The organism is Arthrobacter sp. UYCu511 (genome assembly GCF_040547105.1).
GTDB classification, from domain to species: domain Bacteria; phylum Actinomycetota; class Actinomycetes; order Actinomycetales; family Micrococcaceae; genus Specibacter; species Specibacter psychrochitiniphilus.
In genome coordinates this window covers 54,877-112,547 of the sequence record NZ_JBEPPB010000011.1, presented here as the reverse complement: position 1 = coordinate 112,547, position 57,671 = coordinate 54,877, and the positions used below count along the sequence as shown (strand labels likewise).

Annotated in this window: 44 protein-coding genes (2 of these 44 only partly in view); 16 read left to right on the top strand and 28 right to left on the bottom strand. The window is 59.2% G+C overall.

Annotation, left to right across the window (positions count from 1 at the left end):
• The 3 genes from ABIB48_RS14545 to ABIB48_RS14535 all read right to left on the bottom strand — a co-directional run.
• A protein-coding gene (locus ABIB48_RS14545; protein WP_354213442.1) for a DUF2971 domain-containing protein crosses the window boundary here: on the bottom strand, positions 1 to 403 show its beginning. Its footprint begins 1,001 nt before the window's first position; the window shows 403 of its 1,404 coding nt (coding positions 1-403); its start codon is at positions 401 to 403; its stop codon lies off the left edge, out of view.
• 336 nt (positions 404 to 739) lie between these two features.
• A complete protein-coding gene (locus ABIB48_RS14540) occupies positions 740 to 1,606 on the bottom strand; it encodes a hypothetical protein (protein WP_354213441.1) in 867 nt (288 codons plus the stop codon).
• 364 nt (positions 1,607 to 1,970) lie between these two features.
• A complete protein-coding gene (locus ABIB48_RS14535) occupies positions 1,971 to 2,174 on the bottom strand; it encodes a hypothetical protein (RefSeq protein ID WP_354213440.1) in 204 nt (67 codons plus the stop codon).
• Positions 2,175 to 2,746: 572 nt separating this feature from the next.
• On the opposite strand from ABIB48_RS14535, the gene ABIB48_RS14530 reads away from it, so the two are divergent.
• A complete protein-coding gene (locus tag ABIB48_RS14530) occupies positions 2,747 to 3,088 on the top strand; it encodes a hypothetical protein (protein WP_354213439.1) in 342 nt (113 codons plus the stop codon).
• Positions 3,089 to 3,931: 843 nt separating this feature from the next.
• Here the strand turns inward: ABIB48_RS14530 and ABIB48_RS14525 are convergent.
• The 3 genes from ABIB48_RS14525 to ABIB48_RS14515 form a co-directional block, all read right to left on the bottom strand.
• On the bottom strand, positions 3,932 to 4,657 hold the full coding sequence (locus ABIB48_RS14525; protein ID WP_354213438.1) for a hypothetical protein: 726 nt from the start codon (positions 4,655 to 4,657) through the stop codon (positions 3,932 to 3,934).
• Complete coding sequence (locus ABIB48_RS14520) at positions 4,647 to 5,315, bottom strand: helix-turn-helix domain-containing protein (RefSeq protein ID WP_354213437.1); 669 nt, start codon at positions 5,313 to 5,315, stop codon at positions 4,647 to 4,649. Before ABIB48_RS14520 ends, ABIB48_RS14525 begins: the two co-directional genes overlap by 11 nt.
• Before the next feature lie 126 nt (positions 5,316 to 5,441).
• A complete protein-coding gene (locus ABIB48_RS14515; RefSeq protein ID WP_315914912.1) occupies positions 5,442 to 7,856 on the bottom strand; it encodes a TOTE conflict system archaeo-eukaryotic primase domain-containing protein in 2,415 nt (804 codons plus the stop codon).
• A gap of 864 nt (positions 7,857 to 8,720) precedes the next feature.
• Here ABIB48_RS14515 and ABIB48_RS14510 point away from each other — a divergent pair.
• Positions 8,721 to 9,416, top strand: a complete 696-nt coding sequence (locus ABIB48_RS14510; RefSeq protein WP_354213436.1) for a helix-turn-helix domain-containing protein — start codon at positions 8,721 to 8,723, stop codon at positions 9,414 to 9,416.
• A gap of 61 nt (positions 9,417 to 9,477) precedes the next feature.
• Positions 9,478 to 10,203 (top strand): hypothetical protein, encoded by a 726-nt coding sequence (locus ABIB48_RS14505; RefSeq protein ID WP_354213435.1) that lies wholly within the window; start codon positions 9,478 to 9,480, stop codon positions 10,201 to 10,203.
• A gap of 524 nt (positions 10,204 to 10,727) precedes the next feature.
• Here ABIB48_RS14505 and ABIB48_RS14500 read toward each other — a convergent pair.
• Positions 10,728 to 14,021 carry a beta-phosphoglucomutase family hydrolase gene (locus tag ABIB48_RS14500; RefSeq protein WP_354213434.1) on the bottom strand — a complete coding sequence of 1,098 codons (3,294 nt, stop codon included), beginning with the start codon at positions 14,019 to 14,021 and terminating at the stop codon, positions 10,728 to 10,730.
• Entirely contained in the window at positions 14,021 to 16,477 is a 2,457-nt protein-coding gene (locus ABIB48_RS14495; RefSeq protein ID WP_110107179.1) for a phosphoketolase family protein, read from the bottom strand. The genes ABIB48_RS14500 and ABIB48_RS14495 overlap by 1 nt, the downstream gene beginning before the upstream one ends.
• Before the next feature lie 1,262 nt (positions 16,478 to 17,739).
• Between ABIB48_RS14495 and ABIB48_RS14490 the strand changes: the two genes are divergently transcribed.
• The 5 genes from ABIB48_RS14490 (at position 17,740) to ABIB48_RS14470 (ending at position 23,522) form a co-directional block, all read left to right on the top strand.
• Complete coding sequence (locus ABIB48_RS14490; protein WP_110107178.1) at positions 17,740 to 20,562, top strand: cation-translocating P-type ATPase; 2,823 nt, start codon at positions 17,740 to 17,742, stop codon at positions 20,560 to 20,562.
• A 300-nt stretch (positions 20,563 to 20,862) separates the two neighbouring features.
• A complete protein-coding gene (locus ABIB48_RS14485) occupies positions 20,863 to 21,258 on the top strand; it encodes a hypothetical protein (RefSeq protein ID WP_110107177.1) in 396 nt (131 codons plus the stop codon).
• 142 nt (positions 21,259 to 21,400) lie between these two features.
• Complete coding sequence (locus tag ABIB48_RS14480; RefSeq protein ID WP_354213433.1) at positions 21,401 to 21,967, top strand: Dps family protein; 567 nt, start codon at positions 21,401 to 21,403, stop codon at positions 21,965 to 21,967.
• Between the two features lie 46 nt (positions 21,968 to 22,013).
• A complete protein-coding gene (locus ABIB48_RS14475) occupies positions 22,014 to 22,241 on the top strand; it encodes a hypothetical protein (protein ID WP_315914905.1) in 228 nt (75 codons plus the stop codon).
• A gap of 297 nt (positions 22,242 to 22,538) precedes the next feature.
• A complete protein-coding gene (locus ABIB48_RS14470; protein ID WP_110107174.1) occupies positions 22,539 to 23,522 on the top strand; it encodes a DNA topoisomerase IB in 984 nt (327 codons plus the stop codon).
• 112 nt (positions 23,523 to 23,634) lie between these two features.
• Here ABIB48_RS14470 and ABIB48_RS14465 read toward each other — a convergent pair whose 3' ends face one another.
• The 13 genes from ABIB48_RS14465 to ABIB48_RS14405 all read right to left on the bottom strand — a co-directional run bounded on the left by ABIB48_RS14465 (position 23,635) and on the right by ABIB48_RS14405 (position 39,144).
• The gene (locus ABIB48_RS14465) at positions 23,635 to 23,853 is read right to left on the bottom strand and encodes a hypothetical protein (protein ID WP_110107173.1); all 219 of its coding nucleotides are present in this window, start codon (positions 23,851 to 23,853) and stop codon (positions 23,635 to 23,637) included.
• Between the two features lie 218 nt (positions 23,854 to 24,071).
• Complete coding sequence (locus ABIB48_RS14460) at positions 24,072 to 24,773, bottom strand: type 1 glutamine amidotransferase domain-containing protein (protein ID WP_110107172.1); 702 nt, start codon at positions 24,771 to 24,773, stop codon at positions 24,072 to 24,074.
• A gap of 75 nt (positions 24,774 to 24,848) precedes the next feature.
• Complete coding sequence (locus ABIB48_RS14455; RefSeq protein ID WP_110107171.1) at positions 24,849 to 25,718, bottom strand: aldo/keto reductase; 870 nt, start codon at positions 25,716 to 25,718, stop codon at positions 24,849 to 24,851.
• A 372-nt stretch (positions 25,719 to 26,090) separates the two neighbouring features.
• Positions 26,091 to 26,621, bottom strand: coding sequence for an ATP-binding protein (locus ABIB48_RS14450; protein WP_245932268.1), 531 nt, complete (start codon positions 26,619 to 26,621; stop codon positions 26,091 to 26,093).
• A complete protein-coding gene (locus ABIB48_RS14445) occupies positions 26,590 to 27,174 on the bottom strand; it encodes a helicase HerA domain-containing protein (protein WP_245932267.1) in 585 nt (194 codons plus the stop codon). The genes ABIB48_RS14450 and ABIB48_RS14445 overlap by 32 nt, the downstream gene beginning before the upstream one ends.
• Before the next feature lie 241 nt (positions 27,175 to 27,415).
• The gene (locus tag ABIB48_RS14440) at positions 27,416 to 28,261 is read right to left on the bottom strand and encodes an ABC transporter permease (RefSeq protein ID WP_354213432.1); all 846 of its coding nucleotides are present in this window, start codon (positions 28,259 to 28,261) and stop codon (positions 27,416 to 27,418) included.
• Positions 28,261 to 29,241, bottom strand: coding sequence for an ATP-binding cassette domain-containing protein (locus ABIB48_RS14435; protein WP_315914896.1), 981 nt, complete (start codon positions 29,239 to 29,241; stop codon positions 28,261 to 28,263). The genes ABIB48_RS14440 and ABIB48_RS14435 overlap by 1 nt, the downstream gene beginning before the upstream one ends.
• 280 nt (positions 29,242 to 29,521) lie before the next feature.
• Positions 29,522 to 29,884 (bottom strand): VOC family protein, encoded by a 363-nt coding sequence (locus tag ABIB48_RS14430; protein WP_218868079.1) that lies wholly within the window; start codon positions 29,882 to 29,884, stop codon positions 29,522 to 29,524.
• 124 nt (positions 29,885 to 30,008) lie between these two features.
• Positions 30,009 to 31,796, bottom strand: a complete 1,788-nt coding sequence (treZ, locus tag ABIB48_RS14425) for a malto-oligosyltrehalose trehalohydrolase (RefSeq protein WP_354213431.1) — start codon at positions 31,794 to 31,796, stop codon at positions 30,009 to 30,011.
• A gap of 27 nt (positions 31,797 to 31,823) precedes the next feature.
• Positions 31,824 to 34,199: a malto-oligosyltrehalose synthase gene (gene treY / locus ABIB48_RS14420; protein ID WP_354213430.1), complete on the bottom strand. Its 2,376-nt coding sequence runs from the start codon at positions 34,197 to 34,199 to the stop codon at positions 31,824 to 31,826.
• Entirely contained in the window at positions 34,199 to 36,406 is a 2,208-nt protein-coding gene (gene glgX, locus ABIB48_RS14415) for a glycogen debranching protein GlgX (RefSeq protein ID WP_315914893.1), read from the bottom strand. Before glgX ends, treY begins: the two co-directional genes overlap by 1 nt.
• 197 nt (positions 36,407 to 36,603) lie before the next feature.
• On the bottom strand, positions 36,604 to 37,347 hold the full coding sequence (locus ABIB48_RS14410; protein ID WP_315914892.1) for an SDR family NAD(P)-dependent oxidoreductase: 744 nt from the start codon (positions 37,345 to 37,347) through the stop codon (positions 36,604 to 36,606).
• A gap of 165 nt (positions 37,348 to 37,512) precedes the next feature.
• Positions 37,513 to 39,144: an FAD-dependent oxidoreductase gene (locus ABIB48_RS14405; RefSeq protein ID WP_354213429.1), complete on the bottom strand. Its 1,632-nt coding sequence runs from the start codon at positions 39,142 to 39,144 to the stop codon at positions 37,513 to 37,515.
• 704 nt (positions 39,145 to 39,848) lie between these two features.
• Between ABIB48_RS14405 and ABIB48_RS14400 the strand changes: the two genes are divergently transcribed.
• Genes ABIB48_RS14400 through ABIB48_RS14390 form a run of 3 tightly spaced genes read left to right on the top strand, consistent with a single transcriptional unit; the run spans position 39,849 to position 43,990 of the window.
• Positions 39,849 to 40,856 (top strand): pyridoxal-phosphate dependent enzyme, encoded by a 1,008-nt coding sequence (locus ABIB48_RS14400; RefSeq protein WP_354213428.1) that lies wholly within the window; start codon positions 39,849 to 39,851, stop codon positions 40,854 to 40,856.
• The gene (locus ABIB48_RS14395) at positions 40,853 to 42,568 is read left to right on the top strand and encodes an FAD/NAD(P)-binding protein (RefSeq protein ID WP_354213427.1); all 1,716 of its coding nucleotides are present in this window, start codon (positions 40,853 to 40,855) and stop codon (positions 42,566 to 42,568) included. Before ABIB48_RS14400 ends, ABIB48_RS14395 begins: the two co-directional genes overlap by 4 nt.
• A 9-nt stretch (positions 42,569 to 42,577) precedes the next feature.
• A complete protein-coding gene (locus ABIB48_RS14390; protein WP_354213426.1) occupies positions 42,578 to 43,990 on the top strand; it encodes an alanine racemase in 1,413 nt (470 codons plus the stop codon).
• 633 nt (positions 43,991 to 44,623) lie between these two features.
• Here the strand turns inward: ABIB48_RS14390 and ABIB48_RS14385 are convergent.
• The 5 genes from ABIB48_RS14385 to ABIB48_RS14365 form a co-directional block, all read right to left on the bottom strand.
• Positions 44,624 to 44,800: a hypothetical protein gene (locus tag ABIB48_RS14385; protein ID WP_354213425.1), complete on the bottom strand. Its 177-nt coding sequence runs from the start codon at positions 44,798 to 44,800 to the stop codon at positions 44,624 to 44,626.
• 239 nt (positions 44,801 to 45,039) lie between these two features.
• A complete protein-coding gene (locus ABIB48_RS14380) occupies positions 45,040 to 45,966 on the bottom strand; it encodes a LysR substrate-binding domain-containing protein (RefSeq protein WP_110107159.1) in 927 nt (308 codons plus the stop codon).
• Positions 45,967 to 46,008: 42 nt separating this feature from the next.
• Positions 46,009 to 46,491, bottom strand: a complete 483-nt coding sequence (locus ABIB48_RS14375) for a RidA family protein (protein ID WP_110107158.1) — start codon at positions 46,489 to 46,491, stop codon at positions 46,009 to 46,011.
• Positions 46,492 to 46,529: 38 nt separating this feature from the next.
• Positions 46,530 to 47,711 carry an ArgE/DapE family deacylase gene (locus ABIB48_RS14370; protein ID WP_211315153.1) on the bottom strand — a complete coding sequence of 394 codons (1,182 nt, stop codon included), beginning with the start codon at positions 47,709 to 47,711 and terminating at the stop codon, positions 46,530 to 46,532.
• 14 nt (positions 47,712 to 47,725) lie between these two features.
• Positions 47,726 to 48,862, bottom strand: coding sequence for a diaminopropionate ammonia-lyase (locus tag ABIB48_RS14365; RefSeq protein ID WP_110107157.1), 1,137 nt, complete (start codon positions 48,860 to 48,862; stop codon positions 47,726 to 47,728).
• Between the two features lie 286 nt (positions 48,863 to 49,148).
• Between ABIB48_RS14365 and ABIB48_RS14360 the strand changes: the two genes are divergently transcribed.
• The 4 genes from ABIB48_RS14360 (at position 49,149) to ABIB48_RS14345 (ending at position 54,629) form a co-directional block, all read left to right on the top strand.
• Entirely contained in the window at positions 49,149 to 50,396 is a 1,248-nt protein-coding gene (locus tag ABIB48_RS14360) for a M24 family metallopeptidase (protein ID WP_354213424.1), read from the top strand.
• A gap of 1 nt (position 50,397) precedes the next feature.
• The gene (locus tag ABIB48_RS14355) at positions 50,398 to 51,228 is read left to right on the top strand and encodes a maleate cis-trans isomerase family protein (RefSeq protein ID WP_110107155.1); all 831 of its coding nucleotides are present in this window, start codon (positions 50,398 to 50,400) and stop codon (positions 51,226 to 51,228) included.
• Positions 51,228 to 52,703, top strand: coding sequence for an alanine/glycine:cation symporter family protein (locus ABIB48_RS14350; protein WP_110107154.1), 1,476 nt, complete (start codon positions 51,228 to 51,230; stop codon positions 52,701 to 52,703). The genes ABIB48_RS14355 and ABIB48_RS14350 overlap by 1 nt, the downstream gene beginning before the upstream one ends.
• 330 nt (positions 52,704 to 53,033) lie before the next feature.
• Positions 53,034 to 54,629, top strand: a complete 1,596-nt coding sequence (locus tag ABIB48_RS14345; RefSeq protein WP_354213423.1) for a fatty acyl-CoA synthetase — start codon at positions 53,034 to 53,036, stop codon at positions 54,627 to 54,629.
• A 100-nt stretch (positions 54,630 to 54,729) separates the two neighbouring features.
• Here ABIB48_RS14345 and ABIB48_RS14340 read toward each other — a convergent pair whose 3' ends face one another.
• Positions 54,730 to 56,604: an AfsR/SARP family transcriptional regulator gene (locus tag ABIB48_RS14340; protein ID WP_354213422.1), complete on the bottom strand. Its 1,875-nt coding sequence runs from the start codon at positions 56,602 to 56,604 to the stop codon at positions 54,730 to 54,732.
• A gap of 134 nt (positions 56,605 to 56,738) precedes the next feature.
• On the opposite strand from ABIB48_RS14340, the gene ABIB48_RS14335 reads away from it, so the two are divergent.
• Entirely contained in the window at positions 56,739 to 57,530 is a 792-nt protein-coding gene (locus ABIB48_RS14335) for an SDR family NAD(P)-dependent oxidoreductase (RefSeq protein ID WP_354213421.1), read from the top strand.
• A gap of 103 nt (positions 57,531 to 57,633) precedes the next feature.
• Here the strand turns inward: ABIB48_RS14335 and ABIB48_RS14330 are convergent, their stop codons facing one another.
• A protein-coding gene (locus ABIB48_RS14330; protein WP_354213419.1) for an isocitrate lyase/PEP mutase family protein crosses the window boundary here: on the bottom strand, positions 57,634 to 57,671 show its end. It continues 613 nt past the right edge of the window; only the last 38 of its 651 coding nucleotides appear in the window; the start codon falls outside the window, past its right edge; it ends in the stop codon at positions 57,634 to 57,636.

The following is a 57,671-nucleotide window of genomic DNA, read 5'->3' as shown; positions in this document are numbered from 1 at the left end:
CTGTTGCGGGGGCCAGTGAGCTGAGCGTCGTTCGGCTGAAGGTTTCACCCATGAGGCGGAGGGTCTCGCGGGTCCCGCTGGGGAGGCCAAAAGCCGCACTGGCGAGCGGGGACAGCATCCAAGAAGTGGGCATTGTCAGTTGAGGAAGGACAATGTCCTTGAACCTGCCCTGCAATTCGCTGAGACCAGACAGATTCTGAAGAGCCAATGCGTTTTGCATGATGCTGGCCGCCGAGCTGGCGTTCATCCATGGCTGAGACGCCATACCCTGAAACTGCGCGAGGAGCTCTGGTGCGAGCTCGTGGGCGAGTGGGGCTCGAGCTGGCAGCGTGGGCGCATCAACCGCCTCTTGGACTGCTTCTGGTTTGTCTAACTCTGGTTTGTCGTCTTTTTCGTCGCTCACGGCCCAAGTATCCCACTTCGCCTAACCGCGCACGGCTCAACCACGGTCGATTCCGAGAATGGGGTGCTCGTGGGGCTGGGGTGGGCGGGTTGTGCCTCGAAAGCCGTCACGAGATGTATGCTCCGCAAACCCGTGTGTTTCCGAGATAAGTGACATGTGTGCGGAGGAGGAAGGATCGGTCGACGATTTTAGGTCCTACGTCATCCCGCAGTGCGCTATCTTCGTGGGTGAGCCCTTCGGGAAGGTCGCCCGGGCAGACCTGATTGCGATGTTACTGGGTGGCAGGGGTGGGCGCCTAGACTGGCGATGAGGGGACCGGATTGTTGAACGTGGTGGCTAGGCCGGCCCCTCTAGGGATGGCTGGTCGGGGAGCAACTGGCCTCCGGGGAGAAAATACAGGCGCTTTTGTTTACGCGCTTCGAGTCTCGACGGATAGTTGATGTCAGGTCCGAAACCACGAACCTCCCATTCTGAGGGGCGCTGTCCCGGGCCCAAAAACGTACCCATCACCTTGATCTCCTGCGTTTCCATGTTGCCTGTCTCCCCGGCTAACTCCGTCGACCAACCCGCTTCCCCCGAGATGGTGTGCGTCTTCTCAGGGAGGTTTGCTGTTCGGAACCACTGTGACCCCCACCCTCCTGCGGCGAGGTATCCGGTAACCCCGTCGGGAGCACGTTCCAACGTTGGCACGTCAATTTTTGGGGTTCTTCCGGCGACTGTCGTGTCGAGGTTGAAGGCTGAGTAGAAAGTAGAGCAATCGACTGTAAGGGGCGATGCGCCCATGTTCTTGAAAGCGACGTGGAAGACAACCCAGAACCATTTCTCTGCGTCTTGGGGGTTTTGCAGCCGGTGGCCGGGGTCTATGGCCTGAAGCGTTTCCGCGTCATGGATGTCGCTGATGGCAAAGCATGCGTGTACGGGGCCGTCTGCATCCTGCTCCAAAAACGTGAGGGTGACCGATGCGGAGCGGGCGTCGAGCCTCATCCGGATAGCTTCGTCAGCGACCTGGCGGCTTAGTTGTGCCTGTTCCTGGCTGAGGCTCAGACTTGCATTAGCGACTTGCAAGGCGTTCTCGGCTGCGTCGGCGGCCCTGGCCGTGGCCGCAGCCGACTTCTTGGTTTCGATTGCTTGCCATGCGATGACTGCAGCGGAAGCAATCGTTGCGAAGGCGCCGATTAAGGCGACGACGATTAAAGGGTCCATGCCCGCAATCATAGGTGACTAGAGAACTTCGAGCGGCACCCACTGACACGGCCACCCACACAGCCACTCGAAGTCCAGCCAATGCCTGGTGGGCGTTGTGGTGGGCGGAACGAAGTTCACCGAACTGCTTTCCATAGACTTGGGGTCGGTCGTTTGGTGAAGGTCGATGCAACAAGGTTGAACACAGAGTTGACCTTAGTAAATCGCTCACCGACACACACCAACCGACTGCTTGGTCAGGCGCGCGAATCGGCGTTGGAGTGTGACGGGGTGGGTAAGCCGGACCAGACACCACCAGCCCTACTCACCGACACCGGTGGTGAACGCATTGGTGAGCGATGCGGGTTGCGGATTGGCGGCGAAGTCAGTATTTCGGGACCCACTCAGTGCCGCATAGGTCTGCCAGCCTTCCTGTGGCCTCCTGGCCGGTTTCGAACAAGTCCGCGACCTCATCCTCGCTTGAGGTCCGATTCGCACGCACCTTGTCCAGGATGTCCTGGGCGCCGAGAGCCGGTCCGGAGATGGCCGTATGCCAGCGGGGTGCTGCCGCACGGATGTCCTCCGACACCCGGCTCGAATCCGAGCCATACACGTCGAGCGCGACGTACTCGCGGCAAGATTGCTCGAGTGTCATCTTTTCGGCGGTGGCGCACCCAGTTGCGGTGGCAGCGACTAGAACCAACGCGACGGGCGCGGCTAGGCTCTACCATTTCCTCATGCAATGAGAATGTCGGACAGACAGGTTGCTCCCCACCCTACACAGCCACCAATGTCCCGTCGGCGCTGGGGGTGCTGGGCGTGAGTGTGGACCGGCCGTAGGGGCGCCGACGGTGACTCGGGTGGGTCTCCCCGGCAGGGGGTGGCCACATATGGACAATAAGGGCCAGGATGTGGTCCAAGCATGGACCAACAAACCAGAGCCCAACTGGTGTCTAATTCTCGGAGCCCGCATCGGTCCGATTCTTGCCAATTTGGCCCCGTCTTTGGTCGTTTCTGGCCAGCTGACAGCAAGCTATTGATTAGCAGGGTCTCTGGCTAGCAACAGAGCGGTGCGCACCCAAAAGTGCTCTTGTGTCTGGGAAAATAGACGGCACAAACCGTGAGACCATATGGTTTCATACGAGTGCAGGGGAGATCACTTTGAGTCAGTTAGACAACTTGGGCCGGTACGGGGAATTCGCCAAGAATGCGGATCTGTTTATCAAGCAAATCAGCGACGCTGCTGCTGCCAATGCAGTAGGCGACGCAGCTCCGAAATTGCGTGGTGAAGGCGCCGTCATTGGAATTGTGGTGACAGCTGCGGCAGCTGGCGGCATCGCGCTATACAATCACCAGAAGAGCAAGCGCAAGGCTGCATCTGAAGAGCGCCGTGCAAGTCAGGCCAACGCAACTGAAAAGCTGAAGGCGCTGTTCAAGAAGGGTAAGAATCCTGATGATCCTGGCGCTGAATCAGGGGCTGAAGCAGTCGACAGTCCGGAGTGAACCCACCCGCGAATCATGCCGCCTCTATGATGGCGTCGGCGCACCTATCCCGAACCGATCCGTTCAGGAGTCGCAACGTGTCAAAGTTCAGCGCCAGCTGAGACGGCTAGCAAATTCCGGCGGCGGCGCGCCGAAGATCGGTTCCGTAAAAATACCCACTTGCGGGGCGACCACGATGAACCAAGAGTAAAATGGAAGTCACGGTATTGGTGGCTGATTGGGCATGCTCGATGGGAACCAACAGCCAGGCGAGAGTTCCCACCACGTCACACAGAACTCATACTTTTGAAGGCGCATCGACCACTATTTAGTATCTTGCATTGTTGCAAGCGCACCATGCAGGAAAAGATCAAAGGCGTCTATTGGCAGGTTTGTATTGACCCTTGATCAGCAAGCGGGGATATAAACGTTGATAACACCTGATAAGTGTGCGGTGCTGAACATGCCTCTGACCTGCGGCGATAGTTTTCAGCTTGAACTGGATCGCATGATTTCACCCGTCTATCGCATGAAGCAATAACGGTTCGAATGCTCGGTGGTTCCCGGCGGTTGAATGTTGCTCTGACATGGGCTGATGCGTTGCGCCGTGGGCGCCGGACGGAGCCCGCGGTGGGGTAACTCATTCAAGTGGGAAATCCTGATGAGGAGCGGTCTTCGGCGCTGAGGCGCTCATTTGGGTGAGGTCGATAGGAATTGTGGCTACGTGCCTGCCACCTATCGTCGTCAAGTGGCGTGCTGTGAAGTTGAGAATAATTGGGCCTGAACGTACGTGTCAGTTGCCTGCTATTACACCGGATGTCACCGCGGAACGCGTGGTTGGAGAGTGCTTTGTTATGCCCGGATTCAGTCTTGCAGTGACATTTTCAGTCGTTCGACTCCGTCTTTTGCTTCGGGTAGCAGTGCCATCCACTCTGGCTTGGTCGCCAGGTTTCCTAGCATGTTGGCCATGTGGTTCCGGGAAGCTGGCTGGTAGTGGTAGCCGCGAAGGTCGCGCGCGGTTACTACCGTAGCCAGAGTAAGGAAGTCGGTGACGTGTCGTTCGCGGCCGGGGTCGTCCATGATTGCTAGGGCGGCGGCTTTTCCGATAAGGGTTCCCATGAGCGAGGGGCGGTTCACTTTGCCGACTGACTCGCCGGCTTCAACTTCTACGACTTCGCTCTGATCGATAGCCTGTTGGACGGCAGGGGCTGCGTTCGTGGTTCCTCCGGTAGCGCCCGGGCGGTTCTCGCTGCGTTCTCCCGTGAAGCGAGGGATGAGTACGTCGACGACTGCCTTCTCTCGTAGCCATCGGTGTTGGTGGCCCGTCAGTGATTCCCCTGCTGAGGTGAATCCCAGCTGAAGGAGCGTTGCTGTGAATGTGTTGAGGTGGTGGGGGTAGGTGCGGATGTCCAGTGCAAAATCTGCATCCTTGGTAGGTCGAGGTGTTGTCGCGCCGCGCTCGACTGCGTGAAGGTATACCGATTGGCCTCCTACAAGAACCCAGCCAAGGGGGAGTGCTTCGTAGATTTCGAAGATGGCGCGCCATGATTCTTCTTGTTCGGGAAGCATTGCTGGAAGTCTAATTGCCATTGAGGACGCTCCTGATGATGGAATTGGCGGCTGATTGTTCGCGGGGTCCTGGGTATTCGGCCAAGTCCATGGCGGCAAACAGTGCTGGAATCTCTGCGGGGAGTTTGTCGAGGACGTGCAGGATGACGTTGGCTTTCTGGCGGTTGTTTGCGGGCACAAGAAACCATTCTGATCGGAGCCGGCCGAGCTCGCTTTTTGAAATGTAGGCTTCGAGTTCGTTGCCTGGCAGCAGCCCGGCCCTCGGGTCGGAGATGCCTGAAAGCTTGATCCTGGGGTCTTCCCGCAGCTCGGAGATGTCAGAGTCACTGACCGAGAAGCTCAGCACTGGCGCCCGGGCTGCAAACCATGACTGAAGTTGGCTTTTTGGGTCACTGTGGACAAGGAGGTTCCTGATATGTTTCTGCAGGCGATGTTTCTCGACGGCGCTCAGATCAGAAGGCTCTTTGCCTTCTATGGCTTGGGCTAGGACCATGGCGTTCTTGGCTGACATGGGTCGCCCGGGAGATTTGACCCATACTTTGCTGGCGAGGGCACTCTCGTCGATAACCCAACGGCTGCCCACTTTTTGAGCTTCCAGGCGTCCGTCATGAATGAGTTTGAGTACCCGCTCCGGGCGGACGCCCATTCGCTTCGCTACGTCGTGCACTCCAAGGATCATTACACAATCGTACTCGGCTCAGTATCATTGTGAAATCATGAAACGAGATTCAGTCTTGGGTAATTTAATAAGCCGCCGAGTAGGAATGGAAGGTTGGGCCTTGATTTGACTCACCAACCTGCAATGTCACATTCGCCGGGGGTCCGGGAAGCCGAGTGAGACGTAGCCGGGAGCCCGCCGGGAAAGTGAAGCTGCCAGGACGGGGGTGAGCTCGTCGTGGTAGTCATGGACTGTGGCACGGTTCTTGCCGGGAAATGGCCGTGTGACGCGCCCCGCGTATTGGACAAGGCGTCCCTTGAAAGAGATCGGTGCAGCAAGAAATAGTGTGTCCAGTTTGGGCGCGTCAAAGCCTTCGCCAATGAACGCTCCCGTTCCCAACACCAGCAGTGGTTTATCCGGATCGGCTGCTTCTATCAGTTCCACAGCCGTGCGCGTCTCGGCCTTCTTCATCCCACCGGAAAGGATCACCGGCGACAAGCCGGCCTCGACAAACTTGACGCGGAATTGTTCCAAATGTGCCTTCCATGTGGTGAGCAGCAAGATACGTGAGTTGGCCGCGTAAGTGGCCATGACGTCGTCGTAAATCTGCTGCAGCCGCTCATCATCGGCCACGAGGTCCCGGTAGATTTTGGCGATGCCGCCGGGCACGCTGGGATCGGCGTCGCCAGCATAGGCGTACTTGGTGCGATGCAGCTCCAGTGCTAAAGCGGGGGAGGGGATCTCGAACTCGTGGCGAGGCAGCTGCTGGTCCGGCGTCGCAGTGATCGTGTGGACCACATCGCCGAGCTGGTGATACATCAACGCATCGAGCTTGTCGCGCCGGTAGGGCGTTGCCGTCAGGCCGAGCCAATGCTTGGCCGGCATCTGATTCATAACATGGCTAAAAGCCGCAGCCGGCACATGATGGCACTCATCAGCGATCACAAAGCCGTAGCCAGCCGTCAACTCGGCCACGTTGTCGCGGCGGGCCAGCGTGGGAAGAAGAGCGACGTCGATCCTTCCGGTGGTCTTAGCCCTACCGCCGCCGATCTGGCCGGGTATTTCTCCCATCAGTTCTTGGACTCGCTTCCGCCACTGGTCTGCCAACGCTTTCCGATCGACCAGGATCAGCGTGGAAACGCCACGGTGGGCTATCGCTGCGCAGGCAATGACCGTTTTGCCGGCGCCTGGTGGAGCGACGAGGATGCCGTGCTCGATGTTTTCGATGGCATGCATCGCCTGTTTCTGTTCGGGACGCAGTTCGCCAAGGAATTCAAGGTCCTCCGGGGTGCCCGCTGCTCGCTGATCGTCGACGCGTAGCGTGCTGCCGGCGGACTTCACCAACCCCTGCAACAAGGACAGCAAGCCTCGCGGAATGATGAGGTCCCCTTCGAGGGTCTCGTCGTAAAAGCGCAGGTAGCGGGGAATGTTCCAGGTGGATCGCCGCTGCCGTTGGCGGTCGTAGAAATCGGGGTTGGCCATGGACGCGGCATGTTTGATGGCGGAGATCATGGCCGGGCCGAGGTCAATGGCTCGGATGGTCAGGCGCGAGTCGAACGTTGCTTGCACGACCATGGCCGGACGGGGAACAATTTTGGACGACGGTGGCAATTCAAGCTGACGCACGTCCTTGCCCAATCGAACTGAGGGCAGGCGTCGGATGTGGCCGTTCATGGCCGACGGCGTGAGCCGGTCCAGGCTGGAGAGGTACGCCCACTGGTCCTCGAAGGGCTCCAACGTGGTGGTGTCCAAAAACAGGGTGGTGCCGTCGTTGTTACGCCGCTTTCCGTTCAGCGGGGCCGCGATCAGGTTCCCCATGCCCTTTCCTGTGTGCGCGTCTTGCGAAGGGAACAGCCTGTCGTAGCTGGACAGGCTCATGCTGCCCCGCAGTCCCATGGCCTCATGGATGAGGCCCGTGCCCAGTTGCCGGGCCGATGCTGCGGGAGCGGCCTCCGTGAAGAAGATCCACACGTGCGCGCCACGGCCCGACTGGGAAATTTCGAGTGCGGCGGGAATGCCTCGGAACCGGGCGGCCTTGACGTAGGCCAATGCGTCCATCATGGCTGCGCTGCCGTCAAAATCCGCTGCGATCCACCAGCAGGTGTCCTTTTCAGTGAGCGGGTATAGGCCGATGTGTTTTGCGCCAGTCAGATGGTCTGCGACGACGGCAGGTGTGAGCTTGAGGAAGGAGGCGCTGTCGCGTGGCTTTCCCTTGTGCCAGCCACCGACGACGGCGGGTACCCAGCCCGATCGCCCGTCCTGGGTGTTTTCCCAACGCGTTGCGTACACGTCGTTGCGGCAGCGAAACAGGCTCTCAAAGAACAGGACCTTGGTTTCCGGCGTGGAGTGCATGGTTACCGGGCCGGACGGCATGGTCGCGGCGAACACCGGCTGGTCGGCATGGGCCGCCGCGGCTTGCTCCTCACTCAGCTCCAGCAGTTTACGAAGCCGGGCGTTGTCCAGCCGCAGCTCTGCCAGCTCACGGGCCAGTGCAGGTTCTCGGCCAGTGTTGAGGCCTGGCAGCGGATCCTGTTCCGGCAACTTAGAAGTGTCGTCACTCACAACACCATTCTGTCGTGACAAAGTGCGAAAACCTGAATCCGATCCCGTCTTGCAGGCATTGCTTCCTCGGCTGGAGCTGCCCGCCACAGGATCGCTGACACCAACGACAGCGACCTTTTACAGTTGAGAACAGTCTTTGGATAGGTGCCGCTTCAAAGGATATTCATCCGAGACTGAGAGATCACCCGGGAACCGCAGGATGAATTAAGAGTAGAATGAGAAGCGCAGCCTTGGCGTCTGATTGACTCTGCTCGACGACGTTCAGCGGCCAGGCCGGGAGTTTCCACCACGTCATACAAAACTCATCCTTATCAGCGCAAAGTGGAGAGTATTTAGTATCACTCGTTGTTGCAATCGGGCCATGCAGGAAAACGCCAAAACACCCTATTGACAGACCCAAATGGCCCTTTGGTAGGACAGCGGGGTTCATAAGTTTTGATAACTGACGATCGTTTTTTAGTGCTCAACATGCTCTGACTTGCGGTTATAGATTTCGTTGGTGTTTGCGCACGGTTGGAATTCCGATCCTCCAACGCCAGCTGTTTCGGTTCGAATGAAGTGCCTGATCGCGGTGACAACGTATTTTGACTGGGTCTGATCGGGTGGATAGCCTGGCCTTGGTGCCACGGGGATGAAAGCTCCGATCTACGTCTCTTGTTCTGAGAGGCGACCACTCTGGGAACGTTTTCTTGATGTGTGGTGGCGTGGAGGAGGCATGCGTTCATACTTCCGTTCTATGGTGCCGCCCATGACTGCGCGACTGCCTCGCTTAGGTATGAGCGTATTGGTAGATCGTTATGCACCAATACATCTATTCATAATGGTTCATGCTGGTATACCATTATGCCTATGGTTCAATCGTGGATGACTACAGAGGAAGCTGCCCAAGAGCTGGTGGCCACACGGGCTATGGTCCATAAGCTCTTGAAGAGTGGAGGTCTGCTTGTCGCTGGCCGGGCTGGACGCTCGATTCTTATCGATAGCGCCTCAGTCCAGCGGTACAAAAACCGGCGCACCCTGAAGGGGCGCAGCTGGAATGCCGCGACGGCTTGGGCCGCGCTCAACATCATCGAAGGCGGAATTCCGCACTGGATTGACGCGACGGCCCGCTACCGACTCAAGCAACGCCTCAAAATAATGGACACTGACGAACTGGCCGCCGCTGTAGGCACCAAAGACCAGGTGAAGCGCTACCGCATTGCACCTTCTGGCATTTCCCGCGCTGCAGATTACTTCCTGCCTACCGGAACTACTGCCCTGAACGATTCAATGGTTGCGGAACGCTTCGGGCTGGCCGCCGGACGGACTGATGTTCTGGAAGGCTACCTCGACACAATCAGGGCGCCGATGATTGTCAACGGCCTCTCTTTGGTGGAGGACCCTGCCGGGAATATCATCATGCACGTCGTCGATGTTAGGTACGGCTTCGAGGGGTCCGGCACCCCAGATGCCGCCATTGCCGTGGACCTGATGGAATCACTGAACTCCCGGGAGAGGGCTGCCGGCGAGAAAATGCTCAAGGAAATCCTCACACAGTGGAAAGAAGTAAATCGTGGTTGACCGCGAAACCTGGACTGTTGAGACACCGGTCCGAGGGTGGACGTCACCTTGGCCACAATGCATGGAGTTGGCCGCCGCGATCCCCTCAGAACAGTGGACTCTTGTCGGCGGACTCATGGTTCAGCTACACGCAACAGCAGCTGGTCTGCCCGTTAGCCGAGCCACCACGGACGTGGACATGGTGCTGCACATCGAGACAGAGGCGACCACTGCTCCCAAGATGCAACAGGCACTCGGCGCCCTGGGCTACGAGATCGAACACTCCATAGACAAGGGCGCACCAGCCCACCGCTTCCTTCGCGGTAAGCAGCAGGTCGACGTCATGATCGCAGACCACACGGCACCGCGGAACATCACGAAGATGGCCGGCAGGGAGCCGTTCCAGATCGAGGGCGGTACCCAGGCTCTCCAGCGCACGGTAAACGTGATGATCACAGGCGATGACGGTGGCCAGACGCGGCTGAGCATCCCCAACCTGCACGGCGCCCTCGTTCTTAAAGGTGCTGCCTACATGACGGATTCACGGGACCGCGGCCGGCACTTGGACGACGCAGCCGTGCTGTGCGCATGTATCAAAGATCCCTACGCCATCGTCGAGGCGCGTCAGGGCTCTGATAGGCAGAGGTTCAACGCCCTGTTTTCTGCGCTTGAGTCTCCGACGCACCACGGATGGCTGCAGCTCGAAGAGTCAAACCGACAAGCGGCACACGACGTGCTGCGAATCCTGGCAACCGTCGACAAACTGCCTGGGCTGCCTCCGATCGGCCGATTGGGCGGCCCGACCTGAGTCAGGCTACGAAGCCATCTAGTCTTGTCGGCCACCTCGTAAAGCTGGCAGCAAATCGTGAACCGTCCCGCGAATCAAGCCACGTTTTAGTGGCGTCGCCGTCACACCTATCCGACCCGATGCGATCGAGGGCAGAAAGGTGCTCAAGACCAGCGTCAGGTGTGACGGTCAGCAAATTCCCGCGTCGGTGCGCTGACGATCCGTTCCGTGAAATTTGCGGTTTATCCCATAATTCCCGCGGGCCAGGTTTGTATTGACCCCTGATTAGCAAGCCGCGGGCGTCGGTACGAATCTGATAGGAGGCCCTGGAGTTTTGGAAGACCAAAAGTACGGATTTACGGGGCTTTTGGCAGTGACGGGGACGGTTTCAGCCCCGTCTATTCGCGTTCAAATGGCTTTGGTGTTCAAACGCAACGGGCTCGGCCTCAGGCGACTCGTCTGAGGCTAGTCCACGGAATGCGGTTGTGTTGGATGGCTTCGCAGTTCAGCGTCATGCGGAGGTGCCCTGCCAGCCAGCCACCGCGTCATCCTCCAATGCTCGACGTTCCGTGGCCGTTGGGAGAGCGGGGCCAGGTACGCGCAGCTACAGGCCTTAAAATCACGTCCCAAATCTGTCCGGGGCGAAGAGTTTTCCGGGTGTCCTGGACACAGACATCGATGGCATCGGCGGCACATGGAGCTAGCCGCAGGCTCAGCAGGTCGTGGGTTAGGCATATGCTGACAGGTTGACCTCGGTAGCTGAGCTGGAACGAGACCGCAGTCAGTTCGGTGGGAAGGACCGGGTGCAGCCAGAGAGCGTCCTGCCGAGTTTCCACACCGGCATAACAGCGCATCACCATGTCAGCGGTCCCGGCCATGGCCCCGAGGTGGATACCTTCTCGGGTGGCTCCACCCTGAGTGTCTGCCAGGTCCGCTTCCAAGGCCTGTTCAAACAGTGACCAAGACCGGGCACGGTTGGTACGGGCCAACACCCAGCCGTGGGCGAGCCTGCTCAGGGTCGAGCCGTGGCTGGTACGGGCCAGATAGTAGCGGACCGTCGCCGGGATGAGGTCCGGCGGCAGCGGATATCCCAGGCGGAGAAAAATTTCGCGTAGTTCCTCAGCGGAAAAAAGGTAGAACAGCATCAAGACATCTGCCTGTTTGGAGAGCTTGTACCGGTTAGTGGTGTCACCCTCGGCCTGCAAGATCAAATCCAGCCGGCCGATGTTCGTGTAACGGCTCCGGTAGGTGTCCCAGTCGAATTCCTGTAGATGCTCGTAGCCCTCGAATTGACTGATCACTCCTTCATGAAAGGGGATGCGCAACCGCCGGCTGATCCTTTCCCAGTGCGCAACTTCCTCTGGCTCCACGCCGAGCCGGTGCTGGAAAAGGTCACAATCATGGCCAGCCAGCAGCTGCACCGTCTCGGCGGCACGTGCCAATACCCACGCGGCCAGCACATTGGTGTAGGCGTTGTTGCGCAGTCCCTGTCCTGGGGCATCAGGATAGCCATCATGGTATTCGTCAGGTCCCATCACTGCGCTGATGTCAAAACGGTCATCACCTAGATCATGGACGGCAAGGGAGGCGAACAACCGGGCCACCTCCACGAGAATCTCTGCCCCGTAGTCGGTGAGGAAGCCCAGATCGGCGGTGGCCTGGTAGTACTGCCAGACACTGTAGGCCACCGCCAGGCCGACGTGACGTTGCCGGTGAGAGTTGTCCGGCATCCACGTTCTATTACGGGGGTTGAAGAGTTCTGCCGGTGTTTCCTCGCGGCCGTCGCTGCCGGACTGCCAGGGGAACATCGCTCCGGCAAGGCCTTCGGCACGGGCAGCGTCCCGGGCAGAGTCCAGGCGACGGAACCGGTAAAGCAGCAGTGCTCGGGTCAGCTCCGGCCGCCGGAGAGTCAGCATCGGGTAGACAAATAGCTCGTCCCAAAAAACGTGACCGCGGTAGCCCTCCCCATGCAGGCCCCGGGCAGGAAGACCAGCATCCAAGTCAGGACTGGCGGCAGCGACGGTCTGCAACACGTGAAAAACGTGCAGGTTCAGGGCCAACGACTGCCTGGGTCTGGTCTGCAGCTGGATTCCAAACCGGTTCCACAGCTCCTCCCACTTGCTGGCGTGGGCGACCAGCAGAACCCCAAACCCCGGAGCCCGGTCGATCCTGTGACCGGCGTCGAGCGCAGCAGTGGAGACAGCCCGGTCTCTGGAGGTCGCTACCGCGGCAATCTTCTCAATTGTTACTGGTATTCCACGTGCTAGGCGCAGCGTGATCTGGTGCCCGGCGCGCGCTGACTCTTGAATCAACCGGCGGTGGGTGGCGCCGCCGTCGGCTCCGATTCGCGTGCGCGTAGCAGTGGCGATCTTGATACCGGACTGGCTGGTTGCAGCCTCGTAGATCACCGTTTCAGCGTCCGGTACCACAGACCCGGACGGGACCAGATGCTCATGGGCAAGAACAAAGTCTGCCCTCACGTTGCGGTTGGCCACGGCGCCATTAACTACCGATTCAACGACCACTTCGCCGGACCAGTTCTCGGCCTCGAGGGTAACTTCCAAGGCCGCCAAGTGTGGGTCATCCAAAGAATGAAACTGCCGGGAGGTGATCCGGGTTTTCCGTCCAGCTGCATCACGGTAGCAGTTGATACGGGTCAGCACCCCACTGCGCAGATCCAGGTCTTGGTGGTGGCTGAGCATCTCCGCAATGCCTGGACGGAGGACGGGCCCGTCCTTCGGCCGGGCGGTCAGGAAGGACCAGTCAGGGGCGTTGACCAGGTGCTCGGTTTCGACCTTCCGACCGGCCACGTCACTGATGAGCCGGTTGTAGATACCGGCCAAGTAAGTCCCCGGGTAGTGCACGCCATCCGCCGTGCTACCCGGCACTGAACCGCGGGTGGCCCAATACCCGTTACCCAGGGTGCACAGCGCCTCCCGTGTGCTTTCTTGCTCTGGATCAAACTTGTCATAAACGAGGTTCCACACCCCTGGAGTGCCTGTCTTGGCGCCCCCGCTCCAGGAAGCATCCGGGTCCGCTGCAGCATCTGCAAGTCCAGACTGTAGGCCGGTTAGGTCCCGGACCACCACGTCCGCACCAGCGGCGGCCAGCTGCTCACCGGTGCCGGTGCGGTCCACTCCCACTACCAGGGCGAAGCCGCCGACGACGGCTGCCTTGACCCCGGCCGCGGCGTCCTCGATCACCGCGGCATCGGCCGGTGCCACCTGGAGGCGGCGGGCGGCCTCCAAGAACATGGCAGGATCTGGTGTACCTGGCAGGGACAGCACCAATGCATCCGTGCCGTCGACCCGGACAGGGAATAGGTCTGTAATCCCGGCGGCATCAAGGACCCCTGCGCTGTTGCGACTTGAGGTCACCAGCGCAACGGGCACCTGCCCCGCGGCCAGGTCCTGCAGCAGCTTCATCGCATCAGGAAAGACCGTCACCCCACCCTCGCTCAGCTCGGCGGCGAAGAAATCCTGCTTGCGGGTGGCCAATCCGTTGACAGTGAGATGCTCGGGCGTATCCTCAGCACTGCCCTCAGGCAGGCTAATCCCCCGGGAGGCCAGGAACGTTCTCACCCCGTCCTCCCGGGACCGCCCATCAACGAAGGCACGGTAGTCCTGCTCCGCGTCAAAGGGTACTTGCGTGTCATCGATCCGAGGAAGGACCTGATCGAAGAGCGCCTTCCACGCCGCCGCATGGACCCCGGCGGTGTCAGTGACCACACCGTCCATGTCGAAAATGACCGCTGCATAGCCGCAGACACTACCGGCGCTCCCATGCCCATGCTCAGGCTCTGGTGCCGGCGGCAGGCGGTGCAAGTTCCCTCGGTGCATTAGGAGCCATCCACCGCCGGCGCAGCAGTCTGGGCATGGGGCCAACTCCAGCCGCTGATGGCCGGATCGTCCTCTCCGTAGGCCCGGGTCCAAGCGCGGGCGCGGACACGTTCATCAACCATCCGCTGACGCAGCCCGGCAGCCCGTTCGGCCAAGCCCGGGACTCTGTCGATGACGTCCATCACCAGGTGGAATCGATCCAGACTGTTGAGCATGACAATATCGAACGGAGTGGTAGTGGTGCCCTCCTCACGGAAACCGCGTACATGGAAATTTTGGTGGTTATTCCTGCTGTAGGTCAGACGGTGGATCAGTGCAGGATAGCCGTGGTAAGCAAAGATCACTGGCGCAGTGACAGTAAAGACAGCGTCAAACTCTGCCTCCGGGAGCCCGTGCGGGTGCTCAGTCTCCGGCTGTAAACGCATCAGGTCCACCACGTTGACCACCCGGACAGTCAACTCCGGCAAGTGTTGGCGCAGCAGGTCTACGGCGGCAAGCGTTTCCAGGGTTGGAACATCCCCGGCACACGCCATGACCACATCGGGTATCACCCCGGCAGGGCCCGTTCCTGGACCAGTGGCAAGGGTTTCGTTGCCTGCCCAATCCCAGATGCCCAGCCCGCGCTGACAGTGCAGTTCCGCTTCGTCCATCGTGAGGTAGGACAGTGCCGGCTGCTTGCCGGCAACGATGAGGTTGATGTAGTTGCGGCTGCGCAGGCAATGATCTGCCACCGAGAGCAGCGTGTTGGCGTCCGGGGGCAGGTAGACGCGGACAATTTCGGATTTCTTGTTGATCAGGTGGTCTATGAAGCCTGGGTCTTGGTGGGAGAACCCGTTGTGGTCTTGGCGCCAAACGTGGGAAGTCAGTAAGTAGTTCAATGAGGCAATCGGCATTCGCCACGGGATTTCGTTGGCGACTTTGAGCCACTTGGCGTGTTGATTCACCATTGAGTCCACAATATGGATGAACGCCTCGTAGCAGGAGAACATGCCGTGCCGTCCAGTGAGTAGATAGCCTTCTAGCCAGCCCTGGCACAGGTGCTCAGAAAGGACTTCCATCACCCGCCCTGACCGGGCTAGGCCCTCGTCTGTGGGTAACGTTTCTCCTTGCCAGACGCGGTTGGTGGCCTCGAAGACGGCGCCGAGCCGGTTGCTGGCTGTTTCATCGGGTCCCATCAGGCGGAACGTGGAGGGGTTGTTGGCGATGACTTCACGCAGGTAGGTGCCCAAGACCCGGGTTGCCTCTGCGACGGTTGTCCCCGGCGATTCAAGCGCGACGGCGTAGTCGCGGTAGTCCGGTAGGTGGAGTGGTTCCAGGACCAGACCACCATTTGTTACCGGGTTTGCACTCATCCTGCGGACACCTTTAGGGGCAAGATCGGCCAGCTCGGGCCGCAACGCACCCTCGGCGTCGAAGAGTTCCTCCGGATGGTAGGAGGCCAGCCAGTCTTGGAGCTGACGCAGGTGTTCCGGGTTGTCCTGGAGACCGGACAGTGGCACCTGGTGGGAGCGCCAAGTGCCTTCGGTAGGCAGCCCGTCCACTACCTTAGGTCCGGTCCATCCCTTGGGGGTGCGTAACACAATCATCGGCCAGCGAGGCCGTTGCGTCACGGCACCGTGCCGGACATCGTGCTGGATGCGATCGATCTCGGCTACAACGTGATCCAGAACCGCGGCGAACTGCTGATGCACCTGCTCAGGATCGTCACCGCTGACTAGATACGGCTGGTGCCCATACCCCTTCATCAGGGCCATCAGTTCCTCATCGGGGATGCGCGCCAAAACGGTGGGGTTGGCGATTTTGTAACCATTAAGGTGCAGGATCGGCAGCACCGCACCGTCATGGACCGGATCTAAGAACTTGTTGGAGTGCCAGCTGGCAGCCAGCGGTCCGGTCTCCGCTTCCCCATCCCCAATAACGCAGGCCACCAAGAGATCTGGATTGTCAAAGGCCGCACCGTAGGCATGCATCAACGAATACCCCAGCTCTCCGCCTTCATGGATGGACCCTGGGGTCTCCGGTGCTACATGACTGGGGATCCCGCCCGGGAAGGAGAACTGGCGAAACAGACGTCGAAGCCCCTCCTCGTTGGTGCTGATGTCTGGATAGACCTCGCTGTAGGTTCCGTCGAGGTAGGCGTTGGCCACCAGCCCTGGACCGCCGTGTCCTGGTCCCGTCACGTAGATGGCGTTCAGGTCCCCGGCCTTGATGACACGGTTCAGGTGCGCGTAGATCAGGTTCAGCCCCGGCGTTGTTCCCCAGTGGCCCAACAAGCGCGGTTTGATGTGCTCCAGTGTCAATGGCTCCCGCAGCAACGGGTTATCCAGCAGATAGATCTGGCCGACAGAGAGGTAGTTCGCCGCTCGCCACCAAGCATCCAGACGCTGCAGCTGCTCAGCGGTGAGCGGGCCCTGTGCTGGAATCGGAAAAGTATCATTTTCTTGGATCTTCATCATTTTCTCCTCTGAAGGACGATGGGAACTCTGGCGGAAGTGATTTCCGGTGAAGGTTATAGCCGATTATCGGTGTGCGATCCAAAGGTGCCTGGACGGGGAATCAGACATTGCCAGGACCGCATGGAGCTCGTCAGTGGTATTTTCCTCCGGAATGGGTTTCGCGGGAGTATGCCTATACCTGACACTAGCCCACGCACCTTGCACGCGAACGCCGCAGACCCTCGAATCTAAAAAGGTGCCCATATCGATTGATCGTTTGAAAGTGTGGTTTTCTTTCACTACCAAAAGACTGCTTCGAAACGTCTGTGCCAGCGCCTGTGCACTGTGATTGAAGATAGTGAGGCAACTTGCAGATCATAGCGACACGTTTGCTAAAGCAGCATCTGGGCCTCCTTCACCGCCCACGGCCCCGGCGTATTATCCACGGAAGTTGGGTACACCGTGGCGCCGCTTACCCCGAGGACTTTTCCGATGTTGGCCGGCGTAAGCTCTCTGAGCCTTGAGTTCTCGCCCACCTTCAACTTCCGCATGATCGAGGATCACGTCCTGCCGTCCTGCCGTCCTGCCGTCCTGCCGTCCGCACCTATTCCGCCACAGCGCAAGCGCTGGCCTAGCTTCACTGGTGCCCACCCGAGGAGGGTCAGTGTCCACCTGCTGAGGGTGTTTAAGGTACGGAATGTTGTGAAAAACCAACCAGATGTGGCCGGAACTTGACCGACCTGTGCGCATCCGGACGGCGCCCATTGGAGGTGGGTAGGCCCGCCGCGCGTCTGCTCGCCAGAAAAAAGCCTATGGCCCTATTTGCTGAGTGGAACGCGCAGTATGCGCCCTGCGCGCAACCGGAATGACATCCGCTGGCATCGAACGGTCTTATGCGTAGAAGATGTTGAATGGAGGGAGTTTGGCAGGGTATGACGCTTTTAGTGGTTGCCTAGTTTTTGGGGCGCCACGCGTCTGCGGGATCCACAGTGCGCGTCTCGGGTCTGGCAGGGCAGCGTCTGGGGCGGGTCTGGGCCAGGTGGCCAGGTTACTTGCAAGGCTCTGGCATCAGAGGTCCCGATTCAAGTCAGCGCGAGCACACTCCGAAACTTTTTCGCACAGCCATACAGGCACCACTTTGTTGCGCTGACTGGTTCCGAAAGAGAACACAACCCTGAAGGTGAGGGAAGAGGATACAGTGGTGCTGCGTGCAGGACATACGCTCGAATTCTAGTTAGCTCGCCAATATGCAAAGACAACGCTTCAGGATGCAAGGGGATGGAATGCCAGACTTCCTCACCGTACCGATGCCACCGGACGATGCGTTCCTTCTCGACGCTGAAGCGGTGGCGGCTGGGGTGGGCGTGGACCCGAGGACAGGACTTTCCGAGGAAGAAGCTGCCCGGAGGCTCCTAGTGGACGGTCCCAACGACTTGCGTGGCAAAGCCCCGGTGCCAGCCTGGCGGAAAGTCATAGCCCAGTTTCAGGATGCGTTGATTTATCTGCTGCTCGCAGCGGTCGCGATCTCGCTGGTCGTCTGGGTCGTGGAAGGTGCCGAGGGTGTGCCCGTCGACGCCGTCGTGATCGCCACGATCATCGTTCTCAACGCCATCCTTGGCTATACACAGCAAGCTAAGGCCGAAGACGCCGTGGCCGCGCTGAGTAGGATGACTGCCGCAACATCAACGGTTTGGAGGGGCGGTGAACTCAGGACCGTTCCGTCCGCAGATCTGGTGCGAGGAGATGTACTTGTCCTGGGCGAAGGAGACGCGGTGGGAGCCGATGCCCGGATACTGACGGCGAGTTCTTTACATATCCAAGAGGCCTCCCTGACGGGAGAAAGTGAAGCGGTATTCAAGGACCCGGCGACCCTGATGGGGCCGGCATCGCTCGGTGATCGGGTGAACATGGTCTACAAAGGCACATCCGTTGCCCAGGGCGTTGGGCGTGCGGCTGTTACGGCGGTTGGGATGTCGACGGAGGTCGGGGCGATCGCCGGAATGGTTGACGCAACCGTTGAAGAACCAACGCCACTGCAAGTTGAGATCAACCGCATCGGCAAGTTGCTCGGCATCATCGTCGTGATAGTCGCTCTCGTGGTCATGCTCACCGTGGTTCTGGTTGAGGGCATCTCGGCTCCGAGCGATCTCGTTGGAGTATTGCTGCTGGGGGTCTCACTCGCGGTGGCTGCAGTGCCAGAGGGGCTCCCTGCGCTGCTTTCGGTGATACTCGCGATTGGCGTTCAGCGCATGGCAAAGCGCAATGCGGTCGTGAAACAGCTCAGCGCAGTTGAGGCGCTCGGCTCGGCGTCGGTGATCTGCACCGATAAGACAGGTACATTGACACGTAATGAGATGACGATCCAACGCGTGGTCACCGCATCGGGACGGGCTAGCCTCACTGGTGCCGGGTACCGCCCCAGAGGTTCGGTACTCAGCCTTGGTGAGGAGCTATCCGGGGACCTCCGCGCTGAGGTGCAGCTGGTGCTCAGCGCAGGATCCCTTGCAAACAATGCCCAGCTCTCTGAAGATAACGGCGAGTGGCACATTCAGGGTGATCCGACCGAGGCTGCGTTCCTTGTGGCGGCTCGCAAGCTTGAGGGCACCATGGAGCGGGTGGTTCACTTCGAACGGCAGGCGGAAATTCCCTTCACCTCGGAGCGGAAGCTGATGTCAACTGTGCATCAGGACCAGGCCGATGGGGCTCTTTTGCTGCTAAGCAAGGGTGCCCCCGATGTGCTGATGGGCCGCTGCACCCGGCTTCAGGTAGGTGAGAGCACAGTCCCCCTGACCGAGACTCTCCGGCAAGAGGCGCTCGATGAGATTGAGGCACTGTCGGCGCAGGCGTTCCGCACCCTTGGTGTGGCCTATCGGGTGCTCGACACCGCAGTCTCAGCAACCGCCGTCGACCCGTCGTTTGAAAAGGACCTCGTCTACGCAGGTTTTGTTGGAATTGTTGATCCGCCCAGACCTGAAGCTGCCAAGGCGATCTCCGAAGCGCACCGCGCGGGTATCCGCGTCATTATGATCACTGGCGACCATCCAACGACTGCGGCAAGGATTGCAGCCGAGCTCGGAATTATCGAACCCTCGGCACGTGCAGTGACCGGAGCTGAAATAGACACTCTCAACGACCGCGACCTACGCAATCTCACACGCGAGATATCCGTGTACGCGCGCGTTTCGCCCCAGCATAAGCTTCGCCTTGTCGACGCCCTGCAGGCCGATCAGCAAATCGTGTCGATGACCGGTGACGGTGTCAACGACGCCCCCGCAATCAAGTCTGCGGACATTGGCGTCGCGATGGGAATCACCGGAACCGAAGTCACCAAGGGTGCCGCGCGCATGATCCTCGCCGACGATAACTTTGCCACCATCGTGGCGGCGGTTCGTCAAGGACGGGTGATCTTCGAAAACATCAAAAAATTCCTCCGTTACCTGCTCTCATCAAATCTCGGCGAGGTGCTCACGGTTTTTCTGGGCGTTATTTTCGCCGGTGTCCTTGGACTCACTGACGCCAGTAGCGATGCGCTGGTCCTGCCGCTGATCGCAACCCAGATCCTGTGGATCAATCTGATCACCGACTCAACTCCCGCCCTTGCGATGGGACTCGACCCTGAGGTTGACGACGTGATGGCGCGGAAGCCGCGCAAACTAACCGACCGGACCATCGACGCGCGTATGTGGGGCGGGATCCTCTCCATTGGGCTGGTGATGGCATTGGCAACGCTGTTTACCATCGATCTTTTCCTGCCAGGAGGTCTCGTCGAGGGTAATGACACGCTCACCGTTGCACGCACGGCCGGTTTTACCACCTTAGTATTCGCCCAACTGTTTAACGCGTTGAACGCCCGTTCGGAGACGACCAGCGCGTTCCGGATGCTGTTCGCGAATAAGTGGCTCTGGGGTGCCATAACACTCAGCGTGGCGCTTCAGATCCTTGTTGTCCAAGTCCCGATCCTTCAATTGGCTTTCGGAACTGCGTCCATGGATCTCACTCACTGGGCCGCATGCGTGGCACTCGGATCGGCTGTGCTCTGGTTCGACGAGATCCGCAAAATTCTTATGCGTGCAATATCAAAACGGACTCTACGCCAGCCACAGTAGCGCTGAACGGACCCCCCGCCGGATGATCGCTGGAGCTCACGTACGTAAGTGGTCTGACCTGCGCTTTAGTCCTGGGGGAGATGCTTTCAGTGGTGCATTTTCGCCCGCACACAATAGACGCTCATTGCCTTGACCGCGCAGGCTTTGATTCCATCGTGCCCTTCTCTGCTCTCAGTAGTGCGGCGAACCTGCTAAAGTCCGCTCTCGGCGCCAACAGCGGATGTCATCCTTTTTTAAACGCAACGCTCCCGCACAGCCGGTTTTTCAGCACAGCACCTACCTTCCGCGTAAGATCAGAGCATGAACGGACCCGCAGACGCTTTTGGCCCGATGCTGGAAGTGATGTCGTGGGTGGGTTTTGTACTCGGCATTCCACTAGTTATTGTGGGCTGGATTGTGGCCAACCGCCGTTGCCAATGGATCAACACCACTGCCGAGGTGTTCGAGGCCGGCGGATATAAAGGCTTCCGCTGGATTGACAGTGAAGACATGCCGCACGTCTCCTTGCACGATCACGGCGAGACCCAAGGAGTGGATGTTGGCACCCGAATCGAGATCCATTACGATCATTGCCACCCTGTCCGGTGGGGGCTGGAGCCGCCCCGAAACGATAACCCTTTTTTGATCATCGGCTGGATACTCGTGTCTGTGGCAATCCTGTGTACTGTGGCTGGATTCATTCCAATAATGTTCTGAGCCGGATTTCATACAGCAGCTAAGCAGCTAAGCAGCTAGTGCGCCGGGCCGGTGCCCCGCTGGGCTGGCGTTCTTGTGATCGAATCGTTACCGTAAGAACTACACCGGCCGTTTGAGAGCGGCCGCTTTGAGAGGAGTTTCCATGGTTTCCAAGACAACTTCCACAGCGAAATTTACGGTCCCTGGCCTGTCCCTTGCGGACGGTCACCAAGTGGCAGCCACCCTGCAAGGACGGCTCCACGCCTTGAATGATCTCCAACTGACATTGAAGCATGCGCACTGGAATGTGGTGGGTAGGGATTTCATTGGTGTTCACACCATGCTTGACCCTCAGATTGAACTGGTCCGGGCGATGATTGACGAGACAGCGGAACGTATTGCTACTCTGGGCGATTCGCCTAACGGTTTACCCGGAGCGTTGGTGAGAGATCGGGACTGGGACGATTACGCGCTTGGACGAGCCTCCACTATGGAGCATTTGGCCGCTCTGGACGTTGTCTATGAAGGTGTGGTCTCCAGCCACCGCGACGCCATCTCTGTTATTGGAAAACTTGATCCCATCACTGAGGACATGCTGATTGGGCAGACCGCGAAGCTGGAGTTGTTCCAGTGGTTCATGCGCGCGCACCTGGAAAATTCCGGTGGGACACTCCTCAACGCTGAGACGCACACGGAGAAGTCCGCCGCGGCGAAGACGAAGAAAAAGTAGAACTCAGCGGAACAACAGCCTACACATCGAAAATAGGAGCAACACCATGTCAAACACAGAGAACTTTGACCCCACCCAGAGCCCCCGCGTTGACAAAAAGCTGATGGAGGATAGCGCTGGTGAACCTGAAGTAGGAAAAGAAGCGTCTGAAGTGGCGCAGACCCCCGAGCCAAAAGACGTCGAATCGGATCCCGCGCTCAATGACGGACTAGGTCAGGACTGGACCGACGAAGGTGGCGCCACAGCCGAAGGTTCGGCCACATCGTCGGAGTAGAGCATCTGAGCTGAGCTCTGAGCAACTAGTCACTGTCTCTTGGCACTCTGCCGCCTGACACTCTGCCTCTTGACACTGGGCTCTGGAAGCTGCCGGTGCAAAGAACTTATTGTGCCCCGCACTGCTTGCAGTGCGGGGCACAATTGCGTCAACGCCAATGCCAATGCCAACGCCGGGTCACCGGGGCAAGAAACGCCCTGGACAAGCTTCTCGCAGAGCACAGGCTCTAGGCAATGAACAGTTAACGATAATAGGGTTATCAAAAGTCCTAGAAGATCTGCGAAGGGGGAGAGAATAATGACTGCACAATTGCTCCGAGTAGAACCTGGATCTGGAGGGATATCTCGCAAGATCGCAGGCCGTGGATTTAGCTATGTTTCGGCAAATGGGCGGAGAATCAGCTCTGAAAAGTTAATCAACCGTATTGATGCGCTAGCTGTCCCGCCGGCGTGGCAGCAGGTTTGGATCGCGTCAGATTCACGGGCGCATATTCAAGCTACCGGGGTGGACGCCGCAGGCCGCACCCAGTACATTTATCATCCCCGCTGGCGAGAACTCCGCGATGATGAGAAGTTCATCCGTTCGCTGGCCTTCGCCCAGCGTCTGCCCAGCATGCGCCGGACGGTGACACGGGACCTCCAACAACAAGACGATGCCAAGCGGCGGACGCTCGCAGCAGCGGTGCGTCTCATTGACAGTGCCGGGTTGCGAGTAGGCGGGGCCGCCTATGCCGATGAAAACGGTTCCTTTGGCGCCACAACATTGCAGCGGCGGCACGTTAGCGTCCAAGGCTCCGAGATCCGGCTGGTGTTCCGGGGCAAGTCAGCGGGTGCGTGGGACGTGCAACTATCGGATGCGTTGCTGGGGGAGTACTTCACCACCATGCCAGCCAAGCCGCGCCAAGGTCCCGCGTTGTGTTTTCCGGTCAAGAGTGGGCGCCGCAAACAGTGGCACTCCGTCTCCGATTCAGATGTTAACGCGTATCTGGGCAGAATAGTGGGTAGCGGCTTCACCGCCAAGGATTTCCGAACCTGGCAAGGTACGGCGGTTGCTGCCGTTTCGCTGGCTCGCTCCCATCGTTTGGGCGCCTCATCCCCTGACGCTGTCACAGCAGCTATTCGGGACGCGTCCGTATGGCTGCACAACACCCCCACCATAGCCAAAGAATCCTACGTCAATCCTCGTGTTATTGCGCTGTTTGAACAGGGCAAAGTTGCTGCGCCGAAGCGCCAACGAGACAGCGCTGTTCTTGAGCTGCTGACAACCGGGAGCGCCCAATAAATCGCCGTCAACAGCGGCACACCGGGCCAGCATTCACTGACTCACATCCGTCCGTTACCCACGTTGGCTGACAACTCGCGCTATGGTGGAAACTGGCCAGTGCTTTTGATTGTTATTCTTTGCCGCCGGTGGCGTCTTGGTCGGGTTCAGAAGAAAATGACTCGCGATCAGCACGGGTTGGACCGGAATTTTCGTCAGTGATGGGAGCTTCCGCAGAAGGCAAATCTACTGGCGCCTCTGCTGTGTCTTCACGATCCGTAGCTCCGGACTGTTCAGGAGCCTGATGCGAGGTTTGGATTTCTTCGTTATTTTCATTATTCTCGGGGGTCATGATCGTCTCCGGGGTTGAGGGGAGTGGTTCCCTGTATTTCAGCTATGGATTGCACGGTCACCGTTCAAGATAATGGGTGGGCGGCCTCTTGACAAGCCTTCGGTCACAACTCAGGCACGTTTTCCTTCGAGTGTGACGTGCCGCGATGTGACTTAACCCGCCAAGGGGGCTTTGCCTCAGACGGGCCCAGAGCGCCTGGGCCCGTCTGCGATCAGCTGCTACTGCTGGAGGGCTTTGATGACTTCTTTGGCGACGTCCTCGCTGGACTGTGGGTTTTGTCCGGTGATGAGGTTGCCGTCACGGACCACATGGGAGCTCCAGGCGCCGGCGTTCTCGATGATGGCGCCTTTTTCCTGCAGGGCATCTTCCACGAACCAGGGAGTGTTGGGTCCCGTGCCGCCATTGAGTTCTTCCTCATTGGTGAAGACGGTCAGGCGGCGCCCTTCGAACGCGAACTTCCCGTCGGTATCCACAGCACTTAGCAAACCTGCCGGACCGTGGCAGAACGGGGCAATGATTGCCCCGGCGGTGTTGGCCGCAATCAGCAGCTGCCCCAAATCTGTGTCCTTGTAGAGATCAGTCATGGGTCCGTGCCCACCGGGCATCACGACGGCGTCGTAGCTCTCGGCGTTCACCTCGGCCAGCACCAGCGGGGCACTCAGCTCAGCATCTATCGAAGCGATGTAATCGCGGAAACCATCTGCCCGTTCCTTGCCCCCTGCCGGATCGTCCAAGAGACTCACCTGATCCACCGTGGGCTTCACGCCTCCCGGAGTTGCGATGTGAACTGTGTGGCCGGCGTCGAGCAGGGTCTTGTGTGAAACCACAAGCTCCTCTGCCCAGTAGCCGGTGGGGTGTTCGCTGCCGTCCCTCATGGTGAGGGAATCTGCGGCGGAAACAACCATCAGTACGTTAGCCATGTTTTTGCTCCTGGTCTGCCGGCCCTTTTCTTAGGTCAGCGGATAGTGGTGTTTTGTTGTTGCGGTGGGAAGCGGTCAGTGCGCAGCTTCGAGTTCGGCGTACGTAGCGTCATCAAGAACCACGCCGGCCGCGCCCAGGTTTTCTTCCAGGTGTTTCACGGAGCTTGTGCCGGGAATGGGCATCATGACGGGGGAGCGGCGCAACAGCCATGCCAAAGCCACCTGCGAGGTTGTGGCACCGAGCCGCTTCGCAGCCTCTGCCATAGCTCCGCCGGGGCGTGCCAGCTCACCAGCGGAAATGGGGGCCCAAGGGATGAAGCCAATGCCGTTCTGCTCGGCGTAGTTCAACACGTCCTCGGAACTGCGGTCCGTAAGGTTATAGCGGTTCTGCACGGTAGAGACGGTGAAGTACTTTCCCGCTTCCTCGAGCTGGGCCACGCTGACCTGAGAGAGTCCCAGCGCCTTGACCTTGCCCTCCTGCTGCAGCTCGCGCAGAACCGTGAATTGCTCTTCTTGATCCACCTTCGGATCGATCCGGTGCAACTGGAGCAGATCCAGGGAATCCACCTTGAGCTTGCGCAGGCTCAGCTCGGTTTGCTGGCGCAGGTATTCGGCGCGGCCCACGGGAACCCACACGTCGGGTCCTGTGCGGGCAAAGCCCACCTTGGTGGCGATCTTCAGGCCATCCTTGTACGGATGCAACGCCTCGGCCAGGATTTCTTCGCTGATATTGGGCCCGTATGAATCAGCAGTGTCAATGAAATCGACCCCAAGTTCCACGGCACGGCGTACGACGGCGATCGCGGCGTCCCGGTCTGCAGGCTCACCCCAAACCCCGTCCCCGACAATGCGCATGGCACCGAACCCTAGGCGATGGACCGTTCCAAGATCTAACAGATCGATGGTGGCTGATACTTGAGTATTCGCTGAGTTGTCATGGTTCATAGGGGCGACAACCAGCTAAGACTGCGGTGTATTCCCTCATGGCACCGTCCAAAAATCACGCCAGCGTTTTATAAGCAGGGAGGCCCAGCGCTACCCCAGCGGATCTTGCCGATGGCTTTGACTCTTCAATCACCCGTAAAACGGCCAAATCAGCTGGACATAAAACTTTGCAATTCCAATGAGCAGTAGGGCAGGAACGTCCATAGTCATCTAGGAGAGAATAATGTTCACCGGTGTGTCCGTCAGAACCAGCATTGATCCCGTAGGGGCGGCGAATGCCGGTGGCATGAGCAGGGTCAGCGCAGTGTGCTCGCGAACAAGATCAGGAATGAGACTTCTGCGGACGCGCTGTGAGATTACTAAGTGATGACCCTACCTGCTGCGTGGAACTGGCACCTGAACATCTGAGCCGCCCTCGGCAGTAATTCGTGTGCGCATCTGGGCCAGTACCGTTCCGTCAACAAATCCTCCGGCAAAGAGGCATTGGCCCTGGCGGAAGTCCTGTGCCTGGTTCAGCAGCTCTTCGGAAATGAAGCCAAACGATTCGGCGAGCTCCACTAAGTCCCTCGGTGAGTTAATGCACATGAGCCCCACATTGTCACATTGGGAGAGAACGTTAGGGTGGATTTTAGTGGGGCGCTGTGTGGAGAGAAATAGCCACAATCCAAACTTGCGCCCCTCTGCCGCTATTTGGACAAGCTGTTCGGTCAGTGCCCGTTCTACCGGAGTGGACGGCGTGGGGGAGCAGACGTTGTGCGCCTCGTCGATGACGATCAGTACGGGCTTGCGTGCATGGCGTGTGCTCCAGAGGTGCTCCAAGACGGCAAGAGCAGCCACCTTGGACTCGGCAGGATCAGTGAACCCGCCCAGGTCAAGGACTGTTTGCCCGGGGGTGGGTGTCAATGACGTCCGTGATGGCTTCTACGCCCCTTGACCACAGATCCCACTCCAGAACCTGCAAATTCTCGATCCGGTTGGCCAGTTTCAGTTTGCCGGGATCGTTGCTGGCTCGCAGCCCGGTGATGAAACTTTCGTTGTTAAATGTTTTGGGATCCACATCGGTGTGCAGCAGTACATTGAATTCCTCTGCATCGGAGATGGGGTCCAGCTGGAGCGCTGCAGCCTTTGAGGCAACGGAGAGATCGGTGAACCGTGCACGCACTTGCTCTCCGTCAGTGCTGGTGGAATGCAAGATTCGCACGGGAATTTCTGCCAATGCCCTAGCTTCTTCCGTGTCCGCATCGCTGCGAACTTCATTTAGCCGGGTGAAGTCAGCGTTCGGATCCAGAATTAGCAACGGCAGCTCTGTGTGCAGGAGAAGCTGTTCCAACACCATACCCAAGGCATAGGTTTTCCCTGAGCCGCTCTGCCCGCACCAAAAAGTGTGCCTGTTGAACCGCTCAGCCCGCAGGGAAACGCCGGAATCGGAACCGTCGTTCCGCGAACCAATAATCAAGTCAGTCGTGGTCTCCTACTTTTCGTTGATCGTGTGGCTGGGTGGGCGTGCGGGTGGCGGGGCGGTTCAGGTGAAGGGGATGGTGCAATTCCCTCGATGAAGAAGTGTTAGAGGCTCTGTTGTTCCAGCATAATGAAGGGCTCCGTCTCATAGTCATTTCCAGGGAAGGTTTTTTACCAGTGGTGGGGCACAGCTTCCCGCCCGAAACGCGGCGTACTCCCACGCTGGCGAGAACAGCCTCTTAGCGTGAGCTGATGTTCTTGAATCGGTTGACGGACAGCGGAACGAAGATTGACAGGACTATGACAATGCCAATGAGCACTGTAGCTATGGGGTGTTGTTGGGTCCAGACATCTGACACGGGTGAACCAGGTGGCACATTTCCAAAGAGTTGCCGTGCTGCCTGTACCAACGCCGAGACTGGGTTGAGCTCGGCGAAGACCCGAAGAGGTGTGGGCAGCGTTGCACTCGGCACAAAGGCGTTGGAAATGAAGGTGAGCGGAAACAAGACCAGGAATGAGACATTGTTGATGACTTCCGGGCTCCTGACCAGCATCCCAAGGTATGCCATCATCCATGACAAGGCGTAAGCAAACAGCAAGAGCAGTGCCACGGCGGCGGCGCCTTCCAGAAAGCTGGAGCGCACTCTCCAACCCACTATCAAGCCAGTCGCCATCATCACCACCATGGAGATGGCATTGATGAGAAGATCGCCGTTGGTGCGTCCTATGAGCACCGCGGAAGGGCTCATAGGCAGTGTCCGGAACCTGTCAATGATGCCGTCACGAAGATCCTGGGCCATCGCGGATCCGGAAAATGTTGAACCGAAAACAACGGTTTGGGCGAAAATTCCTGCCATGATGAACTCTTTGTAGCTGCTGCCCGGAATATCGATGACCCCGGCATAAATGTAAGTGAACAACAATACGAACATGATGGGCTGCAACGTGGTGAACACCAGCACATCGGGGACCCGCTTGATTTTAATGAGGTTGCGCCGGGTGGTGATCCACCCATCCGTGAACCAACGCGCCCACCGCACAGCCACTGTGGGGGCTGGTGGCTCTGAGCTGTTCGTGGCGCTCATCAGGAACCCCCGTCCTTAGCAACATGGTCCTCGGCACCATGCCCGGTCAACCGAAGGAAAACATCGTCCAGGGTGGGACGGCGCATCCCGGCATCATAGAGCTTGATGCCGCGGGATTCGAGCTCCGCTAACACCTCTTGTAATGCGGCGGGGGCGTCTTGTGCGCTCACGCTCAGTTCATGGCCATCAGCTGACACTGCCGGCTCAGCATCCCCAACACGCGCCAGTATCTGGGCCACTGTAGCGCTGTCGCCTGCAGTGACAAGGTTCAGTTCCAGGCGCTGTCCGCCAAAGGAGGCTTTGAGCTCGTTCGCGGTGCCGCGGGCAATTACCTTGCCATCATCAATGACGCAGATGCTGTCAGCCAGCCTGTCCGCTTCCTCCAAATATTGGGTGGTCAACAAAACGGTTGTGCCCTCCCCTACAAGGGTGGTGATCACATCCCACATTCCCAGTCTGCTGCGTGGATCAAGTCCTGTTGTGGGCTCGTCCAGAAACAACACCTTGGGACGAGTTACCAGCGCACCGGCAAGGTCAATGCGCCGGCGCATCCCTCCGGAGAAGCCCTTAACCGGGCGGTTAGCCGCATCCGATAAATCGAATAGTTCGATGAGCTCATGCGCACGCTGGCGTGATGCCTTGGCGCCCAAGTGGTAGAGCCGGCCCACCATATCCAGATTCTCGAAGCCTGTCAGGTTCTCGTCAACAGCCGCGTATTGACCGGATACTCCGATGAGGGGGCGGATGCTGCCAGGATGCTTCAGGACATCAATTCCATCAATGCAGGCGCTCCCGCTGCTCGGCGTGATCAGCGTTGTCAGCACTTTAACTGTGGTGGTCTTGCCTGCACCGTTGGGTCCCAGCAGTGCAGTAACAGAGCCCTGGGGCACGGAAAGATCAAGCCCGTCGAGCGCACGGACCGGTGGTGCCCCTTTAGGCGTGTAGATCTTGGTCAGGCCTTGGGCCTCAACGAACATCATCGAAACAGCATAAGTGAATCCAGTTCATGATCCTAGAGGTGAGGATCATCAATGTGTCCTAGGAACTGGATAAATTGCGGCAGACCCTGCGGGTGCGGGAGCATTGCGCCATCACCACTTCCTCAAGTGGTAGGAAGCGGACACGTCAAGAGCTCTATCTGCCGCGCATCCTCATCCAACCGTGGGGTGACTACAGCCAGCATGTAACTCTCAACCAAGTTTCAGACGGCTTACTGGATCCGGCGGGGTCCATATAAACCGCTGGGTAGCACCTGGCGTGTCAACGGGAGATTTGTTGAAGAGCCCAGGAATTCCCGTCGGGATCGCTGAAGTAGGCGTAACGGACGCCCCCGCCCATATCGCTGACCTCGGACACCTCTACCCCGGTGCCAAGAAGTGTCCGGCGGATGGTGTCAAGATCATCCACCACTAAATGCAAGCCATGGACTGGTGCTGCTGTGGGATCGCTGATGCCCACGCCAATAACAATGGAGCACGCTGATCCTGGGGGTGTCAGCTGGACCACGCGCATGCCGTTGCCGGGCTCAATGTCATGATCTAGTTTGAAACCCACTTGATCAATGTAGAACGCTTTGCTGCGCTCAACATCCGTTGAAGGCAGCGGAACCAATTCCAAACGCATGTCCACGGGGGCTCCTTCTAACGGCAAAATTTGCGGAATGGCTATAGGGCTTGATTGCGTAACTACCATGGTAGTCACTAGAGGTAAGTAGCCGTTGCCAGCGCACCTTCTCCGAGAGGATGACTTAGCGATCCGCTACGATGGCCGCGCTATAACCTGACAATGTCAACGCGGCCTCGGAACCAGCACCAGTTAGCTGGGTCCCGCCGTCAGTGGCTAACAGTAGATGCTGTCCATGGACAGGCACGTCCACCATTTTGGCGGAAAAATTCAGGGCCACACTGATCCCGCCCCTGCGCAATACCAGCCACTTCGCGTCCTCTTCAAAGAGGACCGAGGTGGCAGCAAAGTCCGGCTGGCTAAGTTCGGGGGTGGATCGCCGCAGAGAGATCAGCCTCTTGTACAAGTCTAAAAGCCGTGCATGATCGCCGTGGGCGACTTCTGACCATTTGAGCTTGGATCGGGTGAACGTCTCAGGGTCTTGCGGGTTGGGGACCACCATTGGGTCCCATCCCATTGCCGCGAACTCTTCCAAACGACCCCTCGCAGTGGCTTCAGCCAGCTCCGGTTCGGGATGGGAGGTAAAGAATTGCCACGGCGTGCTGGCCCCAAATTCCTCCCCCATGAACAGCATGGGTGTGAAGGGCGAAGCTAGTGTTGCCACAGCGGCGATTGCTAGCTGCCCATACTCCAGGGTCTGTGACAAACGATCGCCGGCAGCACGGTTGCCGATCTGGTCATGATTCTGATTGCACACCACCAACGCGGAGGGATGCATCATCTTTTTGTTGATCTCCCGGCCGTGATGGCGGCCACGGAAACTGGAGTAGCTCCCGTTGTGAAAGAAGCCCTCCTGTAATACCTTGGCAAGCGCTCCCACTGAATCAAAATCTGCGTAGTAACCCGCGGTCTCGCCGCTGACATTGACATGCACGGCATGATGGAAGTCATCACACCATTGCGCTCGCAGCCCGTTGCCATTTTCCGATCGCGGATACAGCAGCCTTGGATCGTTGAGATCTGATTCTGCGATCATGGACACGGCCCGGCCGGTCTCGGCAGAGACGGCCTGGGACATCTCTGCCAGCTCTTCAAGAAGGGGCCGTGCCCGCTCATCCTCCAACGCGTGGACGGCGTCCAGCCGCAGGCCATCCACATGGAAGTCCCGCAGCCACATGGCAGCGTTTTGAAGAATGTAGCTCCGGACAGTGTCCGATCCCTGTCCGTCCAAATTCACGCAATCGCCCCAAGAGTTGCCGGCCCCCTCTTTGAGGTAGGGACCAAAACGGGGAAGGTAGTTCCCACTGGGACCCAAATGGTTGTACACCACGTCCTGGATGACGCCGATCCCCGCCCTGTGTGCCGCGTCGACGAAACGCTGGTAGGCAGCCGGGCCGCCATAGCCCTCATGGACCGCATACCAGAGCACGCCGTCGTATCCCCAGTTGTGAGTGCCGTTAAAGTCATTGACCGGGAGCAGTTCAATGAAGTCAATGCCGAGCTCTGTCAGGTAATCCAGCTTCTGCGCTGCCGCATCCAACGTGCCCGCATCTGTGAAGGTGCCAAGGTGCAGTTCATAAATCACCGCACCGGTCAGCTCCCGGCCGTGCCAGTGACTGTCCTTCCACATGTGAGCGGTGGGATCGAAAGTGCGCGAGAGGGAATGGACACCGTTGGGCTGCCGGCGGGAGCGCGGATCCGGCAGGGGAGTGCTGTCCCCGTCCAGCAGGTAGCCGTAATCCACCTCAGCGCCCGTGGGGGCACCTGGACAGGTCCACCACCCCTCATCTCCGGCGGGCTCGTCGCTGCACCGCGTCATGGCATGTTCCGTCCCGTCAGCGCGCAGAATAACAGTTTCTGCGGCCGGAGCCCACACATCGAAGCGTCCGCGCTCTGGTCCCTGGTGGGTCAAGGCACTCTCCTTTTCACTCTTGAGGGATTAAACGGGGGTAGCGGCCGGAGCCAGGCCACTTGATAGCGGCTCGAGGTGGCTCTCGGGTTTCAGAAGGGCCACGGGATGGCTGGAAAGGATCTCTCCTACGGGTACCTCGCCTGCCGTGAAGGTGCGGCCCGTCAGCTCATCAGACATAGTGCTGGCTAGGCGGATGTAAGTCTCTTGCCAGCCGCCCATTTGTTTCAGCCCATGGGGAAGCCTGGTTGCCAGTGTCAGCGCACCTTGGCCGTCACCGCCATCGCGGCTGAAGGCCAGCAGGTGTTTCGCTGCCGGACCTTGGGCATATACGGGGGTGTAGCCGGCGAACAGTTGCGGGTGACTGCGGCGCAGCCGAAGCGCACGCGAGGTCACCAGCAGCTTTGTTTGCTCCCCAGCGGCCGACGCCGGCAGCGAGCCTTCGTCCAGCTGCTCCAGCATCCGCTGGCGTGCACGGAAATCGACGGGCCGGCGGTTGTCCGGGTCCGTGAGGGAACGGTCCCACAGCTCGGTACCCTGATAGACATCCGGAACGCCGGGCATGGTGAGCTGAACAATTTTTGCGGAGAGAGAATTGGATGCCCCATAGGGCTCCAACAGGGAAACCAGCGTCTCCAGCTCGCGGTGCGCCTGCGGGTTGTCGAAGGCAGCATCAACCACCTCCGCCAACCGCTCTTCGAAGCTCTCCTTCGGGTGGGCCCAATCGGTTGATTTCCCGGCTTCACGGGCTGCCTTTTCAGCGTAAGCGTGAAGCCTGCCGCGGTCCGCCGGCCAGACACCGGCTATGGCCTGCCACAGCAAATTGGCCAGCGGTCCGTCAGGCAGCGGAGCCAAGGCCTGCATGCGCTGCACAAACTGCCCCCACACAGCCGGCAGTTCCGCCAAAACAGAAATCCTGGCCCGGGTATCCTCGCTGCGTTTGGTGTCATGGGTGCTCAACGTGGTCATAGATAGCGGGATCCGCTCCTGACGGCGGCGCATCCGGGCGTGGAATTCTGCCGGTGGGATGGCGAACTCCGTGGGGTCCGCCCCCACCTCCGTCAAAGTGCCCAAGCGGTTGTGGCGGAAGAAGGCGGTGTCCTCCACCCCTTTGGCCATGACCATACCGGAGGTTTGTTGGAAGCGACGGCCCAGCTCAGCGCCGTGGTCCGGGCCCACCTCCAGCAGCAGCGGCAAAAGGATCCCCACCGCATCCTGGAGGTCGGGGCGCCTGCGGGCAGCCTCGGCGCACGCCGCCTGCAAAATCTGCGCACCCTCTGGCAGGTACGTCCGGTAGATGGGGAAGCAGGCAATGATTTCAGAGAGTGCATCAGCCCAGTGCTCAACACCCAATCTGGTGTTCTCCGGCACCAGCCGGGCCAACCGCAGCATTTCCGAGTGCAATATTCCATCCGTGACCCGCCGCTTGGTGCCGTGGATGGTCTCCTCGTAGTCCGGTATTGGACCGCCGCGCAGCGTGGCACTGACAGCATTGATGCCCGGCTGCCCGGTGTTGTCAATGAACACCCGGTCTATGTCCGCCAAGGCGTCGTAGCCCGTGGTGCCCTCGCAATCGAAACTTTGGAGAAGATCCTCGCCCGGCTCGAGGATTTTCTCCACCAGCACATACCTGCCGCCAATTCCCTCTCTGAGCCGGTGCAAGTAACCTTCCGGATCAGCCAAACCGTCGGGATGGTCGATGCGCAGCCCATCCACCAGATCCTCATCAAACCAGCGCAAAATCTCTTGGTGGGACTGGGCAAAAATCTCCGGGTCCTCTACACGCAGACCGGCCAGCGAGTTCACGGCGAAGAACCTGCGGTAGTTCAAGTCAAAGTCTGCCCGGCGCCACCCGATCAGCTCGTAGTGCTGCCGCTCATGAACCTGGGCCGCTGTCTGGCCCTCCGAGAACGTGCCCTGTGCTAGCGGGAAGCGGTGCTCGTAATAGCAGAGCTCGCCATCTTTGATCTCAAGGACCTCAACATCTTGATCATCTTCAAGAATGGGGATGCGGATCCGCCCCGCTCCTGCCGCCCAGTCGACGTCGAACGCGCTGGCCCACGGCGAGTCCTGGCCCTCTTTCAGGAGGGACCACCACCAGGGGTTCGCCTTGGGTGTTGCTACTCCCATGTGATTGGGCACAATGTCCACCAGCACGCCAAGACCCGCCTCGCGCGCCGCCTGGGAGAGAGCCATCAGCCCCTCCGGACCGCCACGGTCGGCATCAATGGTGGAGGTATCCGTGACGTCGTACCCGTGAGTTGAGCCCTTTTCCGCCGTCAGAATGGGGGAGAGGTACACCCAATCCACGCCCAGCAACTTCAGGTATGGCACGGTGTTGGCCGCATCAACCAAGGTGAAGTCGGCGTTCAGTTGCAGCCGGTATGTGGAAGAGGGGACTCTCATCACACAGCTCCTTCGGCTGGGGTGTCACCTTCGGGTTCGTCCGTGGTGTCCGGGGTCATGGCAGCCAAAGACGCTGCGGCGGAGTAGTCAACCAGTTCTTCTGGGCCGGAATAGGCGCGCAGGACCATCGTGGACTTTGCCGCCAATTCAACGGTTGCGCCAGCATCGGGAAGCTCTTTATCGGCGCCTCCTGCAGTGTCCACCAGAATCTCCCATGACGGAGAATATTCCTTAGGGGGGAGTTGGAAGTTCAGGGCTTGGTCATCGGCATTGAACAAAAGCAAAAAGCTCTTGTCAGTGATGCGGCGTCCGCGGCTGTCTTGTTCCCTGATGCCTTCTCCGTTGTAGAAGACGCCCACGCAGCGGCCAAATCCACTGTCCCAGTCTTCGGGGCGCATATCCGCCCCGTCCGGCCTGATCCAGACGATGTCCGGGAGAGCTTCGCCTTCTCCGCGCACAACCGGCCGTCCGTCAAAGAAGCCGCGGCGCCGGAAAACGGGATGGTCGGAGCGGATCTGGTTCACCTTGGCCGTAAACTCCACCAAGGGCTGGTCCACAGCATCCCAATGCACCCAGCTGAGCTCGGAATCCTGACAGTAGGTGTTGTTGTTACCTTGCTGGGTACGGCCTAGTTCATCCCCGTGCACAATCATCGGAACGCCTTGAGAGAGCAGCAGCGTGGTGATGATATTGCGTTGCTGGCGTGCGCGCAGGGTCAGCACAGCAGGGTCATCTGTGGGGCCTTCAACCCCACAGTTCCACGAGCGGTTGTGCGATTCGCCGTCGTTATTGTCTTCGCCGTTGGCTTCGTTGTGCTTCTCGTTGTAGGAGACCAGATCCCGCAGCGTGAATCCGTCGTGAGCTGTGACGAAGTTGATGGAGGCCACGGGGCGGCGTCCGGAATTTTCATACAGGTCCGCAGATCCGGTCAGCCGGGACGCGAATTCGGCAAGGGTTGCCGGTTCCCCCCGCCAGAAATCTCGCACAGTGTCCCGATATTTGCCGTTCCATTCGGTCCATTGCGGCGGGAAGTTACCCACTTGGTAACCGCCAGGGCCCACATCCCAAGGTTCGGCAATGAGTTTCACCTGCGAAATAACCGGATCCTGCTGGATCATTTCAAAGAAGGTGGAAAGCTTGTCCACGGCATAGAATTCACGCGCCAAGGTGGACGCCAAATCGAAACGGAAGCCATCCACATGCATTTCCAGCACCCAGTAGCGCAAGGAGTCCATGATGAGCTGCAAGGAGTGGGGATGCCGGACGTTCAGCGAATTTCCTGTACCGGTGTAGTCCATGTAGTACTGGGGTTCATCTTCAACGAGACGGTAGTACGCCGCGTTGTCGATGCCCTTGAAGGACAAGGTAGGCCCCAAATGGTTGCCTTCTGCGGTGTGGTTGTAGACCACATCGAGAATGACTTCGATCCCCGCTTTGTGAAGGTCGCGGACCATGGCCTTGAATTCTTGGACCTGGCCGCCGTGCTCACCCGAGGAACTGTAGGTGTTCTGCGGGGCAAAGAAGCCGATGCTGTTGTAGCCCCAATAGTTGCTGAGGCCCTTCTCCATCAACGTGCCATCGTTGACAAATTGATGGACGGGCATGAGTTCGACGGCGGTGACGCCAAGTTTTCGATAATGGTCCAGCATCACCGGATGGGCAACGCCGGCATAGGTGCCGCGCTGCTCCTCGGGTATTTCACTCTGGAGCGCAGTGAGGCCCTTAACGTGGGCTTCGTAGATAACACTCTCGTGGTACGGGATGCGCAGCTGGCGGTCCCCGTCCCAACTAAAAAATGGGTTGATGACCACGCTGTACATGGCATGCGGTGCTGAATCTTCTTCTTGCCGCGCGTCCGGATCATCGAACTGGTAGGAGAACAAGGAAGGATCCCAGTCAATCTGACCATGGATGGATTTTGCGTACGGGTCCATGAGGAGCTTGTTCGGGTCAAAACGCAGGCCCTGCCCAGGGCTGTACGGTCCATGAACTCGGTAGCCATACTGCTGGCCCGGTTGCACCTCAGGAAGGTAGCAGTGCCAAACGTGGCCGTCCACTTCCTCCATCTCGATGACTGTCTCCGTCAAATCTTCGGCCAGAAGACACAGCATCACTTTCTCGGCGCGTTCACTGAAGAGCGAAAAGTTGGTGCCCGTTCCATCGAAGGTGGCTCCCAAGGGGTAGGCATTTCCAGGCCAAACTTCCAAGTGTCCTCCAGAGTGAGAGATCAGCGTTGTGCGGTGCCGCACGCGCTTTCAGTGCGTGCACGTCACAATACCTGATGGACAGGGACAACTTGTTGCTCGGTTAACTCCCGCGTCGGCTTTGGCGCCGGCTAGGGCGCCGCGGCCGCCGGCCCCTGTCCCGGTGCTCACATTTCCACTTTGTAGGGGCCGGCCGGGAATTAGTAGAGCTTGTTCGCACCGCCGTCGGCCATCAGGGTTTGCCCCGTCATGTACCGTGAATCGTCGGAGAGCAGGAATGCCACCACGGGTGCAACATCCGTTTCAGGATCACCGAAACGGCCCAACGGCACCTTCTCCAACGAGTCTTGGTACATTTTCGGGAAGGCCTCGCTCCACGCCTTCACCCCTGCGGTCAATGCCATGGGGGAAACAACGTTGACACGGATGTTGTCCTTAGCCCATTCGTTGGCAGTGACCCGTGAGAGCCCGCGGATGGCTTCCTTGGCGGAGGCGTAGGCAGCCTGGGTCTGTTGCCCCACGATGGCCGAGCCTGAACCGAAATTCACCACGGACCCGCCGTTGACGGCCAGAAGTGGGTACGCGGCCGCCATGAACTGGCGGGTAGCGCGGAAACCTGTGTTGAAGGAGAGGTCCCACTGCTCTTCGGTCAGTTCATTGAACATGGCTTGCCGTGATGCATGGGCGTTGTTGACCAGCCCGTCCAGCCCGCCGAAGCTTGATGTGGCCATTTCCATGGCGTTCGTGGCAACGTCCTGCTCGCTGACATCACCGAGCAGGAACCGCACGTTAGCGCCGAGGTCCTTGGTCAGGGACTCTCCAGCGTCCGCGTTGATATCAACTGCCACAACCTTGGCACCGCGGGCCACCAGTACCCGGGAAATTGCGCCGCCAATTCCGGAAGCTCCACCGGTGACGACTATGACCTTGTTTTCGAGCTGCATGGTGGCTCCCTATTCATTTTCATAATATGAGGGTGTTGAGCACCCCTCTGCACTTTGCCCCTATACACAATCACAAAATCTTGTGTGCAGGCTGGAAGCGCTGAAGTTTAGACTCCCTTGCCTTCTTTTACGGCTACAACCGGGGCCATCTCGGCACAGCTCTTTTCAGGTCAGCAGTTTACGTAACCCAATGCTGTAGCCGGCCCGTGCAACAACAGTTCCCAGGGGTCTGAGCCAGCGGGGTAACCAGGCTGGCTGGAGGCTTTGGCGCCAGATGACCTCTACCTCGGAGCCGTGTTGCTCTACGGTGGCCTCCACTTCTCCTGCTACCGGACCAAATTTGGAGACCTTGAGAAGTCCCGGCTTTCCAGGAGTTGGCGCTTCGGCTTGGCGGACCAGCATGCGGTCTGCCATTTTCACTGGCCCCAAGGACGTGAGCCCAACGAATTCCAGGCCGTCGATCATCCGGCTTTGGGCTGGCGTTACTACGGTGAGGGGAATGGCTCGGGTGTGGTTATCCAGATCGGTCAGTTTTTCCCAAATGTCACTAGCATCGCCGCTGCACTTGATCTGCAGGGTGAACGTATCGTTGAAGCGCTCACGCGCTAGGGGCTTTCCTGCTGCATCACCCAAGGCCCGTGCGGCTGCAACGCCGCTGGCCAAGGCGCCTTGAATGGAAGGTTCGGTAGTGTCACCGGCGATTATCACGCCGTCGATCCCACTTTCCAGGGGACGTTGCCCGGGTTCGAGGCAGGGCAAGGCATTCACAATGTCGTGGCGCACCAGCAGTCTCCAGTCAGGATTATGAACTCCCATGATGCTGGCGGCTTGGGCCATGGCTTCGCTGTCCTCCAACCCATGCGCACCTACTGCTGTTGCTTGTACCAGATGACGTCCGGCAGGGGCGTAGGACGGGCAGATGTTGGAGATCACCGATGTGTGGATCAGTCGGGATTCTTCTCGGACGTCAAGGTAGAGGAAGGGCAACTTACTGGGACGGTGCGCAGCATCGAACCACCACGTGGTCAGGGACTTCATGGTGGGCTCTGGCTGTCCGGTGAGCCGGGCGCTCACCCGGGGACCGGCGGCTACTACCACCCGGTCTGCTAGCAGCTCTTCACCAGAGCTACAGACCACGCGCACTTGGCCATTGTGGGTAATGAGGGATTCTACGGGCGTTGAGAATCGGATGTGTTCCAATATCGGCTCGGCTAGCTGGTGTGCCACTGCCACCATTCCTTGCGCTGGCAGTGACGGGATTCCCTTGACGAAATACCAGGCCAGTGTTCTAGCTGAAGAAGCCACGGTTTTTAGATAGGGGTCTGCCACCACACCTGAAAAGAACTGTTCAATGACTTTGCGTAGTGGGAGCGAGAACGCAGCGCGGTCAATGGTTTGTTGCAGAGTCAGTGATTCGCTTCTGGCCAAGCGGTTCCAACGGATGAGCGCAGCGAGATCTCCCAACGTGAGGGTACCTCCTAGCAGCCCTTTCAGGTACGAGGGATGCCGGAAAGGATCCGCTAGTACCTGAACGCCGGAACCATCCCGAATAGCAACACCACGTCCTGATGGATGCAGATCGAGGTCATTGAGGTTCAGTGCAGCCTGCGCATCTGGATAGCTCGGGTTAATAAGCTGAAACCCTCGATCGCACCGAAATCCGTCAATTAGCTCGGTATCGACGCGACCGCCCACACTTTGGGAGGCTTCCAACACCGTGACGTCGTGCCCTTCTTTGGCAGCTAGTCCTGCAGCACGCAGCCCAGCTAGTCCTGCACCAATCACAATTACTTTCACAGCAATTTTCCTCTTCGGTCAGGAGTCATCGCACTACTTTGCGCCGATACCAGAGCTTAGCCTCGATCCGGCACTGAAAGAGAGCGAACGGCCTCTAATTCTCCTCACAAGATCGCTCTCCGCACAGGCGCCCAACTGGATGAACCGCCGCCACCACATACGGTCACGGTTCATTGGTCGCCGTAGTAGGCGTTACTCCTCACCGCAGTACGCATCACGGGCATTGCGGTAACCCTGTAAAAATGTTTTCTCACTGAGGGAAGGCCCCCTCCACTTTCGAGGCGGCAGGGCGCTACGAAGGGCACTTATTCCACCGCTGCGGGGGAGAGTAATTCACCCCTTAGGGTGAAGATGTTCATCCCTGCCAGCGCTAGGCTTTTGGTATGAAAGTCATGCAAGTAGCAAACGGTATGAGCAAGTCGTCGTTGCGGCTTTGCGTGCTAAGGAGCGCCAACCCCGGTCTGACTAGTTCAAGCCCCGCCCGGTCAGGTTCATGACAGGGCCTTGTATTTCAAGCTTTTCTCCACCCGGTGAGCAATACTCTAAAGCAACGGGAATCTAGATTTGCAACACGAGTAAAAAATCTGCGTGGGCCGCTAGAACGGTGAAGGCAGTGAGCTTTTAGCGAGTTAGAGAATCTAATAGTTTTCACAATTATTGGCGCAGCGTTTTTTGGTGCGTAGAAGTTAGGAGTAAGGGAAGCTATGTTGAACGATTTGGGATTATTGCAGCCATTGGTTACTCCAACGGTCAAGGTCCACAGACTCTTTGACGGTTATGACGTTGATGTCTACGCCAAGCTTGACTTGCTCCAGCTGGCGGGAAGCACCAAAGAACGAACAGCGAATGGGCTGATCGAAGAACTTCTTGGCTCGGCTGCGCTCCAGCCTGGGGGCATGGTCATCGAATCGACCTCCGGGAATTTGGGTATTGCCTTAGCCAGGCAGTGTGTGGTGAGGGGTCTGCGGTTCACGGCTGTGGTGGATGAGAATGCAAATCCTTTGGCTTTGGAACTCATGGAAGCCTACGGAGCAAGGGTTGATCTGGTGCGGACCCCAGCTGACGGAAATAAGCTGGCAGCACGCCGCCGCCGGGTCAGCGAACTGTTGGCAACGAATCCGGGTTCCGTGACCACTAACCAATATGGGTCATTGGCCAATCCACGGGCACACTTCGAAACGACGATGCCTGAAATAATCGCCGGATCCGGGGGCAATCTGGACTATCTGTTCGTTGCCACGAGCACCACCGGCACCCTGCTCGGGTGCCAGCAGTACGTGCGGGCGCACGGGCTGCAAACGAAGATTGTGGCTGTCGATTCCGTAGGTTCGGTCCTTTTTGGTGGGCAAGAAGGTACACGCCGGCTACCAGGGCTAGGCGCCGGGATACTGCCGGAGTTGGCCGCATCTGCCGAGCCGGACCTCGTGTTCCAGATTCAGGAGATAGACATGGTGCGCGGTTGCCGGCGGCTTGCCCACAGTGAAGGCATTCTTGCCGGGGCTTCCACAGGTGCCATTGTTGCGGCCATGGATACTCTGGTGCCCAATCTAAAAGCCGGGACACGGTTAGCCTTTATGGTTCATGACTCCGGAGTGCCTTATTTGCAGAGCGTTTACAATGACGAATGGGTCCGCAGCACACTCAATGCCGAGCCCGCGGGGGACCAGGAACCACGTGCAGATCTCACCGTCAACACACGCTCGAATCCTTGATCCGGATAGCTGTCATTGGGGGTGGGCCCAAGTGCCTTTTTGCGTTACTGGCACTGCACGATCTCATCCCTGCCGCGCAGTCACCACGGATTAGTGTTGACGTTTATGATCCACTGCCGCCCGGTGCGGGCAGTGTCTGGCGGGTCACTCAGCCAGAAGTGCTGCGGCTCAATGTCAACGCGGGGATTGTCGATGCCTCATCATCGCTGAGCCAGGAAAACTTCACTCGCTGGATTGCCCGCGTTGCCCCTGAACGATCGAAAGAAAAGTATCCCCCGCGGGTATTGGTGGGCAGGTACTTGAATGAACAATTCCAGCTTTTGTACCATCACGGGAAGATTGGGCTCACTCATATCCCGCTAGTAGTCACCGGGGTGGAGCGCCACGGATCGCGGTGGCGAGTCAGCGGGCCCTTGAGTTCACAAGAGTATGACGAGGTTCTCCTAGCTACGGGGCACGGGGCTACGGGGCACGGGCTTGCCGGTGAACTGCGTCCGGATCCGCTAGCAGGGGCGCTCAATTCCAGCCCACTGATGGGGGACTACACCGCTCTGAACAAGACGGACGTTGCAGGTGGAGCCGAGGTTTGGATTCGGGGAGCAGCGTTGACGGCCTACGATGTAGCTCTGCTCCTCACAGAGGGCCGGGGTGGAACATGGCAGCCCTCCGGGGACGGCAGCGACGGCGTTCTGTATATCCCGAGCGGGGAAGAGCCGCGCCGAATCACTTTTTTCTCCCGAAGCGGGGCGTTGATGGAGCCCAAACCCGAGCATGTGCCAGCAGAGATTTCGCACTGCCTTGATGTGTACCGGCAACGGTTGCGCCAGTGGGGTGTGCAGACCCGGGATCCCAATTCCGACGCCGGGCGGAGGCCATCCTGGCGCAGGCCAGCGGGGCGGGTACTGGCCGAGCACGCCTTGGCGAAGCAGGTAGTGGCCGGACAGGCGCTGGCCGGGATGTGGCGAGTCCTGCTCGAATGTGCCATGGAGTGTGCACGTCTTATGGGGGCCCCGATAGGTGCTCTTGAGTTGTGGCGAACAGCGTTGACAGGAGACTCCGTAAGCGCCAGCCCTGATACAGGAAAGCTTTCACAGGCAACGAACGTAGCCGTACTGCTGCGGAACAGCCTCTGCGTCAATCAGCTCAGGGCGCCCGTCACGAGCGGGTGGATTTGGGCCAGGGTATGGTCCGGGCTCTATGCTGAGCTGGTGGTGGCCATGGACCGGCTTCCGCGGACCACGGGCGAATGGAATCTCTTTAACCGGGTGGCGCGAAACTTGGAAAAATTTACCTTCGGTCCGCCGGAGCTCACCGCGCGCAAGTTGGTGGCGCTACTAGAGGCCGGAATCCTCCATGTTGCCGGTGCCGGGGAGAAGCCGCCTGCAGGTGCCGTTCTCGTGGATGCCGTGACCCCGGGACCCGGAGTGCTCCGGAGGCCAGCGCCAGAGGCAGAACCCAACAGTGACCTGGCGGCTCAGCTTTTGATGGCCGGAGAAGTCATTGTGCGTCCGGGAGAGCGTGGCCTGTTGACCGATCTCGACGGAACGTGCTTGGCTCGTGATGGGTCTAGAAATGAACGGTTGGCAGCCTTGGGCCGCCCTACCGAAGATCCAACCTTGGGTCATGACACCCTTAACAGATCCCTGCATGGAGAATACCGTTTGTGGGCCCAACGGGTTGCTGCCCGTGCCGCAACTGAACCTGACAGCTAGGAAAAAGTGATGCACCAGAAAATGTACGGTACTGCACGGTTGACCGCCCGGCTTGAGCCGTGGATGGAGGAAATCCTCAGCGATCCCACTCGTTGCCGAGAGCTCATTGATAGCTATGGATCGCCGGTGAACCTTCATGAATATTCAGCCATGGGCAGGAACGTCAAGGAACTCAATAGCGCTGCAGCCGCGCATCACATTGATTTCCAAATTTACTTCGCACGCAAAGCCAACAAAACCATGGCAGCCATTGATCGCGCCGTACACGAAGAGTGTGGGGTGGATGTGGCGAGCCTCAATGAACTACGCCAATGTCTTGACCGTGGCGTGCCCGCCGCTCGGATCATTGTCAGCGCCGCAGTGAAATCGAAGGCATTGATGGAGCTGGCCATTGCCTCCGGGGCCACCATTAGCCTGGATAACGACGAAGAACTCCACAGCGTGCTTGAACTGAGCAGCAACAGCGCAGAGCCCCTTCATGTGGCTTTGCGGCTGGCCATCAACCACCCAGCCATACCGGCTACGCGCTTTGGGCTTCCTGCATCTGCGTGGCTGCAAGTGCTCAATGACGTTGAGTTGGGAGCACAGCTCACGGTTGCCGGTGTTCACTTTCACCTCAACGGCTATGACGCCCACGCGCGTTCCCTCGGGATTCATCAAGGACTAGACCTCATCAGCCAATTGCAGACCTTGGGCCATAAACCTTCCTTTGTGGACATGGGAGGCGGAATACCTATGTCCTATCTGGAGAGTGCCACCCAGTGGGAAGATTTTTGGTCAAAATTGGGCACCTTGCCGGAAGGTGATGAATCGCTGACCTGGAGATCAGATAGATTTGGCTCCTCCGGCAAGGCCCCGAATTCCGGGGTTTACCCTTACCACCAAGACCTCACCCGCGGGGCGTGGTTGGATAAAGTCCTGTCATATGTTCCAGAATCAGGGGCGCCATCCGTTGCCTCCGCACTCCGTTCTGCAAAGATCCAACTGCGCTGCGAGCCGGGCCGTTCACTGATGGACGGATGCGGACTCACTCTTGCCGAGGTGGCCTTCACCAAAAAACGCAGCGACGGCGTCCCACTGGTGGGCTTGCACATGAATAGAACCCAGTGCCGCTCCACGTCGGCGGACTTCCTGCTCGATCCGGTCCTTGTCCCCGCCGCCCCTGCCGGAAAGAAACGTGCTGCTGATAGCGCTTTTCTGGTGGGCGCCTACTGTATTGAAGACGAGCTGCTGCTGCGCCGGCGTTTCGAATTTCCGCAGGGGGTAGCAGCCGGGGACTTAATTGCGTTCCCCAACACTGGCGGGTATCTCATGCATATAGTTGAAAGCGCGTCCCACCAATTGCCGCTCGCCGCCAACATTCACTTTGATGGCACGCAATGGGTGCCCGATGACATCGACCGGGAAAAGCTAAGCTTCTAAAACGTCAACCCACCGCACCCTACGGCTCGTGGTTCAGATGGCTCGTCTACTGCTCGGTCCAGAAGGAATTCAACCCAGAAGGAATTCAACCCGGTGGCGACGCCACCGCGGTGACGAATCCGGAGCCGGGCATCACAAGAGTCGTGACAGAAGGATAAACGAGCTCGGCGGGCAGTGTTGATCCGGGACACACGGTCCATGCAGCACGGTGTATCAACACTCTGACGACGGCACACTGCCATGGCTGGACATGGTCACAATCACGGATTCTTGCGCATCGAGGGGATAGGGCGTTGCTTGGAGCGGCCTGGGCATTCCATCTCTAGCAGTCTTATGCCCGGGCCATCATTTCTGAGGTGGCAGCCTCTGGTTGGCAAAAATATCCAACCGTGGCTGGCGTACTTACGCCGGAGATTGTGCTGATGCCAGCACCACGCTGCTGCGCATAGCTGGGTTCTAGGCTAAGGCCTACCCTCCCGTTCCCTGCAGCAAAGTCATCAGGTGCCGCGAGGACTCGAATCGAATTCAGCCCGAGCTAGTTCGGCTAGCCGCCGCTCATGTGGCTCCTAACGCCGGATAGCAACGGAAGTCTGCTTTCTTAGTGTGATTGATTTCTAGAATGCCGCCGTAGTCTCATCCTTCCTCACGCAGCAACTGAACGTCTGTCTGGACCGTCTCCGCAGGGGCTACATTCTGCTTCCTGGCGTAGACCATGGACGCCTGCTGTGCTTCATCCAGTGGTGCCGCGGAGGGGTCCCCGGCTTCGATGGCGCTCCGGATTGCCCCTGCCCGGGCGCCCTCCCGCAGCATGGCTTTCATCCTTACGACATGGTGGTATCCCGGTGATGGAACACATTCTTATAAAGCGCCATATGCTCCTTTATCGTGTGGGGGCCCACGGAATGCACCAGCATAATATTGTCTACGTTGCCGCCGGGGCCGGTGGGGACTACGGCTAAATTGGCTTGGAATCAGATTCCCGCCCAGGATTGACCAAAAGGGCGCGGGGAGCGCTCTGCCGAGCAGCGGCACTAGCCATCCCGGAAAAGTTAGTTTTCGCTGATTCGACCGCTGGCATAAGAGGTGGCTGCACGGTGAATTGCGGCCGAAACGGCCGCTATGGCCGGCCGCTGGCTCGAGGCTTCGCGGGTGGTAAGGAGAATCTGCCGGTTCTGCATTCCGGAGGTGGGAAATCTGCGAGTTGTGGTGGAAGCTCCTACGAGCGAGAGACCAGGGAGCACTGCCACGGCTAATCCTGCTTCAACAAACCGCAAGTGGACCGAAACGTCTTCAGAAGAACAAATTATCTTGGGATCGAAGCCTGCTTTGCGGCATTGGTTTGTCAGCCATGTTCGGGAGGCGGAGGCAGCCGTTTCCACCGCCCAGTGGGCCTCTGCGAGCTGGGAGATCAGGTCTCTACTGGGATCCAGACCGTCCGCGATGGTTGCATCCATGACCAGCCACAAGGGATCCTCCATGATGGTAGTGACAGCAATACCCGGCTGCGCCGGCAGGGGAAGCCCCGGGAATGACTCGGCAATAACCAGGTCATATTCCGAGGAGGCCAGCGAGGGCATGGTGGCTTCAGGTTCGCCTTGCTCGAATTCCACCGAAAGCTCTGGATGGAGCCGGCGAAGCTCTGCAATGGCATCGGGAATAATTGTCAGAGCCGCGGATTGAAAAGCGGCAACCCTGACCACCCCGCGCGGTTGTGACACGGACATGGAGACATCAGCCTCGGCACGTTCCACTAAGTCCAGGATTTGCTCGGCGTGGGCTACAAGGATTAAACCTTGAGGGGTTAGCTGCAGGCGGCGCCCCGAAGGCTCAACCAAGGGAACGCCGACTTCCTTTTCAAGTAGGCGTAGCTGCTGTGACACTGCCGAGGTGCTGTAGGACAACGCGGTGGCCACGGCTGAGAGGGTCTTGCGGTGGTAGAGCTCCCGCAAGACCCTGAGCCGGACGATGTTCAGCACGTCTGTTCCTTCTGCTGTGTGGAGTGGGCGGCCGGTGTGCCGCTAGAGAAACTCTACGATAATCTCAACCTCGACGGGTGCGTTCAGGGGAAGCTCGGCAACTCCCACAGCCGAGCGGGCATGCGCTCCACGGCTGCCGAACAATTCCACGAGCAGCTCGCTGGCGCCGTTGATCACCGCAGGCTGTCCATTGAAACCGGATGCTGATGCAACGAAGCCGGTAACTTTCAGGATCCGTGCAGTGTCCAGATCGCCCAGTGCACCAGCGGCGGCCAGAGCGTTCAGAACGCACGTTCTGGCCAAATCCTTCGCCACCTCAGGAGAAACCTCAGCTCCAACCTTGCCAAGAGCTCCCATGGTGCCCTCATGCAGAGGCAGTTGGCCGGAGGTGTAGACCGTATTGCCTGTCCGGATGGCGGGAACGTAGGCGGCCACGGCCGAGGAGGTTTCCGGCAGGGTCAGGCCCAGCTGGGCGAGGCGTTCTTGAAGAATGGGGTGGGAGAATGCGGTGGGAGTGGCAGTCATGGTGATCCTTCTGGTTGGTTTTAGTGGCCGAGTTGGTGTTAGCGGCAGAAATTGGAGACGGTGGTGGCAAGGGCGTGAGCGACTCGTATCACTGAGTCCAGTTCCACCCATTCGGTGGCGGCGTGGGCTCCGCCACCGTCAACGCCGAAGAGCAGCCCGGGTATACCTGCCTCGAGCATCAGGGATGCGTCAGTCCAGAAAGCTTCACCGCGGACGGTGGTGGGTTTCCCGGTGACCGCGGCAGCCGCGGCTTCAAGGGCCTGGACAATAGGCTCCTCGGCAGAGACTTCAAAGGCGTGCCGTTCCAGGATCTCGGTCACGGTGTAGCTGAAATCGGGGTCCGAGCTGGCGATGTCATCGAGAACTTTCCGCAGCTCAGCCTCCACCGTTGACGAGTTCTCGCCAGGGACCGTGCGCCGTTCAAGTGAGACGGTGCAGGAGGCGGGGTAGCTGGAGAGCTCCTCCCCACCGCGAATCAGGGAAGCGTGGATGCTGCCAGTTCCCAACATCTCATGGGCGGCGCCCTGGGGTAGCGAACGGCTGAGGTCATCGAGGCCGGTGAGGAACTTGCCGGCCTTTGCGATGGCATCGATCCCCAAATCAGGGCGGGAGCCGTGGGCGGCGGTACCGTGAATGGTCACGTCAAACCATACGAAGCCACGGTGTGAGATGACGATGTCCTCATGTGTTGGTTCAGAGACAATTGCCGCGTCAGCGGTGAAATGCCGCAAGACCTCCTCCGTACCAGCGCTGGCGAATTCCTCATCCGCGACAAGGGCTACGATAATGTCGCCAGCATGGGGCTGTGACGCCGCAGCTGCCGCGGCGACCATCATCGCTGCGATGCCGGCTTTCATATCGAAAGTGCCGCGGCCGTACATGCGCCCGTCCTCCACTCGCGGCTCCAGCGGTTCCCCGTCGAAGCCTGCGAGGGTGACGGTATCCAAATGTCCGTTGAACATCAGGGCCTTGCCTTGCCCGGTACCGGCTGCAACGGCAACAATGGACGGGCGCCCAGGCACGGCTTCAAGCCGGGTAATGGTGAATCCCCGCTGTTCCAGCCACGCTGCCGTGAAGTCCGCAATTGTTGTTTCTCCAGCTGCGCCTGGCACAAGGTCAGGATTGACGGAATCGATCCTGACCAGGTCTTCCAAAAGCGCCACAGGATCTTCCAGCAGGCTGATGATGGCGCTGGGTACTAAATTTTTGCTGATTTCCATGGGGAAAGAGCCTTTCATCGAAGCGGGTTTGCTGCCAGGCCCTCTGTGCTGACCAAGACGATTACCGACGTTGCATCGAGCCCCAACGCCTCCCTCCGCTGCGGGATGGACAAGGCTGCTCGAACACCGGCCAAGGTGGCTGCACCACACGGGCCCACATCCAAGCCTAGGTCCTGAAGATCCAAGACTGCTTGGCGGCAGTCGGACTCAGAAACGCTCACCGCGGCATCAAGTCCTGCCAGTAGCGCCGGCCAGCCCAGCTCTGAGGGGGTGCCGCAATTGAGCCCTGACATGATTGACGGGTAGGAGGTATCCACCACTACCGGAGTCCCTGACAGCAAGGACTGTGCAATGCACGCTGCAGTTTCCGGTTCAGTGCTCAAAAGGACAGGAGCGGCATTGCCCGCGGTCCGGTAGTGCTCCACCAATGCTTGGGCGAGTGAACCAACGCCAACAGGGCAGGCCACCAAGTCCGGGCCGGATGCATTCATTTCCCGAAGTGCATCATCAATCTCGCCAAACAGGGTGCCATAACCGTCCACAATCCACTGCGGAGCCTGCATGTACCCTTCCCACGCCGTGTCCTGAATCAACACATCGCAGGCTTGGCCCTCTGTGGATTTCGCGGCAAGCATGACCACATCATCGTAGATGTTCTGCGTTTCGATCAGCTCAGCACCTTCTCCGGTGATGCCTGCAATTGCGGAGGAGCTCAGGCCTGCCGGAACGTAGATGCGGGCAGTGAGGCCCAGTAATGCCGCCATTCTGGCGATTGCTCGGCCGTGGTTGCCATCGGTGGCCGTGACAAGTACAGGGGTTTGCGCAACGTCTACGTTGGCGTGGATAAATTCCTTGAGCCGGGGAACGGTCATTCCCTCGGGGTCCAGATCGTAGCGCTGGCACAGGGCCCTGCATACGGCCCATGAGGCGCCGAGGATTTTGAAGGCAGGCAAACCCAAGCGGTTCGATTCATCTTTTACCAAGACTTGGCCGACACCCAGCTCAGTGGCAAGGGAAGGCAGGCTAACCAGCGGTGTGGGGGTGTAGCCATCAAGGCTGCGGTGAAAGGGCAGGGCAGATTCAGGCGCTGCGGTCTGCCATGAGCGGGAGGTGGGATTCGAGTACCAAAGGGAGGTCTGTGTGGGAAGCATGTATCCATCGTCCAACAAAGAAAGGGAAAGTAAAAGTGTTTATTTGTGGTCAATTCCTTACACTTTTACTTCAAATATAATTGTCCAATTCTGCTTCAAGATAAAGGCCGTATTTGACCGCTTTTTGTTTACTTCATGATGCGGGACACTTAATGCAGTGACTGGGGACACATGGAGTGGGCCACTCGTAAAAGCTGGTGGTGCCACACCCAATCCAACCCGGCACCATCAATACTTGAGCGTCATCTAGCACGCAACGGCCACAATATCTAGGAGCAACAAACGGATGTCAGAGAAAACCATCCCCGACCACGCAGTGTGGCCCGGCACCGTGCACAACGGGATTCTGTCTGTGCCCTCCGGCTCTCACCCAGCCCCACAGCGTGGCTTTGACGTTGCGGAGTTCGCCAAACGGCTGGCACGTGCGCAGCAGCTGATGGCTGAGTCCGGTATGGACGCAATGCTGATCACCACGGAAGCTGAGTTTCGCTACTTCACAGGCTTTTTGACGCAGTTCTGGCAAAGCCCCACCCGTCCCTGGTTCCTTCTGGTGCCTGCCAGCGGTCAGCCCACCGCCGTGATTCCAGGGATTGGATACCCTCCTCTGGCGCAGACCTGGATTGAGGACATTCGGACCTGGACGTCCCCACAGCCGCAGGACGAGGGGGTTTCCCTGCTGGCCGAGACCATGCATGAAATCCTCGGTGACCGGGCCCGGGTGGGAGTGCCCATGGGCCCTGAAACTACCCTGCGCATGCCACTGGCGGACTACGACCGGCTCCGGGCAATGGTGCCCGGATTCAGCTTCCATGACGCAACGGAAGTGGTCAAGACCTTGCGGATGGTTAAATCAGAGGCGGAAATTGAGAAGATCGCCCATATTTGCCGCATCGCCTCCGACGTTTATGACCTGGTCCCTAGCATCGCCACCCCTGGCCAGCCGCTGGTGGAAACCTTCCGTGCGGTCAAGATTGAACTCCTCAAGCACGGGGCCGACGATGTTTCCTACCTTGTTGGCGCATCAGCTCCGGGTGGGTATGACAATGTCATTTCTCCCCCAGGGAACCGTCCCTTGACCGAAGGGGACGTGCTGATGATTGATACAGGCACCGTCTACGACGGCTACTTTTGCGACTTTGACCGAAACTGGGCCATCGGAAAGGCGGACCCCGCAGCCAAGCATGGTTACGCCACACTCTTCGAGGCCACCAACGCCGCCCTGGAGATCGCCCGGCCTGGAGCCACAGCAGGGGACCTTTTCCGAGCCATGCAAAAAGTGATCGTTGACAACGGCTACGCCTGCGGCAATGTGGGCCGGTTAGGCCACGGACTGGGCATGCAGCTGACCGAATGGCCCTCGCACACCAACGCGGATGAGACCATCCTGGTTCCCGGCATGGTCCTCACCCTTGAACCTTCCCTCGATATGAAACCCGGTCAGGGCATGGTGCACGAAGAAAACTTTGTGCTTCGCGACAATGGCCCTCAGCTTCTGAGCCGCCGCGCCCCCGAACAACTCCCTGAGGTGCACTGAGATGAAACTGTCCTATGAATCAGATGCGGGTGTTGCCACCCGCGCCCGCCTGGGCGTTATTGTCCTGCAGGTTGATGAAACGCTCGAATACGAATTCCAAACCCTACTGAAGCTACCCGGCGTCGTGCTTCACCACACCCGAGTACCCAGCGGACTGGACGTCACCGAGGAAACACTCGCGGCCATGGAAGAACACATCCCCATGGCTGTGAGCTTGCTTCCCACCGGGGGTTCCTTCGACGCTATTGGGTACGCATGTACCTCCGGTGCAAGCGTCATCGGAGCCGAAAACGTGGCCAAGGCCGTCCGCTCCGCCTACCCTGCCGAGGTTCAGAACTCCTCAGTGATGCCAGCTGTCACCGATCCGTTGACAGCAGTACGGGCAGCCTGCCAAGCCCTGGGCGTCCGCCAGCTGGGATTCGTCACCCCCTATGTAGCGGAAGTGTCCGAGAAGCTCCGGTCCGCGTTGGAAGAAGACGGCCCCACCATTACCGGGTTCGGTTCCTTTGAGGAGTCCGAGGAATGCAAGGTGGCGCGGATCGCCCCTGAATCGGTCTACGAAGCGATCCTCAAGGTGGGGCAGGCCTCGCCCTGCGATGCCGTTTTTGTCTCCTGCACCAACGTGCGAACCTTGGACATTTTAGAACGGGCTGAAGCCAGCCTCGGCAAGCCCGTCATCAGCAGCAATCAGGCGCTCGCCTGGCACATGCTCCGGCTCTCAGGCATCAATGACGCACTGCCCGGATACGGGCGGCTGCTGCGACTACCTCTGAGCCCCACCAATGAAAGCGTAGGGACCGCCACCGCTGCGGTCCAAGGAGGTGCAAAGTAATGGAAAGTTTTATCACGTGGCTCAACGGGCTTGTCTGGAGTCCGGTCCTTGTCATCATGCTCCTTGGCGCAGGCCTGTTTTTTACCATAGCCACCCGCTTCGCCCAGGTCAGGCACGCCCTCGAGATGGTCCGGCTGACCTTTGAAGGGAAAAGTTCCGCATCCGGAATCTCCTCCTTCCAATCGCTGGCACTGTCCTTGGGCGACAAGATTGGTGTTGGCAATATTGCTGGCGTTGCCACAGCAATTGCCTACGGCGGTCCCGGCGCCGTTTTCTGGATGTGGGTGACAGGTTTCCTCGGCATGGCCACCTCCTTCATTGAAACGACCCTGGCTCAGGTCTATAAGAGCAAGCAGGACGGAGAATACCGAGGGGGAACTCCTTACTACATTGAAAAAGCCCTGAAACTGCGCCCTCTCGCCATTATCTTTGCGATCATGACCATGATCACCGGCGCATTCCTGCTGCCGAACGTTCAAGTCAACGCCATCTCCGCATCACTGAATTCAGCCTTCTCCATCAACACCCACATCACAGGGATTGCGCTGATGGTAATTCTGGCACTGATCATCTTCGGTGGCATCAAACGCATTGCCCGCACGGCCGAGTTTGTGGTTCCTTTCATGGCGGCCGGATACATTCTGGTGGGCCTGTTGATCATGGTGGTGAACGCCGCAGAGATACCCGGGCTATTCGCCTTGATCCTCTCCAGTGCCTTCGGCACGAATGCCACGTTCGGCGGGATGATTGGTGCTGCAATTGCTTGGGGAGTCAAGCGCGGGGCCTTCTCGAACGGAGCTGGCTTTGGAAGCGAGACGTATGCCCCGGCTGCTGCCGAGGTTTCACACCCGGCCAAACAAGGACTGGTTCAGTCATTTGCCACCTTCATAGATACGCTGGTCGTCTGCTCCATTACTGCCTTCATGATTCTCATTACGAAGTCCTACAACGTCATTCCGGCAGCAGGTGCGCCGCTGGCAAATCACCTGGACGGCGTTGAACCCGGTCCGCTGTACACCCAGGCCGCCATCGAGTCCGTCCTGCCGGGGTGGGGTTCAGGGACGCTTTCAATTGCTATTCTCTTCTTCGCCTTCACCAGCGTGATGTTCTACATGTACATGGCAGACACCGGACTGGCGTACATCAAACGCTGCTTTGGGATCACGTGGAAATGGCCCGGTGTAGTGCTCAAACTCGGCTTCCTTGCATGCGTATATCTGGGAAGTGTCACCTCCGCCTCGTTCGCCTGGTCGCTTGGGGATCTAGGGTATGGAGCCATGGCGTGGATCAACGTGGTAGTGATTGTCCTCTTGGCCAAACCTGCCCTGCGGGTATTGCGAGACTATGAAAAGCAGCGCAAGGCCGGCATTGACCCTGTCTTTGATGCGGTTGCTGCAAAAGTTGACGGAGCTGATTTCTGGGTCAAGGAACCTGTTATGGCTCCTGCGCAAAGCCTGCGAAGAGACGTAAAGTAGTTCCCTGTCCCGCCTCGCATCTTGTGGTGAGCGGTACATCGAACCCAAATGAATGGCCCTCGACCATTGCGGAGACGCAGTGGTCGAGGGCTATTCATTTAACCCGCCGCGGTAGCGGGTAGGTGGGTGCTTCTGAACCGCGGGTGAGGGTTGGTTTGACGAGGGCCACCACGGAAGCCGCTGAATCGCCGTCCCTGGCAAGTGTTGCCTTGATTTGTTAGCTGGATGTGGCAGGTTGAAAGAATCAGATTGTTCAGGAGCACTGTGCAATTGTGTATGGAAAGTTTCTTGGCCGCGGTCCATCGCATTGACGAAAGGAACATTTACACCATGAATGCTTCACCTTCGAAGCCTGACAACCCCCTCATTGCCTCGCCCAGTAATGGCGGCGCCGACACGGTCGGAGCGCTCTTGCGCCGTACCGTCTCACGCAACGGTGCAACGGAGGCCGTACTGTTCCAAGACCGGCGATGGAGCTATGCTCAGCTCGAAATGGGTGTTGACCGGGTTGCACGCCGTCTGCTGGACCTTGGGCTCCCGAAAGGTGCCCGGATTGCGGCCTACGGCGCGAACTCCGACGCCTACCTACTTCTCTACCTTGAGTGTGCCAAGTCCGGGCTGGTCCACGTGCCCGTGAACTTCGCCCTGAAAGGGGATGAGCTCAGCTACCTGCTCAACGACTCGGGCGCCAGCGTTTTGGTGGTTGATCCCGAGCTGTTGCCGCTCGTGGACGAGTTGAGATCCGCTAGCCGGCTTCCGGCGCTTGAACAGGTGTGGCCGATGTTCCCCGGAACCGATTCCCCCGAACCCTCCGTCGTGGAAACGGCCCTGACCGACGACGTCGATACGGTCCCGGTAGAGGACGAGGGTGGCGAACAGGAGATCCTCCAACTGCTCTATACCTCGGGCACAACCTCCGCACCCAAGGGGGCAATGATGACCCACAAGGCATTGCTTGCGGAATACATCTCTTCCATCATCGGGCTGGACCTTACCGCTGATGACCGGCCGCTCATTGCAATGCCGTTGTACCACTCGGCTGCCATGCATGTATTCATGCTGCCTTACCTTTCGCTCGGAGCCACCATCCGGCTGATCGCACGTCCTGACGTCGGCAAGATTCTGGAGCTCGTCGAGGAAGAGCGCATCGGCTCACTTTTCTTGGCGCCCACGGTGTGGGTGCCACTGAGTAACCACCCAGATCTAGAGACGCGGGACTTGTCCTCGCTGACAAAAGCACAATATGGGGCATCCATCATGCCGGTAACGGTGCTTCAGCGGTTGCGCTCCCGGTACCCGAAGATTGGGTTCTACAACTGCTTCGGCCAGTCCGAGCTCGGCCCCCTATGCACAGTTCTTCGCCCCGAGGAACACGAAACGCGTCCTGCCTCCTGCGGCCGGCCCGTCTTCTATGTGGAAGCGCGCGTCGTTACCACGGACGGCAGCATCGCCGCCGTAGGTGAGCCGGGGGAGATTCAGTACAGGTCACCTCAATTGCTGGTTGGCTATTGGAACAAGCCCGAGGCCACCGCCGAAGCCTTTGTTGATGGCTGGTTCCGGTCAGGGGATCAGGTGACCCGAGATGCCCATGGTTACATCCAAGTCGTGGACCGGATCAAGGACGTGATCAACACTGGGGGAGTGAACGTTGCGCCGAGGGAGGTGGAAGATTGCATTTACGAATTGCCTGAGGTTGCTGAGGTAGCCGTGATTGGCATTGCAGATGATAGGTGGATTGAGGCGATCACGGCAGTTGTTGTTCTTAAAGACGGGGCGTCCCTCACTGCAGAGTCTGTACGCGCGCACGTCAAGAGCCGGTTAGCAGACTATAAGGCACCCAAACGGGTCGACTTCGTCGCAGAACTTCCCCGCAACCAGTCGGGCAAGCTTCTGAAACGGGAACTGCGCGCGGAACGAGCCGACTAGACCACGGACAGTCCGCCTGAAGCGCTACGCCTTGCTGCCATTTCCGGACTACGCGCCAGCTATTGAGGATCTCGTACTGTTCTAACTTCTTCTCAATAGCTCACAGTAGGAACCGTCCCAACCCCTCCAGCAAAGGTTGGACAGGGCCAAGGTCAACGGCCCCGCTGCCAGCGGCCCGCTCGGCAGCGGCCGGCAGCAGGGCCTGGTACGCGTGTTGGGCCGCGGCTCGGTGTCCACTTTCCAAGGCAGCTAACCCGATCAAAAACCATGCCACCTCCATGAGTAGATCGAGCGGCGGATCCGGGCAGGAGCCCAACGCAGACAGCGCCTCAGCCGTGTGCCCGGTGCGGACCAGCAGCAGAGGCCGCACCCACGGCTCGTACGGACCAAAATCCCCATCCGGCAATTCGCCACCGGTCCGGACAGCGGCGGTTAGGGCAGCAAGTTCTGCCAGCCCGCTCCTGAACCCGGGCATTTCACTGCCAGCAGGAGGAGGCGGACCGTCGGCAAAGGTCCAGCGGAACCATGCGGTGAACACCGACGCCAGGGCGCGGTCGTGGCGGGCAGCCAGCTGGTCGATGGCAGCTGCCTGCGCGGACGCAGCAGCTATGTCATCCAGGGCGCACAACGCCTGCATACGGATCAAGCGGCCTTCAATCTCGAAGGTGGGCAGCTCCGCCGCCACCGCAAGGGCGATGATTTCACCACCCAGCGTGTCGCGTACTTTGGCCAGGCCCGCCGTCGAAAATGTCTGTAAATAGCGGGCGCTTAACGCAAGGCACAACAGGGCCGGATCGTTGAGCCGACGGGCAATGGCCTCCGCCTCGGCAGCCTCGACCAGCCTGTCCGTGATGCCGCGAGACTCCATGGCCACCGTGGCCAACAGCCGTGCCCGCACCCGCTCCGAAGACCCCGCCGGTAGCGCCACCAAGGTGCGCTCGCCGGCCGCAACAATGGCCGCCGACACTTCCGGATCATCGGGCCGGGTCCAGCAACTGGGCACATCAAATCCTGTGATGACACGCCCCGTCAGCTCCGGATCGCCCACCTGCTCGGCGGCCTCGATCGCAGAGCGGCGCTGCTGCGCGGCAAAGTGAACCGAACCGGACACGGCCAGCAGCGGTACCAGCGCCGCAACCCCCTCCAGCCCCGAACGGGTCCCGGTACCCGCAGCCCCGGTGACGGTGCGCAGCAAAAGTGAGTGACCGGCGTCGTCCGCGTCCAACGCGGGGTCCTGACGATGGATGCGCAGCTCAAGGTCTGCCAGTTCTGCGCCGGGATGGAGCCCCAGGCTGCCTTGAAGAACGCTGCGGGCCCGGACCAGCACGTCGAGAGCCTCTCCACGGCGCGCCGCACGGTAGTGCGCCAACGCGAGCAACCGCCAGCCCTCCTCCCGCCACGGATGTTCGTCGGTGTGGGAAGCGAGAAGTTCGACGGCGTCTTCCGGACGTCCCAGCGCAAGGCGCGCTGCGGCCAGTTGCTCAAGGATGTTGGCCCGCAGCCCGGCAATCCGAGTGCACTCACCCCGGGCCCAGCCACGGTCGGTGAACTCCTCGAACGCGGCGCCGTGCCATTCCTGCAGCGCCGTGGCCAGCACGAATTCCCGGGTAGCCGCAGCCATCCCGCCCGCAGCCTTGATGGCCGTTTCCGCACGCCGCAAGTCAACCGCGTCGGGTTCCAGACGGAGCAAATACCCGCCGCCTGTGGTGAGCAGAACGGCAGGGGGAGTGTGGGGTGGGCGCTGTGGTTCCAAGATGCGGCGCAGCTCGCCAATGAAGGTTCGCACAGCTCCAACAGCGCCGGCCGGTGGCTCCTCCCATAGGTCTTCCACGAGTTGCTGGGTAGACACTGTTCGGCCACGGGCAGTGATCAGTATGCCAAGAATCTCCCGATGCCGCGCTTTCGAGAGGCGCACCGCGATTCCATTCACGTCCGCACCAATGGCCCCGAGGACGCGGATCCGAAGCTGGCTCATCCGTCCAGTCTAGTGGGCCGTGGCCGGGCTGATCGGGCGCTGATCCGTCCATGGGATTCTCAAGATGGTGCTGCGCCGGAACCGCCGGTGCGGGACGTGGCCGCTATGGCTGAACTCAACAGCAAGGGAAATACATGGATCTGGAACTCACAGGCAAGAAGGCGTTCATCAGTGGATCGAGCCAGGGGATCGGTTACGCGATTGCGAAGGCACTGGCTCGGGAGGGTGCAGCGGTAGTGCTCAACGGCCGGGATCCGGAAAAGCTAGCAGAATCGGTCCGGAGCCTAGAACTCGAGGTGCCCGGAGCTTTGGTTTCCGGGGCGGCTACCGATTTTGCCGACCCCGCTCAGGTAGCACAGCTGTGTCAGGAACTGGGTAGTGTGGACATCCTAGTGAACAACGTGGGCCTCTTTGAGCTGAAACCTTTCACTGACATTTCCGACGACGACTGGCAGCTCTACTTCGAGGTCAACGTGCTCAGCGGAGTGCGGCTGGCTCGGCACGTGATGCCAGCGATGCTGAACCGCGCCTGGGGCAGAATCATCTTTGTGAGCAGCGAATCTGGCGTGAACGTGCCGGCGGACATGATTCATTACGGTGCTACAAAGGCAGCGATGTTGGCCCTGGGAAACGGGCTTGCAAAGCTCACCCGTGGCACGGCAGTCACAGTGAATTCCGTGCTGGGCGGGCCTACCTATTCCGATGGCGTGGCGGAGACGGTGGAGTCGTTGGCTCAGCAGCAGGGGATTACCGCCGATGCTCTGAAGGCTGCGATCATGGCCGGGACGCCCACCTCACTGCTGGAGCGGTTCATAGCACCTGCGGAGATCGCGAACATGGCAGCATTCCTTGCCAGCCCCAAGGCTTCGGCGACGAATGGCGCCGTCGTGCGCGCGGACGGCGGGGTGCTGACGGGGTTGCTATGAGAGTGGCGGGAAAACGTCACTGAATGGTCTGCTCAGCCACAGCTTCGGTGCGTTCAGGCTCGAAATCCAACCCTAAGCCGGGCCCTAGTCCGGAACGTACCGGTCACCCATTGTGGAACTCCACCAGCATGGCCTGCATAT

Excerpts from the sequence above, each read along its gene's own strand:
- ABIB48_RS14540 (WP_354213441.1), bottom strand. The coding sequence starts at position 1,606 with ATGGACCCTTTAATCGTCGTCGCCTTAATCGGCGCCTTCGCAACGATT.
- ABIB48_RS14525 (WP_354213438.1), bottom strand. The coding sequence starts at position 4,657 with ATGGCAATTAGACTTCCAGCAATGCTTCCCGAACAAGAAGAATCATGG.
- ABIB48_RS14520 (WP_354213437.1), bottom strand. The coding sequence starts at position 5,315 with ATGATCCTTGGAGTGCACGACGTAGCGAAGCGAATGGGCGTCCGCCCG.
- ABIB48_RS14510 (WP_354213436.1), top strand. The coding sequence starts at position 8,721 with ATGACTACAGAGGAAGCTGCCCAAGAGCTGGTGGCCACACGGGCTATG.
- ABIB48_RS14505 (WP_354213435.1), top strand. The coding sequence starts at position 9,478 with ATGGAGTTGGCCGCCGCGATCCCCTCAGAACAGTGGACTCTTGTCGGC.
- ABIB48_RS14500 (WP_354213434.1), bottom strand. The coding sequence starts at position 14,021 with ATGCACCGAGGGAACTTGCACCGCCTGCCGCCGGCACCAGAGCCTGAG.
- ABIB48_RS14495 (WP_110107179.1), bottom strand. The coding sequence starts at position 16,477 with ATGATGAAGATCCAAGAAAATGATACTTTTCCGATTCCAGCACAGGGC.
- ABIB48_RS14490 (WP_110107178.1), top strand. The coding sequence starts at position 17,740 with ATGCCAGACTTCCTCACCGTACCGATGCCACCGGACGATGCGTTCCTT.
- ABIB48_RS14485 (WP_110107177.1), top strand. The coding sequence starts at position 20,863 with ATGAACGGACCCGCAGACGCTTTTGGCCCGATGCTGGAAGTGATGTCG.
- ABIB48_RS14480 (WP_354213433.1), top strand. The coding sequence starts at position 21,401 with ATGGTTTCCAAGACAACTTCCACAGCGAAATTTACGGTCCCTGGCCTG.
- ABIB48_RS14475 (WP_315914905.1), top strand. The coding sequence starts at position 22,014 with ATGTCAAACACAGAGAACTTTGACCCCACCCAGAGCCCCCGCGTTGAC.
- ABIB48_RS14470 (WP_110107174.1), top strand. The coding sequence starts at position 22,539 with ATGACTGCACAATTGCTCCGAGTAGAACCTGGATCTGGAGGGATATCT.
- ABIB48_RS14465 (WP_110107173.1), bottom strand. The coding sequence starts at position 23,853 with ATGACCCCCGAGAATAATGAAAATAACGAAGAAATCCAAACCTCGCAT.
- ABIB48_RS14460 (WP_110107172.1), bottom strand. The coding sequence starts at position 24,773 with ATGGCTAACGTACTGATGGTTGTTTCCGCCGCAGATTCCCTCACCATG.
- ABIB48_RS14455 (WP_110107171.1), bottom strand. The coding sequence starts at position 25,718 with ATGAACCATGACAACTCAGCGAATACTCAAGTATCAGCCACCATCGAT.
- ABIB48_RS14440 (WP_354213432.1), bottom strand. The coding sequence starts at position 28,261 with ATGAGCGCCACGAACAGCTCAGAGCCACCAGCCCCCACAGTGGCTGTG.
- ABIB48_RS14435 (WP_315914896.1), bottom strand. The coding sequence starts at position 29,241 with ATGATGTTCGTTGAGGCCCAAGGCCTGACCAAGATCTACACGCCTAAA.
- ABIB48_RS14430 (WP_218868079.1), bottom strand. The coding sequence starts at position 29,884 with ATGCGTTTGGAATTGGTTCCGCTGCCTTCAACGGATGTTGAGCGCAGC.
- treY (WP_354213430.1), bottom strand. The coding sequence starts at position 34,199 with ATGAGAGTCCCCTCTTCCACATACCGGCTGCAACTGAACGCCGACTTC.
- ABIB48_RS14410 (WP_315914892.1), bottom strand. The coding sequence starts at position 37,347 with ATGCAGCTCGAAAACAAGGTCATAGTCGTCACCGGTGGAGCTTCCGGA.
- ABIB48_RS14400 (WP_354213428.1), top strand. The coding sequence starts at position 39,849 with ATGTTGAACGATTTGGGATTATTGCAGCCATTGGTTACTCCAACGGTC.
- ABIB48_RS14390 (WP_354213426.1), top strand. The coding sequence starts at position 42,578 with ATGCACCAGAAAATGTACGGTACTGCACGGTTGACCGCCCGGCTTGAG.
- ABIB48_RS14385 (WP_354213425.1), bottom strand. The coding sequence starts at position 44,800 with ATGCTGCGGGAGGGCGCCCGGGCAGGGGCAATCCGGAGCGCCATCGAA.
- ABIB48_RS14375 (WP_110107158.1), bottom strand. The coding sequence starts at position 46,491 with ATGACTGCCACTCCCACCGCATTCTCCCACCCCATTCTTCAAGAACGC.
- ABIB48_RS14370 (WP_211315153.1), bottom strand. The coding sequence starts at position 47,711 with ATGGAAATCAGCAAAAATTTAGTACCCAGCGCCATCATCAGCCTGCTG.
- ABIB48_RS14365 (WP_110107157.1), bottom strand. The coding sequence starts at position 48,862 with ATGCTTCCCACACAGACCTCCCTTTGGTACTCGAATCCCACCTCCCGC.
- ABIB48_RS14360 (WP_354213424.1), top strand. The coding sequence starts at position 49,149 with ATGTCAGAGAAAACCATCCCCGACCACGCAGTGTGGCCCGGCACCGTG.
- ABIB48_RS14355 (WP_110107155.1), top strand. The coding sequence starts at position 50,398 with ATGAAACTGTCCTATGAATCAGATGCGGGTGTTGCCACCCGCGCCCGC.
- ABIB48_RS14350 (WP_110107154.1), top strand. The coding sequence starts at position 51,228 with ATGGAAAGTTTTATCACGTGGCTCAACGGGCTTGTCTGGAGTCCGGTC.
- ABIB48_RS14345 (WP_354213423.1), top strand. The coding sequence starts at position 53,034 with ATGAATGCTTCACCTTCGAAGCCTGACAACCCCCTCATTGCCTCGCCC.
- ABIB48_RS14340 (WP_354213422.1), bottom strand. The coding sequence starts at position 56,604 with ATGAGCCAGCTTCGGATCCGCGTCCTCGGGGCCATTGGTGCGGACGTG.
- ABIB48_RS14335 (WP_354213421.1), top strand. The coding sequence starts at position 56,739 with ATGGATCTGGAACTCACAGGCAAGAAGGCGTTCATCAGTGGATCGAGC.